Raw genomic sequence first — 57,671 nt, 5'->3', positions numbered from 1 at the left:
ATTCCTTCAAAACAATCCCCATCAAAAACAATTCAACCAACTCTTTGTAAAATATTATCTTTTGTAGAATCTGCATTTTTTTCGACTCAAGTAAAATATACATATGATTTATTGTCTTCATTTCCAGAAAAGATGCCTTCTCGTGAAGGATTTAGTCTTATTTCTCAAGCTTATTCTCCTGGAAAATTAGCTCCCGTTCAATTAGTAATTGATACAAAAGGAAAAGAAGTAGCTATCGAATCTGAATTGAAGAAAAATACGAAAATTGGTGCAATCTCTCAACCACAAAGCGGAAAAATACATGAAAATTTAAAAGTATATCATGTGAATTTTGCTATTAATCCATATTCGCCTGAAGCAATGAACGAAATTCCTAAATTTCACAAAGCAGCTGAAGACGCTTTAATGAAAACTGGTATAACAGACGTACATTCGAGAGTTTGGATTGCCGGTCAAACTGCTACTCAATATGACACAATGATAACAAGCAATAAAGATTCAAGCCTAATCATCCCGATTATCATTGGTCTTATCTCGCTATTACTCGTTGTATACTTACGCTCTATTACAGCTATGCTGTATTTAATGGCTACTGTTATACTATCATTTGCTTCAGCTCTAGGACTCGGGTGGTTAATTATTCATCATATAATGGGAGCAGAAGCAATTCAAGGCGCTATCCCTCTGTACTCCTTTGTATTTTTAGTTGCTCTTGGTGAAGATTACAACATCTTTATGATCTCAAGAATTTGGAAAAAAAGAAAAACAATGCCACTAAAACAAGCAATTCGAGAGGGGGTTCAAGAAACAAGTCGTGTTATTACCTCAGCAGGTGTAATACTCGCTGTTACCTTTGCCGTACTTGCTACCTTACCAATTCAAGTACTTGTACAATTTGGGCTAATCACTGCATTAGGTGTGTTAATGGATACCTTCATCGTTCGTCCTTTCTTAGTACCTGCTATCACTGCTTTACTTGGGCGATTTGCATTTTGGCCAAGTAAAATACAAATTGCAGAAGAACAAACAAACCAAATTGATTCATAAAAATAAGGTCATAGTGTATACACTATGACCTTATTTTCTTACTATTTAAAGCCAAACTATATAAATAATAGTAAACAGTATCTCTATTATTTATGGGTGAAATATAAAACGTAGCGCCCGACTTAAAACAGTCGGTACTACAGATCCATGATTTTCTCCCTCAGCCTCACGAAACGAGAATCGTAATCTGCTATGCCGCATCTTGTATAATCGATCAGATAACGCATTTACATCTTGAACCATATGATCTTTTTCTAATGACCCCACTGTAAGAAATACACCAATCTCAGAATCTATTTTATTTAATTCATTTATAAAATTAGATTCTTTTTCTAAAACGGATTGATTATTCCACCAAATAGAAGGGCTGCTTATAAAGTATGTTTGAAATGCATGTATGTTTGTAAATAAGACATGTAAAGCAAATAACCCACCTAACGAATGGCCGAATAATGTTTGTCTCTTTGTATCAATCGGAAAATATTTAGTAAGCTCAGGTTTTAGCTCTTCTTGAATAAACTCTAAAAAATGATTCGCTCCCCCTGTTACCGGCCACGGTTTACCATCTGGTTTTGGCGGCAAAATAAGAGATGATGCTGGAGGAGTGAAATCATAAAATCGATATGTAGAAGAAAAACTTTCTTTTATTTGATAGCCAATTCCAACAATAATTGCTGGTACAATTCCTGTTTTTTCAGATCTAACTGCTTGGATGCGCACAGCTTCTTCAAACGTTTGAAAAAAAGCATTCCCATCTAATACATAAATAATAGGATAACCTGAAGGTGGTTCTGGCTGTTTCGGCTTTGCTATATAAATTTGATACTGACGATTTTCTCTTTTCGAATACATCATCCATTGCTCTGTGTTAGAAATTACGACATTTTGTGTCTCTGGTACAGGCTGCATTGTCGCCCTCCTCTTACATGTTTAATTTGTTGCATAAACTTTTGCACATCCTTCTTGTAATGCACTATCATACCCAAAGCACACCGGAGCACCATTATAAGGATCTATCATTACCCTTGCATCAATATGAAACACACGTTTCAATACTTCATTTGTAATGATTTCTAATGGGCTCCCAATCTTAATGATTTCCCCTGCTTTCATCGTAATGATTTCATGTGAAAAACGTGCTGCATGATTAATATCATGTAAAACCATAACAACTGTACATTTATGTTCTTGGTTCAATCGTTCAACAATTTGCAGTACTTCTAGCTGATGAGCCATATCAAGATAAGTTGTTGGTTCATCTAATAGTAAAACTTCCGTTTCTTGTGCTAAAGCCATTGCTAGCCATACTTTTTGTCTTTGTCCTCCTGATAAATTTCCAATTTGACGGTTGCGAAAAGGAGTGGTATTTGTAATTTCCATTGCCCATTCAATCATTTCTTTATCTTTTGATAATAATTTATTCACATTATTACGATGCGGATATCGTCCGTAAGAAATAAGCTCTTCTACTTTTAATTCTGATGGAGCAATTGGATTTTGTGGTAATAACGCAAGTTGCTTCGCAATTTGTTTTGTTGAAATGGTATGTAAATCTTGTCCTTGCAAGTAGACCTTTCCACTTTTCTGCTTTAAAATTCGCCCCATTGTTTTTAGTAGCGTAGATTTCCCGCATCCATTTGGCCCAATAATCGTCGTCACTTTTCCTTCTTGTATTTCTACATTTAAATCACGAAATACCGTAAGCTTTTCATAGCTCGTTTCTAAATTTTCTGTACTTAAAACACTCACTCATCTTCACTCCTTTTACGCTTTCGCTTTAAATAACAAATATAGAAAATACGGTACACCAATGATAGAAATGACAATTCCAACCGGTAACTCTATTGGTGCGAAAACAGTCTTTGCAATAAAATCAGAAACAATAACAAGTAACATACCAATCACACCACATATCGGAATAACTTGATTATGATGAATTCCAACGAGACGTTTTGCAATATGCGGTGCCATCAGCCCAGCAAATCCAATACTTCCAGAAACAGAAACGCAAGCACTCACTATCCCAATACCGCTTAATAATAAAATGGATTTCTCTTTTTCGACTGAAATTCCGAGACTTTTTATACTCGTCTCTTCTAGTTGAAACATATCGAGTAAATATGCTTTCCTTTGTATAATAGGCACTAAAATAATTAACCATGGTAACATCGCAATAATATATTTCCAATTTGCATTATATATGCTCCCTGAGACCCAAACTGCTGCCATTTCAAAATCAGTAGCTTTCATTTTCAAAGATAAATATACAGAGAAAGAACTAAGACCGTAACCAATTGCTATTCCTGTTAATAATAGGCGTTGTGAATCTAATCTTCCGCCTTTCCAAGAAAACATATAAATTAAGATTGCAGAACCAAGTCCCCCGGCCAAGCCAAATAACGGCAGAAGCATAATAGAAAACCAGTCTGTACTCTTGATTTGTCCTTGAAAGAAAAACATAAAGACAACAATAGCCGCCCCTGCACCCGCATTAATTCCTAAAATACCTGGATCTGCCAATCCGTTTCGTGTAACTCCCTGAATAGCAGCTCCCGCAACGCCAAGACCAAACCCTACTAACGCCGCAATTACTATTCTGGGAAGCCTAAAATCAAATATAACTAAATCATGTTCAGGCACAGGATTTATTCGAAATATCGTCCGAATTATATCCATAACTGTCATATCAAATGTACCATTCGTTAAACTAATATAAATGGCAACTATAACTAAAAACAGGATTACACTAAATGTGACCATATAACACTGCCATGAATCTCTATGCATGTTTCTCTCCTCCTCTTGTTCGAATTAAATAAAGGAAGAAAGGAACTCCAATCAATGAAGTAACGACCCCTATTGGTGTTTCAAATGGATAATTTACAAATCTACTCAATACATCACATAAAGCGAGAAAAACTCCGCCTATTATACCAGCACACGGTATAATCCACCTATAGTCTACTCCAATTAAAAAACGAGTAATATGAGGGATGATTAATCCTACAAAACCCACCTTTCCAACTACAGCTACAGCAGTACCTGTTAAACAAACAACAGATAGGATTGCAGCAACTTTCACAAGTTTTGTACGTTGGCCCAAATTAATCGAAACCTCTTCTCCTAACGAGAGAATTGTAATAGATTTTGAAATCACAAGTGCCAAAACAATACCAATAACACCAAATGGAATAGATAATTTTAATATCTTCGGATCGATTTGATCCAACTTCGCATTGTACCAAAAACTAACATTTTGAGAAAGTTGGAAATAAGATGCAATTGCTATTGCCGTACTATTTAAAAATGTTCCTATAACAGTTCCTATAATAGCTAAACGAACCGGCGATAATCCATTTCGAAGCAATGAACCAAATCCAAAAACAATTCCCGCTCCTAATGCCGAACCAAGCATAGAATATAGAATCATATTCACTGAAGACATCCCTGGAATAAATACCATACAAATCGTAATAACAAACACTGACCCCTCTGTCACACCCATAATAGAAGGGGATGCAAGATAGTTTCTTGTCATCCCCTGCATAAGTGCTCCTGATATGGCCAAAAATGCTCCTACTAATAACGCACCAATTGCTCTCGGTAAACGAGATGTAATAATAATATTATGATTTACATTTCCTGAATCAAAATGGAATAGCGCATTCCAAGCTGTTTCAAAAGTAATATTTTTTGCTCCATACAATATGGATAACATAATCGTTAATAAAATTAACACAGGTGCCAAACATAAAATCATCATTGGTACTGCATTCATTTTCCGCATATCATTCAACGCACCTTACTATTTATTTAGATAAGTTTTTTTCTGCAGCTTTTAAGAAAGCTGTTTTACTCCAAGCTGTACCGCCTTGTGCCATCGGATCAACAGCGTTTACGAATACTTTTTTATCTTTTACAGCGTTAATACTTTGCCAAATTGGATTGCTTTGTAAATCTTCTAGCGTTTTCGGATTATCTTTATTTTCGCTTCCTTCAAATTGAACAAAGATATAATCCGGATTCATTTCTGCAAACTTTTCTAAAGCAATTTTTTCTTGCTTTTTAACTGCTTTAATCGCTTCAGGAGCCGTTAAGCCTAAATCTTTATAAATTACTGGATTGAAATAAACATCTTCTGGATACAGATTAATGCTTCCTTCTCTCAATCTTATTACAACAACTTTTTTATCTTTTAATTTATCTGCTACTTTTTCTTTCGTTTTCGCAGCATCCGCTTTATAATCTTTTATAATTTTTTCCGCTTTATCTTTTTTACTAGTTAGCTCACCCATTAATTTTAGGTTATCTTCCCAATGTGTTGAAATATGAGAAACAGGGAATGTTGGTGCTACTTTTGTAAATTTTTCCGCTGTCTCTGCTGGGAATTTAGAACTAGATGTAATAACATCTGGCTTTAATTTAAGTAGTGTTTCAAAATTCGGCTGCATTTTTTCACCAATAGATTCTGCACCTTTTAAATCTTTAGCTAAATAGTCAGGTATTTTCCCACCTACTGTAATTGCAGCTACTGGTTTCACTCCAAGTATGGCTGCATCTTCCATTGATTCTAAACTAGCTGTTGCAATTTTTGTTACTTTTGCAGGTACTGTATATTCTTTACCAAGGTATGTGATTTTCTGTTTTTCATCTTTCTTTGCTGTAGCTTCTACACTTTCCGTTTTCTTCTCACTTGAGCTTTTTTCTGCACTATTACATGCAGCAAGACCTAAACTTAATACTGTAACCATTCCTAGTGTAAATAACTTTTTGTTCATATTAAAAAGTGCTCCTTTCAAAAATAAAAATTTATAACTTTGTCAATCTAATAAAATAGTATTCTTATCTATGTATTGCAGTACAATTCGCCAATATTGACACGCACATTCTTCACTTTACCTATTAAACATATTATCTTTTAATCCCCCTTAACCATCAATAGTGATAATGATAATTATTATCACTATTGATTATATGCATAGACTAAAATTATTTCAAGAATAATTTGCAAAGTTTTAACAAAAAATAGAAAATAATAGTTAGAAATCCATATTCCTCATAAATCTTTTTCTTTTACACCTACTAATTTTTGAACAACGAACCCTATAAAAGAGGTAAGATAAAATGGAAGTCTCACTTTATGGCGAGTTCTTTATCCATTACACTCTAAAAAATTAATACGGATTTATATAAATAATTCTATATAATCCAAAACCCCGAATAGGAACACTATTCGGGGTTTTGTCTTTTAAGCTTTTTCTTCAAATAATCGTGCAATTTCAATAATAACTTGAACGGCTTTTTCCATATTATCTACAGATACATATTCAAATTTACCGTGGTAGTTTTCCCCACCAGTAAAAATATTTGGTGTCGGTAAACCCATATACGATAACTGCGAACCGTCAGTTCCTCCGCGAATTGGTTGAATATTTGGTTCGATATCAAGATTTTTCATTGCTTCATATGCAATATCAACAATTTCTTTCACCGGTTCAATTTTTTCAAGCATATTGTAATACTGATCATTCATCTCAAGAATAATATTTTCTGTACCATACTTCTCTTGCATCTGTTTTGTAATGGCTGTTATTCTCTCTTTTCGAGCATGAAAATTTTCGCGGTCAAAATCACGAATAATGTAAGTAGATTGACTTCGCTCCACATCACCATTTATAGAAATAAGGTGATAGAATCCTTCGTATCCCTCTGTATATTCCGGTGCTTCTTCTACCGGTAGTTGCCCGTGAAATTCCACCGCGAGCTTATTGGCATTTACCATCTTATTTTTAGCTGTTCCAGGATGAGTACTATTCCCTTTAAAAGTGAGCTTGGCACCAGCAGCATTAAAGCTTTCATATTCTAATCCACCTAGCGGACCTCCATCCATTGTATACGCAAATGAAGCCCCAAAAGTTTCTACATCAAAATGAGATGGACCGCGGCCAATTTCTTCATCAGGTGTAAATGCTACTCTAATTTTCCCATGTTTAATTTGTGGTTTATGTAATAAATAATTCATTGCTGTCATAATTTCTGCAATGCCCGCTTTATCATCTGCACCAAGGAGCGTTGTTCCATCGGTTGTAATTAATGTATGACCTTGATAAGATGGGAGCTCTGGAAATAATTCTGGTGTTAATACAACACCTAGCTCCTTATTTAACGTAATTGCCTTCCCATCAAAATTTTCATGAATTTGCGGCTTAACATTCTTCCCTGTAAAATCCGTAGCTGTATCCAAATGAGCTAAAAATCCAATTACAGGAACCTGCTTGTCCGTATTTGGAGGAAGCGTCGCCATCACGTAGCCATTCTTATCCATCGTTACTTCCGATAATCCAATTGCTTTCAGCTCTTCTACTAGTTGCTTCGCAAATTCAATTTGGCCAGGCGTTGATGGTACAGTATGACTTTCTGCATCAGATTGTGTATCCACCTTAACATATCTTGTAAAACGTTCGATAATTTCTTTTTTCATACTACCTCACTCCTTTTTATCTATCTTTATTTATTATAAGCCTTTGTTACTTTTCTTTACAGTTAAAGGTTCGTAATACTATTACGAACCTTCTTTTTATATCACCATAATTATTATTTAATTTAACAATTTAACTGGCGCTGTGTAAATTGTGTCAATTGAACCGTCAACATTTGTGACTTCAATTTTCACACGGAACGTGCCTGTTTCCGAAATTGATTCGCCATTGCCTGTTGAAACGATAATTTCTTCATTTGTCCCAGCTGGTAACATAGAACCCCAGTTGAAATCAGCATCATAATAACCCCAACCAGTTGCGTATTGCTTTTCGATAGAAGCTTTGTAATGTACATCATAAGCTTTATCATTGGTAGTTTTTACGATGATATTTTGCCCCATATGGTGTTCCGTAGCATGTAATTGAATCGTGAAATTGTTCACCGTTTCGCTAGGACCACAGATGTAACGACAGTTTTCATCTGCATGTGCTTTTAGTGTTTCTAAATTCATCACCGTTAAACCGCCTAAAGCTAAAGTTCCTGCTAATAATACTTTACCAAATGTTTTCACTTGAAATTCCCCCTAAGTATATTCTCAATTCGTTCGGTAGATGTCACATTAAGTAGTTTTATAACATTAATCTAATCGAACGATTTTTTTGCCTCGAGTGCATTCGCTATTAATCTTTCATCTTATAGTAATCTAATCTCCACATAAAATTCCATAGTTTTGATTCCCATATATGTATCTTGATGTACATAGAATAAATTCGTTAATACGTCCATTGCCGATGATACGTTTTGTTTGTTTATTTATCCCACCCTCTCCATTACCGTTTATTGGTAAAACATTGTTTTCATTATATAATACTATCATCTATTTACAAGTGAAAATAATTCTGTATGCAAAATAAGTGCTAAAAAAACGAACCTATAGTATGGCTCGTTTTTACATGTTCCATGATAACCCTGCTAATTCCTCATTAACATTTTGTTCAATTTTTTGATGATACGATTTTTTAACATCTTCAATCATAGATTCATAACCTTGTTTGAATTGAAGGTAAGTTCCATTCAAACACATAAAGACGAACAATTTTTCAGCGAATGCAATCATAATTTTCTTGTTAAAAAATCCTCAGTTATTCCTTCTTCCATTAATTTGTCGATATTCTTTATGGAAGCTTAATGGTAGACATACTGTTTAATATGCAAAGCTTTGATTTCTTCCAGCTCGATTACCTCAAATTTATTTTCAAGATATTAAAAAAAAGCAGTGATATTAGTTTTCCTACTTTTTAATGTTCTAGGAGTATGTCCTTTGATTTGTACATGGAATAAAAATTCTTTTAATAAATCTTTTAATAACAAAAAAACGCCTCCTCAATGAGTGATTTTACAATCTACCCATGAGAAAGCGTTTATCGTAATTAATTACGGTTAATATCGTCACGTTTATCATAATTGACAATATTTTCCACTGTAAATTTAGGCTATCATAATGATACAAACCTTGATTTATCAAGCTTTAAGGTCTGCCTTGTTATATTATTCACCTAAATCAACATTGTGGTACACTTGCTGAACATCTTCTAAATCTTCTAATGCATCGATCATTTTTTCAAATTTTACTTGTGCATCTTCTGGAAGTGTTACTTCGCTTTGTGCAAGCATTGTTAGTTCTGCAACTGTAAATTCAGTTATGCCAGCATTTTTAAATGCCTCTTGCACTGCATGGAATTGATCCGGCTCTGCATAAACGATAACTGCTTCCTCTTCTTCCAAGATGTCACGCACATCTACATCTGCTTCCATTAAGATTTCAAGTGCTTCATCTGCTGTCTTACCTTCAAGACCAATAACAGCAGTTGCATCAAACATATACGCTACTGATCCGTTTACTCCCATGTTACCAGCATTTTTGCTAAATGCAGCACGTACATCTGCTGCAGTACGGTTCACGTTATTTGTTAATGTATCTACGATTACCATTGATCCATTTGGTCCGAAGCCTTCATAACGAAGTTCGTCATAGCTTTCCTCTGAACCGCCTTTTGCTTTTTCAATCGCACGGTCAATAATTGTTTTCGGTACGCTGTACGTTTTTGCACGTTCAAGTACAACTCTTAAAGTCTGGTTAGATTCTGGATCTGGTTCCCCTTGTTTTGCTGCTACATAAATTTCACGTCCAAACTTTGCATAAATACGACTCGTATTTGCATCCTTTGACGCTTTTTTGTCTTTAATATTGTTCCACTTACGTCCCATACTTGTTCCACTCTCTTTCAACTTTGAATCTACATAAAAAATAGTAATATAAAATATGCTGTTTCTTCAACAATTTTTCATTATATTTCATATTGTTCACAAAAAAGACAAATTGAAGATGTCACATTTATTCACTACATTGTATTATACCTTATTACAAGTTTAATAATCAAAGAAAGACCGGTCATTCTTATCTATATAAATACAAATTAAAAAATCCACATATAAACCCTCTTTCTTTTTAGGGGGGCGAGAGCATCTGGCCATGCATATAAACCCTTTTCTTTTTAGATGGACAAAAGCATCTAGCCATGATGCACAGTTGCGGTCAGAACCTTTTCCTGCCGCGGGCAATGCTGAAAACAAAGGGAGAAAACGAGTGCAAGGCACTTTTTTCTCCCTAGCAGCACTTATATACTGAAAAAATCAAAATGAATTTATCCCGCATTAACGGGCAGTAAGACCCCCACCTTCAGATTTAGAGAGAAACGAAGAAGATAGGTGGGGGACAACTGCCCGTAAAAGCCCGATTGGTGAGGGCTTTCCATCAGTGGGGGATGAAGAATCCCCCCATTAATGGAAGTTTCACTTTATATATTGATGTATACTGCCAACTCCATTAGACTTTTTTGAAGACGCTTCGAACGATAGGTAAATATTAAAATTATTATGACATATTCTCGTATAGTAGACTTTACTATTAAATAGATTACAAACTGCACTTCTTCAAAAATAGTAATATATTTTGGGGCATGAAATAACATGCAAGTATACAAAAAACTTTTCTCTTCAATTTATTCCTTTACATTTATCTTCTGAAATAGTTTCTTTTCTCAAATGACTATGTTTTTTTGAATAAGCAAAGTATACAAATGCTCCAATTGCTAACCAAATTCCAAAATACAACCACGTTGTTAAAGGCAAGTTAACCATTAAAAATAAACAACATACAATTGAAATAATCGGTACAAGCGGTACAAGTGGTACCATAAATCCCCGCTGCAAGTCTGGATGCCTTTTACGAAGAATGATAACAGATACCCCCACCATCGCAAACGTTAAGAGTGCCCCAATATTCGCTAAATTTGATAACTCTTTCAAATCAATAAATCCAGCAATTAAAGCACTACCCATTCCGGTTAACCAAGTTGAAAACGACGGCGCTTCCGTTTTTTTATTGATTTTCGCGAAAGCTTCTGGCAATAAACCATCACGGCTCATCGCAAAGAATACGCGTGTTGTTGCATAAATGTAAGCGAAGATTACCGCCATAATTCCAATTACAGCTCCGAATGCAATTATGCCTGCCACTTTATCTTGTCCCACAACTTCTAATACATAAGCCATTGCTTCTGGTACATCTAATTCTTTATAAGATACCATTCCAGTCATTACAAGACACACTGCGACATAAATAATTGTACAAATTACTAATGATGCAATAATACCGATTGGTAGATCGCGCTGCGGATTTTTTACTTCTTCTGCTGAAGTTGCTAGCGCATCAAATCCTAAGAAAGCAAAGAATACAGCCGCTCCTCCTGCAAAAACGCCGCTTAAGCCATACGGTGCAAATGGAATCCAGTTTGCTGGTTTTACATAGAACACACCAACGGCAATAAATAATATAACAATACAAATTTTAATTAACACCATTGCATTATTCACACGTTTACTTTCTTTCGTCCCACGTGATAATAACCATGTTAGTACAAGTGTAATCATTACTGCTGGCAAATTCACAATACCGCCCTGTGATGGGATTGTTAATAATGCTTTCGGTATCTCTAATCCAAATCCACTTATTAAGTTGTGAAAATACCCAGTCCATCCACCAGCTACTGCTGCGGTTGTTACAACGTATACGGATAGTAACGTCCATCCCATTAAATGTGCTACAAACTCTCCAATTGTTGCATATGAATATGTGTATACACTACCTGATACCGGAAGTGTAGAAGCGACTTCGGCATAGCATAAAGCTGCAAATCCACAAACAATTGCTGCAATCATAAATGAAAAAATCACTGCTGGTCCAGCATCTCTTGCCGCAACCAATCCAGTGAGCACAAGAACTCCTGTACCAATTATCGCACCAATACCTAACATTGTTAAATCAAACGCCCCTAATGTTTTCGTTAAAGTCTTACTTTGACTTTCTCTTAACAATTGGGCAACAGATTTCTTTTTAAATAGATTAACTATAAGACTTACCCCCCTCTTATTAAGAAAAGCTAAGAGGATTTCTCTTAGCTCTTCTCGTGTTCTATGAACATATTTCTTAGTCTCATTTTTTATTTAACAAATTTTAGATTATTACTTTACTTCATTCGCAAAGAAATGCTCACATACGCTAGAAATACGAGTTAAATCAACATTTCCACCAGAAATAATCGCTACTACTTTTTTTCCTTTTATATAGGAATCAACTTTACCAGCAAGAAGAGCAGCTGTCGCTAATGCTCCTGCGCCTTCTACAACAGCTTTTCCGCGTTGTAATAAATCTTTCATAGCTACTTCTAACTCATCTTCTGATACAGTTACAATATCATCTACTAATTCTTCTACGATTTCAAAAGTTAAGTTTCCTGGAATTTTTACTGCGCAACCATCAGCAATAGTTGGTGCTTCATAATGCTCTACAATTTCACCTTTATCATACGAAGCTTTCATTCCATGAACATTATCAGCTTGAACACCGATTATATTAATTGAAGGATTAAAAGTTTTAAGTGCTACCGCGATACCAGCAATAATTCCGCCGCCGCCAATAGGTACAATTACAGTATCAACATCCCACATATCATCAAGAATGTCGAGGCCAATTGTTCCCTGACCTGCCATAACTTGTACATCATCATATGGATGTAAATATGTTTCTCCAGTTTCTTTTATAATTTCTTCACATTTTGCTTTTGCATCATCAAACGTATCACCATATAAAATGACTTCTGAGCCGTATCCTCTCGTTGCTTCAACTTTCGCTTTTGGAGCAGAAGTTGGCATTACAATTTTACTTTTAATTCCAAGTAAATGTGAAGATAACGCAACACCTTGGGCATGGTTACCAGCAGAACAAGCAATAACTCCACGAGCTTTTTCTTCATCTGTTAAAGTAGAAATTTTATTGAATGCCCCGCGAAATTTAAATGATCCTGTTAATTGCATATTTTCTAATTTTAAATATATTTCCCCGCCTGTTTTACTTGTTAAATAAAAGGATTTAACAAGCGGTGTTTTACGAGCGTTTCTATCAAGAATTTGTTTGGCATTTTTAATATCATCAATATTTAGCGGCAAAGTTTTAGTAATCATATTATAACACTTCTTTCAATTGTTTATAATCTAACCCTAACGTTGTTCCTAGATTTTCATAAGTGATGGTTCCTTTATAAATATTGATACCATGTACTAATGAAGGTTTGTTTTGAATCGTCTCTTCTAAACCATCGTTCGCAATCGCTAATAAATAATCGATATTTCCATTCGCTAATGCCATAGTAGAAGTACGTGGAGTTGCCCCTGGCATATTTGGTACAGCATAATGAATGACATCGTGCTTAATAAATACAGGATCATTATGTGTTGTATAGTGATCAATCGTTTCAATCGTTCCACCCTGATCGATTGAAATATCAACAACAACACTGCCCGGCTTCATGGACTGAATCATGTACTCTTTCACAATTTTTGGTGGTCTAGCACCCGGAATTAAAATTGTTGAAATAAATAAATCTGCAGTTTTAATAGCTTTCTCTAAGTTTTCAGTAGTAGATTCGATAACTTCAACTTGATCATTTGCGTATTTTTCTTTTAAATAAGCAATTTGTGTTTGATTTAACTCTAAAATCGTTACGTGGCAACCGATTCCAACGGCCATATCACAAGCATTAATTGCAGCGTTACCTCCGCCTAAAATTACAACATTACCAGCTGGAATACCTTCTATTCCTGATAATAAAATACCTTCTCCTTCATGTTGTTTTTCTAAATAATAAGCTCCCATAAACACTGCACGACGCCCAGCAATTGCACTCATCGGTTTTAATAATGTTAAAACTCCATTTTCACTAATTGTTTCTCCAGCAATAGCTGTTGTTCCCGCTTTTCTCATCGCTTCCACACACTCTTTTGAAGCTGCTAAATGTAAAAATCCCCAAACAATTAAGTCTTTCTTAAAATATTTATATTCTTCCACTAAAGGTTCTTTTACTTTTACTACCATATCAACATCCCAGGCTTGCTCTTGATTAACTAAAGTAGCACCTGCATTTGTATATTCTTCATTTGTATAACCTGATCCTAGACCAGCATCTTTTTCTATTAATACTTCATGTCCAGCTTCAATTAATTTCTGGGCATTTTCTGGTGTCATCCCTACACGAGCTTCACCTTTTTTAATTTCTTTTACTACGCCAATTTTCATGCTGCCACATCCTTTTACTTTTAAAATGTAATATACACCATTACATTATTTTTATACGATCCAGACAAACGTTCTTACATTTCCTCGTTTGTCTGGATCGCTGTTCACACCTACAAGATACACTTAGAAAAATGATGAGTCAACACTCTGTGAAATAGTTCACAAAATGTTTTTTTTTATATTTAAAATAAATTTTTTCTTACAAAGAAGCATTGAAACCACTTTTTAAGTATGCTAGACTTTGTCACGAGTAACATCTCTTATGAATTCAAATAAACCGCAATTTTATTTTTTTATTTACATTTGTGAACATCTTCACATTGAATAATATGGAAATACCTTTATAAGACGTATATATTTCTATAAACTTGTGAATGATATCACAAATAAAATTAAATCTTACAATATAAAGCACTATTAAAAAAATGAGAGGGTATACTATTAAAATTGAGACAAAAATGAATTCATTAGAGATTGTATGTATTTTGCGAAACAGGAGTGATTATGATGTCACAAGAACAACTAAAAAAAGAGATTGGCTTCTTCGCAGCATTAACCACTGTTATTGGTACTGTTATTGGAGCAGGTGTATTTTTTAAACCTACTGCATTATACGGCGTAACTGGGTCAGCAAGTTTAGGATTACTCGCATGGGTAATTGGAGGAATCTTAACTGTTTGCTCAGGTTTAACTGCAGCCGAGCTTTCAGCAGCTATTCCTGAAACAGGTGGAATGATGGCATATCTAAAACGCACTTATGGAAACTTAACTGCTTTCCTACTAGGCTGGGCACAAACTGTTATTTACTTCCCTGCCAATATTGCAGCACTTGCAATTATTTTCGGAACACAAGCAGTTAGTTTATTTGGATTAAATGCGAATGAACATAAATTGATGATTATTGGAGTTGCCATTATTACTGCAGCTTTCGTAACCTTTATGAACTCCTTAGGAGCGAAAGCTGCCGGCGGAATTCAAATGGTATCAACTATTTGTAAATTAGTTCCTTTAGCATTACTTATTATTTTTGGATTATTGCATAAAGGCGATGTAACTCTACAACTGTTTCCAGTTGAAGCAGGACCAGGTAAATCATTTATTTCTGCACTTGGATCTGGCTTACTTGCAACAATGTTTGCTTATGATGGATGGATTCATGTAGGAAATATCGCTGGAGAAATGAAAAACCCTAAAAGAGACTTACCTAAAGCAATCGTAATCGGATTATCTACTGTTATGGTTGTTTACTTACTCATTAATATTGCTTTCCTTATGGTAATGTCTGCAACAGCACTTGCAGGAACTGATACACCTGCATCTCAAGTAGCGACAATTTTATTTGGAGCAATGGGAGGAAAATTAGTTACAATCGGTATTTTAATTTCCGTATTTGGAACAATCAATGGATATATCATGACAGGAATGCGTATCCCTTATGCAATGGCATTAGAAAATAAACTACCGTTTAGTAAATGGTTTGCAACATTATCTAAAAATGGCCACGTTCCTTATAATTCTGGAATCTTTATGTTATGTGTTTCGATTATCATGATGGTTATCGGTGGATTCAACACATTAACAGATATGTTAGTGTTTGTTATATGGATATTCTATACAATGACTTTCGTAGCAGTATTCATTTTACGTAAAAGAGAACCAGATCTTGTGCGTCCTTACAAAGTACCGCTATACCCTATTATCCCTATAATTTCCATTTTAGGCGGATCATTTATCGTTATTAATACTCTTTTCACACAAACGTTGCTAGCATTATGTGGTATCGGCTTAACCGCTTTAGGTCTTCCTATTTACTTTGCAATGCGAAGCAAGCATGTAGAACCTAATAAATAATCATTTATAGACGTGTATAAAATCCTTATGCTAAATAGATAATGGATTTTATACACGTTTATTTTTTCATAACTCTATAGATATCCGAAACCTAAAGATTGCAATTCAAATACCACTTTGTATATCCTTCGTTCCTTTAGGAGATGTTATTTCCCCCTCATTTCTTAATACCATTTTCACTACAACGGTCATTACAATCATCGCAATACTTACAAACAGTATAGGAACATAAACCTTTATACTAAAAGCTTCAAATATGACACCATATATGACCTGACCTACAGGTGCCATACATTGTGAAACAGCCGTAATAATTGCCATGACTTTCCCTAAATTTTCATTGGGTGTTTTCTTTTGCACAGCGGTAATGACAAAAATAGAGATAATAATCATCACCATCGCAATAAGGATTGCACACAAGATAAAGAGTATAAATGATGGATAGTATCCGAAGCTAAGTACAAGAGGTGTAATCGATAAAGCCATTGGTACAATCAATAAGGCCATTATGAGAAACCAAAGATACAGTTTTTTCATTTGCATCTTTTTTGCAAAAAAACCGATGGATAATGCCCCTAAAATTGTAGCAAAATCTATGAGCCCCATTCCAATACCATACATTGTGTCACTACTTTTCATGACTACTCGTAAAATGATGGGGCCGCCAACAACAAACAACGGTGTGAGAATTAAGTTGAGAAAAGCTGCAAGGATTATACATTTCAAAATAAAAGGCTGTTTAACTACATAGATGCACCCTACTTTTAAGTCTTTTACGATTGTCGATATAATATGTCCATCGTGTTCCCTTTTAACAAACGGGATATGAATAAACATTGCTAATACTGCGGCTAAGAAAAAAGCGATACAACTCATCACAACAAGCATTTCTAAACCTACAATACCATACAATACTCCACCTAAAACAGGAGCTGCTACGCTTGATAGTGCTTGAACGCCATTCACGATACCATTCGCCTGCTCCAGCTTATTTTCCGTAACTAACAAAGGAACACTTGCCATGACAGCTGGCGAATACATGGCGCTAATCATCGCTAGTAAAATCATAACAACACTGATCAGTATCACAGAAGTATTACCAGCTGCTAACAACAAAAGAAAACAAAATACAATGGTACTGCTTGCAAAATCAAAAATCACCATTAAGTTGCGGCGGTTGAATCTGTCAGCAATAGCCCCGCCAAGAGGTGATAACAAAAGTGGTACATTCGATACGGCATACAAAGTCGCATATATGTCCGCCCGGCCTGTTATGTCCAACACATAGAGAGATAAAGCAAAACGTAAGAGAGAAGAACCTAATACTGATATGATTTGTCCCATTACCATTAAATTAAAAGCTTTAGGAAAAGGCTTTATATTGCTATTATTTCGCATAATATATACACCTTTCATTAAGGAATTAGACCGACTACCGGTCTATAATTTTGTATAAAATACTAAAGCTAAATGTAGAGACAAGTATATTAATATTTATGAAGAAACTTGCCCTACATTTTCCCGTGATCTTATTGGCCATTTTCAGACTGTCCCATTAAAATATCTAAAATGTAATCAAAACTGCCTTTTTTAGCACCAAGAGTCATCTCCATCATGTTAATAAACGCCTTTGCTCTTTGCATCGCTTCGTGAGGCTGCCATTGAAACAACCCTTCATCGAATATTACTTGTGCAGAAGCTAGTAAAAATTCTATTGTTTCTTGTGGATAATCTGTCACAAAAACATTTTCATTGATTCCTTTCTTAATCACCTCCGTCAAAACAGGTGTTAAATGTACAATAGACTGAACTAAACTTCTCTGATGCATTTCAGCATTACTTGGTTGATGAAATTGCTCAATCATTTTTTCTTTGTTTCCCCCAAATTTTGGTGCTTGTGCCATTAAAATATGAAATAATTTATCAAGTACAGGGATGTTAGGATCTGAAGCAATCTTTTTTGCTGCCGCTACATCTGCATCTATAATTCGCATAATAATAGCATCCATTACTTCCTCTTTTGATTTGAAATAATGATAAAATGTTCCTTTTGCAATACCGATTTCCTGCAGAATATCGTTTACGGTCGTTTTCCTATATCCTTTAGAAACAAACAATTTTTCTGCGGTATCTAAAATTTCATTTCTGCGTTCTTCATGCTCTTTTACAATTCGCATCCATTAGCTCCTTTCAATTAGACCGACTACCGGTCTAATGTAATTATATGTATAATATATAAAAAAGTGTATTTTTTGTATCCATATTTCTTGTATATAACTGACTAAAAACATAAAAACCCTTATAACCGTAAACAAAAAAGAGCAATTTATTATGCTCCTTTTTCACCAATTATTACAAAACTACTCCTATCGCAAATCCATCATATCCTTTACTTCCCACAGTCTGTATTGCCGTTGAAGATAGTTGTGATTCAGATGCAAGAGTATCAAAAAAGCAACGAATTCCTTGAACATTAGAATCAGTACTAGAAGCGTTCACTACCTCTCCTTTGCGAACCACATTGTCCCCTATAATTACTGTACCTTTTCGAGATAACTTGAGTGCCCACTTTACATATTCCGAGTTGTTTTGTTTATCTGCATCAATAAAAATGAAGTCAAATGGGCCGACTCCCTCATCATGTAATTTCGGCAATGTTTCGAGAGCAGGTCCAATTCGTACTTCTACTAAATTGGATAACCCCGCACTGGCTATATTTGATTTTGCAACGTCAGCGTGATATACCTCTGATTCAAGCGTAATTAAACGCCCGTCTGCTGGTAAAGCTCGTGCCAGCCAAATCGTACTATATCCTCCTAATGTTCCAATTTCTAATATTCTTTTCGCTCCTTTTATTAGCGCTAGTAAGTGAAGGAATTTTGCTTGATTCGGAGCAACATCTATTGCAGGTAATCCTGCCTTAGAATTTGCTTCCAATACATTCTCAAGAGTTTCATCTGCAGGTAATAACTGCTTTGTAATATATGCATCCACTTCAATCCATTTCTGTAAATCTTCCATTATAATTCGCTCCTTTGTTATATGTATTCCTAACTAACTAATTCCAATTCTATTATTTAGGTTTCTTCTTAAAGTCGTTCTCTCCTATTCTTTATTTAGTATACTTCGTTCAAAATTGAAAAAAAGGTTATAATTTAACGACGAATTTCCCCTTTTTAATATATTTCTCCAATCTAATTTTTCTCCTATCATACAAGAAATCCCCTATAGAATAGACTTTTTTAAGTGTCTATATATCCATTTTAATTTTTCAACATATAAGTCGCTGCTATGCAGAATACAACATGACCTGCACTTGCTTGCTCCCTTTGTTTTAAACCTCGCATGTGGCAGGAAAAGGTCCTGACCGCTTCTATGCACGGCCAGATCCTCTCGCCCGCCTAAAAAGAAAGAAGGTTTTTATGTCGATTTTTTAATTTGTATTTATATATTCTATAGGTGACATTTTATTCATTCAGCTTGTTTTATTTCTATCATCTATCAATACCTGTCTAGAAAAAGTAGGAGTAGTAAATTCTTTTATGGAATCATTCAATACATATACAACAATAGATAAAATCATAGTTACCCTGAACAGTTGATAATGTTAATAGGAATGCTAATGGTTGCTCCAAAAGTAGGAAGTGTAGCGATAACAGTTGGTATCCCAGGCCCATCAATAGCTGTGAAAACTGTGGAAAAGTTTCCTGAAGCATCAGTAGTAGTAGAAGTAGGAGATACCGTCCCCAAAGCAGGAGGCATTACTAAAAATGAAACAGGAATACCAGCAACGGGTACACCTCCATCAACTAACACTTGACCAGAAAGAGTTGTAGTATTAGGTCCTGTTCCAAAAGAACATACTGTAACCCCAGGAGGACCGAAAGTAAAGGCAGCTAAGACATTACAGTTATTAATAATAGTAATAGTGACAGGAGTACTACTTACTCCGAAAGCAGTAGCGATAACAGCTGCCATCCCAGGTCCGTCAGTAGCTGTGAAAATGGCACTAAAGTTGCCAAGCGCATCTGTAAATGCAGGATTAGGGGATACGGTACCAAGAGCAGATACTGTAAAGGAAACAGGTGTACCTGCTGGAGGGGGACTTCCATCTACCAACACTTGACCAGTAAGAACCGAAGTATTAGGCCCTGTTCCAGAAGCGCATATCGTAGTTAGATCAGCATTCAATGTAACAGTTACTGTGGATGGAGGAGTAGGAGGTACAGTTGCTAATAAATCCAGAACATTTTCGAATTTGAATTCCAAGAGCATTTCCTTCTTGATAACGTCACGAAGTGTTCTTTGAACACTTGAGTCGATAGCAAGAAGATTGGATAACGAAACGACAGGAGGAGAAAGTGTTCTTCCTGACGGTAATGTTCCGAGAACAAATTGAAGCTTTTCAGCCTCAGCGTTGACAATATGAGCTAAAGCTAATTCTTCTAAAGCAATGGAAGCCAAAAGCAATGGAACAGTCTGGGCTGTAGTAATCGAAATTCGCGGTGTTATATTAGGGATATTCGGAAAAGACAAAACCATTCACCTCCTTTAAGCTTAGATTATAGTAAAAAACAAAAGAATGTAGGGTTGTACAACTTCTCTATATTTTATTCAATAAGCATTCAATAGATTGCATATTTGTCCATATAAAAAGTGGATTTTCAACGGAAAGAACCTTTGTATTTGATCTATGAAACAATTACAATATAAATTTAATTCCATCTCATTGATTTTTTACTATATAAAATAGACAACGTAACTATACAAATTATTAACGATAAGAAGCATACAATTACAATGATATACAAATATTCCATTTCGATACTATCAAAATAAAGACTTCTAACTGGGTATGACCAAGGGAATAGTATCCAATACTTTGTCGAGGAGATAAAAAAGCTTCCGAGCCCACCTATAAACCCTACTATTAATGAAAGTAATGGTATTTTATAAAATATTATATTTATTAGAAAATGAAGATTAACTATAATTAAAGAGCTAATTACCATAAAAAGTATAGATAAACTTACACTTTGATAAACAGTGCCGGGATTATCTACTGTTAATACTATTGGTAAGCTAGTTATGATTAAAGCACATATTAAATAGCAAAAAATAGTTATTAAACAAAACAAAAACTTATTAATTAATATAGTTTTCAAAGTGATCCCATGATAAATAGCGGACATATACCCTTTTCTTCTAAATTCGTTTACAAAAGAAAATGATACTAATAGACCTATAGAAATAGGTAAAAATAGTCTACAAAAAAGGCTCATAATCGCTATATACATTGCAATGCCATCTTTTAATTGGGCAAGTAATGTTAGAAAGACTTGAAAACTAATTGGCATCAAAAGAAATACGAGTAGCAGGATATACAATCCATTGTTAAGACTTTTTTTATATTCACCTATAATACCCATTTTTTCACCCTTTATTATTCATATGTATAATACTTAAAACTCACAGATAATAACATTATCCCTAGAATATATACTGAAGAGATTGCGAGATACAATAAAATAGTTGTTTCTTTAAAAACTAAGTCATTTACTATATTAAATGCATAAAATATTGGAAATATCTTTGTGAATATTACAGGGAACAATCCATATGTTACGATAAGGAAAATCCAAATAACTGACAAAGACGCGGCAAGAATCCCTTTTTTTATAATTAGATGAAATAGCAATTGCGAATATGGTATTGTTAAGGATAAAAAAGTACAAAGTATCATCATTTTTAAAAAATAGGGCATTGATATTTCATATTGATTCAAACAAGTATAAATACCTATAATTAAAAAATTAAAAATAGTAAAGACGAAATAGAACTGCAGAAACAATAAATTTTTAGATATTAATAATTTAAATTTCGAAATAGGCTTAGTATAAATAATGGCCCAAGTTCCATATTTATTTTCCGAAGAAATGATAAAATACCACATACAAGCAGAAAAAATGATTAACGTTAGTGTATTAAAGTTCATTGTAAGTGCTATAAGATTTTTGGGTTGAAACATGTCAGGATGATTCTTGTTATACATAAAATAACTTATACACAAAAAACTTGATAATAATGAAAAAAGCAAAGAAAGTAATAATAATTTTCTCCCACCAATTTTCTTCATCTCGCCATTTAGGCTTTTAATGATAAATTGCATGATTATAAAAGCTCCTTTTGTTTAGTTAAAGATAAAAATACTTCTTCTAATGTTTGTTTTTTGGGGCTAACTTCAAAAATATCTATATCATTTCTAATTAATATTCTGGTTAAATTAGGAACACCATCTTGATTGATTACTATTTTAAATACCCCTTCTTTTTCTATACTATAAGGTATGCCTTCGTTACTTAATATCCTTTCTGTAGCATCCGTATTATTAATATGAACGATATACTCTCCCGAAGTAATAATACTATCTAATTTCCCTTCATAGATTACACTCCCCCTATTTAATAATGCAATGTGATCTGCTATCATTTCAATTTCAGCTAAATTATGGCTAGAAATAAAAATAGTCTTCCCCTCATTTTTTACTAAATGAAGCAATAAATTTCTTATTTCATGTACTCCCTCTGGGTCTAATCCATTTGTTGGCTCATCAAGAATCAATATTTTAGGATTATTGAGAATAGCAAACGAAATACCTAGCCTCTGTTTCATTCCTAAAGAAAAACTTTTAACTTTTTTATCTTTTGCTTTATATATCCCTGTAGTCTTTAATACTCTGTCTATATCATCTAAGGGTTTATTAATCATTTTTTGTACATATGCTAAGTTTTCATATGCTGTTAAATTAGGATAATAGGTAGGTGAGTCAATAAAACAACCGACATTTTCGAATAATTCCTCTTTCCATTCTTTTATATCTTTATCATTAAATAATACCGTTCCTTTATCTGATGGAATTAATCCTAATAACATTCGCATAGTTGTCGTTTTTCCTGCACCATTTGGTCCAATAAAAGCATATAAACTTCCTTCAGGAACAGATAGGTTTAAATCCCTTACAATGGGTTGATCTGCAAAAGACTTTGTTAAATTTTTAGTTTGAATTGCTAATTTCATTTTGTTTCTCTCTCTTTCCTAATCTTTTATTTTCTCGCGAATATAGCCATAGCTTTTTTTATTTCATTCCTTTCTTTTTCATTCGTTTTAGATCTTCTAGCATCATTTCATCTTTATCCACTAATGTGATACGAGAATATGTTTTAATCTATTTATAAACTGTTACTCCTGACATGCCATAATCGCTGCTTAATTCTTTTACAAATTGTCCTGAATAATATAATTCAACCACTATTTTTTAAAATTCTTCATTACATTTTTTTCCTTCTTACAACCCATTGTAAGGAATTAACTAAGTTGTGTCCATATGACTATACTAACTCTAGTTATTTCATTTCATACAAAAGGAATTTGTTCTCTTTTCCCGAAAGTGTATGCTAACTAAATTAATTTATCCCGCTATTCGTGGGCAGTAAGACCTCCACCTCAAGATTCGGAGAGAGTATTGTCCAGTTCCAGTGGCTAGAATGTTCGGTGGCTTCGCTTCTTCCTACGAGGTAAAATACACCTCTACGTCAGAAGCTCCATCCCCCTCACATTCTGGACGAGCCACTTCCACTTTTCTTCATTGTCCAGCTCTAGCGGCTAGAATCTCCGGTCGTTTCGCCCCCTCCGACGATTCTGAGCGAGCCGCTTCTGCTTTTCTAAAGAAGATAGGTGGGGGATAACTGCTGGCATGTGCCCGATTGGGCGGGCTTTCCATCAGTGGGAGATGAAAAAACTCTCCACTGATGGAAGTTTCATTTTATTTGTACACATGGCTACAAAAAGGTATAGGAACAATCTTATTAACCCCTAATTATCCTCAATAATTTAAAAGGCTAACACTAAAGTTAAGGAGAAAAAGTGTATGGGAAAAAAAGTATTGTTTTTTGGAGATTTTGGAATTGATGATACGATAGCTCTTACATATGCACATTTAACAGATAAAATTGATGTGATAGGAATTGTTGCGGATTATGGGAATGTCCCCAAAACAGAAGTGATTAGAAATGTTCGTTTTTTACTTAAAAGTGTCGGAAAAGAATATATAGAAGTTTTTGGCGGGGCGGAACATTCCATGACTGCAGAGGTTGAAACTTTTTATCCAGAAGTTCACGGCGCGTTTGGGATAGGGCCCATTCATCCAGGACTAGAACTTAAAATGTTTGAGAATTTCTTTGAAGTTCTTAAACTTATTGAACAATACAAAAATGAACTAATTATCGTGAATACTGGAAGGTTAACTTCTCTTGCAACCTTATTTCTCCTTTATGAAGATGTGATGAAAAATGTCCATTCTTATTATATTATGGGGGGAGCTTTTCTATATCCGGGAAATGTTACTCCAATTGCAGAAGCTAATTTTTATGGTGATCCTGTAGCGGCTAATATTGTAATGAGATACGCAAAAAATTTATCAATTTATCCTTTGAATGTTACACAACTGGCTATTGTAACACCAGAAATGGTCAATTATATTCACTCTAAAGGAAAAACTAAGTTTTTAAAGCCTCTTTTAGACTATTACTATTATCAATTTTATCAAAAAAAAGTTCCTGGAATACAAGGTAGTCCAGTTCATGATGTGCTGACTTTGATTGCGCTTAATCGTGATGATATTTTTACATACTATCAATCGTCTGTAATGGTTAATGTACTTGAGACTTTACGAGGACAAAGCATAGGGGATTTTAGATCCACTTTTGAACCCGAAACATTTGGTAATCGTCCAAAACATAGGATTGCAATACAGATGAATTACGAACAGTTTTTTAAGGAATTTATGACTGTAATGACTGGTGAACTATTTTAGCGAAAAATCTTATATAGGACTGTGAAATACCATTATATCAAAGTCACATGTTGGTTTAAAACACAGACACACCGTTCATAAAAAGATGAATCGGAATTATCTGCACTTGGGTTTTTCTTGTTAACGAGGTGCTGCCGCATGCCCATCAAGTTAAGATTTTGAAGTACTCCCTCAACGAAAATATACGCTAAATAAAACATTCGGGTCACCACCTAGAATTAGTACAACTATTACACATGAAAATAGTGAAGGCTTCCTCGATTTCATCGAGAAAGCCTTCACTTGTTTAAAGAATATAAACTTTTTCAGTGGACTCAAAGAAATTCTACACTTTTTTCCGTAAATAGAAATAAAACAACACACCATCTACCGTATTCGTTACTCCATATTCCACTTTATGAAGTTCTAAAATATTCTTGGAAATAGCAAGTCCAAGCCCCGTTCCACCTTGTGAGCGTTGACGAGCTGTATCAATCCGGTAAAAACGTTCCCAAATTTTATCTATTTGTTCCTCTTCAATATGGGCACCTTTATTTTCGATACAAACTTTTATACAATTTTGCTCGTCTATTGTAGAAATAATAATATCTTCTTTTTCTGGTGTATAGCGAATTGCATTCGTAATGAAGTTAACAATTACTTGTTCAATACGGTTTTGATTGGCAATAACTTCAGCTGGATATACATATTTGTAAACATGAAGTTCTTTTTTCTCTATCTCTGATGAGAGCTGCTCACATATTTCCTCAATCATCTCATCAATATAAAAAGAATCCATCTTCATGTTATATGTACCAGATTCAAATTTAGCTAATTCCAGCATATCTAAAATTAACATATCCATCTTATCCACTTCTTTTTCCATCGCCTGAAAGTAATATTCTTTTTTGTGCTCTGCTACTCCATCTTTTAAAATAGAAATACAACTTTTCATAATACTTAGTGGCGTCTTCAATTCATGTGAGACACCTGAAATAAACTCTTTCCGTGTATTTTCTAATTTTCTTTCTTTTTCGATGTCTTGTTCCAATTGTTCAATATGTGAATGTAGTGTATTAGATAACATATTAATATTTTGTGATAAATCACCAATCTCATCTTTTGAAGTAATTGGAATCTTTTCCGAAAAATCTAAACGTGCAATTTTTTTCGTTGTATCATTTATTCGTAATAAAGGTTTGGCAATCTGTTTTGAATAATAAAAGGAAGCAAGAAAAATAAGAACCAATACAAATGCAATGAGATATACATAGTAATCTTTTACCATTTGTACAGCTTCATCTACCGGCTGCAAGGAAGCCATCGCGAATATATAGGTCAACGAGCCATCTTTTTCTTTTATCGGTTTAATTAATAATTTATATTTTATATCATTTTTTTCATAGTCATTTATTTGTAAGGAGTCTTGTGTCTGTTGATTTTCATTTAACAACAAATCCGTTTGAAACTCTCTTATACTTTCCATAAATAAGTTATTTTTATAAATTGCATTGTCTCCCGCCGTTTTATCAGGAAGTTGAAGTTTCACAATGCTACCTGTAAAAAAAGCATAAGGGACTTCGCTCTTTTTTTTATTGCCCTTTTTTATTTCCAAATTAATTTCATTCATTTTCTTATTAAGTGTTTTATTTGTCCAATTTAAACTTCCATTTGCCATAGTAATTGAAGACGGAATAAATGTATCATCTTTCTCAATCCCAAAAAGAGAGACTTTTGTACCTGGCTTACGAAATATCTCTTCATGTTCAATCTCATCGATGTTCAAAAGATTATATAAGGGAATTGTAACGGTTGCTTTTCCCAATTCATTTTGTGAAGCACGATCTAACTTCACCTCTAAATAAAAATCATTCAAACCCCTTAAATTCCCATAACAATCTACTGTTGTAATCCACGTATTATTTTCTCGATAAAAGTCTTGTTCAAGTTTTTGAATTGCTTCTGTATTATGATTACTTAAATACGATTTCTCAAAAGAGGTCATATTTGTTTGAATATTATTCACTTTTCGATTCTCATAATATTTTTTAAAAAATATCGTTTGTCCAATAAAAATTGTTGCTAAAATTAACATGCATAAGGCTGCCGTAAGGATAAATAGTTTTAGTACAATACCTCTTCTCATACATCCCCCTCAAATTTATACCCCATCCGAACAACAGTCGTAATATACTTCGCCTTGTCTCCTAATTTATTTCGCAAATTACGAATATGGCTATTCACGGTCCGATCATCACCAACAAATTCATAGCCCCAAATCTTTGTAATCAATTGTTCCCTTGTCAGAACAATCCCTTGGTTCTTCATAAGATACGTTAATATCTCAAACTCTGTATGTGTCAGATTAATATCAATCCCATCTACAGTAACGATACGCGATGGAAAGTGAACATAAATCCCATTAATAGATAACGTGTCATTATCATTACTTGGAGATTTACTTACAAGCTTTCGGTTTTCAAGCAATCGTTTTGCTCTTGCCAACAAAATAGGTGGACTATATGGCTTTGTTACATAATCATCTGCCCCTAATTCAAATCCAAGTAGCGTATCATCTTCATCAACACGTGCTGTTAGCATAATAATTGGCACTTGAGATGTCTTACGAATCCTTCGGCAAACGGACCAACCATCTAATTCTGGTAACATAATATCAAGAATAACTAAATGAACCTCTTCTTCTTCAAACAAGGATAAGGCTTCTTTCCCATCACTTGCCTCAAATACTTTATATTGTTCATTTAAAAAATAATCCTTCAAAATTTCACGTAAAATATCTTCATCTTCAACAATTAAAATGTTTTTAGACATATCCTACTGCTCCTTTTTTTAATTCAACAACAAATAGACCAACAACCTATTGCATAATATCAAGAATAACGAAATGAACTTCGTTTTTACAATCGTTTTATTTTTTTATTTCTTTCATTTTAATATTTGCCTGTTTATAAAAAGCTACTTTCTCCTGATTATATTCATTAGTGTATTTATTAAATCTATCCTTTTCTGAATGAATTTGTTCATAAGATTGATTGATCGTTTTTATTTTCTCACTAATTGATTTTAGTTTTTCATCTTTCGCTTGTAGCATTCTATACAGTTCTTGTTCTAATTGTAATAATTGTTTATAACTATGATGAAATTTATCGAAAGAATCAGCCCGATTTTTATATGTCTCTTTAATTTTTTCAGCCTGCTCTTGTAGCTTCTTATCTTCTAATTTCTTTATATATTTATCAACAGGATTCATTTCTTCTTCTGCATTTCTTAAGGAAATTTTCTCCTTCTCTAATATTTTTTCACGATCACGTATATTTGTTACAGCTTGATCTAACTTTTCTTTTACTACTTGATTATTCTCTTTTCCCTCATGTGTAATTTGAGTATATAACTCTTGGCCTTGCTTTTCTAATGCTGCTAATGTTTTCGTATCCTCAAACATTTCCTTTTCCTGTTTTGCAGCATTTTCAAATGCCATATATAATTCTTCTTCTGCTTTTTGTCCTAAACATCCGGACAACAAGAATACTGATAATGCTATTATAAATGCCTGTTTTCTATATCTCATCTGCAATTCCTCCTACTTAGATACGATTATCCTTCCAAAAGTTTAATGGGAAATGAGAGGATTCATCATACACTTCAAATTCATAACCTTTGTTACGAAGATCATCAATAATTCTTTGCAACGCCTGCACTGTCTGTGATTTTTCATGCATTAAAATGACTTCACGATTTTGGCTAACTTGAGAAATTGTTTTTTGAACAACAGCATCCGGATTTCCTGGGAACTGCCAATCTAAAGAATCTATTGTCCAGTCCCACTCTTTCATACCAGCAGCTACCATTTGATCTCGTAATGCCTCTGTAAGCCCAGGCATACTCCCATACGGACAACGAACAAGCTTTGGATGAACTCCAGTTACTTCTTTCATGATATCCTGCGCTTGTTGCATTTCTTCGACAAATTTGCCTTGCGTATACAACTTTCCATAATTATGTGTCATACTATGAACACCTGGGTAGTGTCCTTCATTTACTAAACGCTTTACACTTTCTTTATGAGCTGGGATGTTTCCACCAATCATAAAGAACGTTCCTTTTATATTATTACGCTTTAAGATATCTAAGATTTCTTTTTGAAACACACTTGGTCCATCATCAAATGTTAAGTATGCTATTTTACGAACCTGACCATTGTATTCATCTGGTGCCGTTTTTTTCATTTCTACTTTTGTTTGTTCACTTGCAAGCTGAACAACGTTTTTTTCATTTCTACTTTTGTTTGTTCACTTGCAAGCTGAACAACATTTTCTTGATTCATTACTCCCTTTGCAGGTGATGTAAAAGATTGAAACATAAAAAAACCTAGTGTGATACAAGCAAATATTGAAATAATGACTGCTATTTTTAGTCCTTTTGTAAACATTCTATTATGTCCTTTCTAGTAATCTTTATTTTTAAAATTTCAATGAAATAATTTTATTTACTGAAATGAAAACTTTAAATATATACAAATCCATTTTAGTTTTTCAACATATAAGTTACTGCTATGCAGAACACAACATGGCCTGTACTTGCTTTCCCCCATTGTTTTAAACTTTGTATTTGGCAGAAAAAGGCCCTGACCGCTTCTATGCACAGCCATATGCTCTCGTCCCCCTCTAAAAAGAAAGGGATTTTTATGTCGTTTTTTAACTTGTATATAGAGAGTGAATTTCGTCTTAAATTATTTTTCCCATTTAATTAAACTACTAACTTTTGAAATATTCTATAATACCGCTAACAACTCCAGAAGTTACGTTTGTTTGAAACTCCTGCGAATTCATTCGTTCTTCGTCTTCTTGATTTGTAATATAACCTAGCTCAAGTAAAATTGATGGTTTTTGATTTTCACGTAATACATAATAATCGCCAAATTTTACACCTCTATTTTTTGCTTGTATATGTTTGAACAAATTTTCATGTATGGTTTCCGCTAGTGCTTGTTCTCCTTTGTAATAATAAGTTGTTACTCCTTTTGCATCATTAGTTGTGAAACCATCATAATGAATACTAAGAAAGAGATCTGCCGACTTATTTTCAGCAATAGCAACGCGATCTTTTAATGATACAAACGTGTCATCTGGACGCGTTAATATTACAGTCATTCCCTCTTCCTCAAGCCTTTTTTGAATGTTCTTAGCTGTTTTGAGGGTTATATCTTTTTCTCTTGTTCCTTTTTGTCCAATAGATCCAGGGTCATTTCCTCCGTGTCCTGGATCTATGACTATAACTTTTCTTTGAACTTGTTCTTCTTTCCATAACACCTCTTCAGAACTAGTTCCTGTTACTTTTAAACTCAATAAAAAATAAACCGATGCAAAACTTATAAATGTCAATATAGGATATATAATTGTTTTTTTGTTCATGAAAAGCTTCTCCTCTTGGCCAACTTATTTTTGACTACTATCATTACAATCTAATAGACTTGGTTAATCATAATTGTTTGAAACTCCTACAAATATAAATGCAAGTACTAAATTTCCTTAACCATCTATAAAGTGAAACTTCCATCACCAATCGGGCTCTTACGGGCAGTTATCCCCCACCTATCTTCTTCGCTTTCTCTAAATTTTGAGGTGGGGGTCTTACTGCCCTAAAGTAGCGGGATAAATCTTGCAACGCCTTCTGGATGTACTGATATGGTATAGGTTTCATGTAAAGATTAAATGCAGATAACATGCAGTTCTTTTAAAAATTGTTATGTACAGAAAGTGAAAAAGCTCTTGATTATTTTTTAATAAATAAAAAGAATCCATTTTGAAAAATGGATTCTTAACTAGCAGTTTTACGTTTTATTTTTATAAAAAGCTTAATCATTTTCTATCAGTATTGCTCCGCAATCGCGCCCGATTGCTGAACAAAAGTAGATTTAGATTTTTTTATACAACCTTGAAATACTCCTTTCTTACCCGTTTGTACAATCATCTAAATTTATCAACTAACCAAGGCTTTATCAATGCCAGAACCGTTATAGGTTGCATAGCTTTGGTGTGGTCCATACAAATGGCATTCCAATCGTTCTCGTTTTATCTTTTTACAATGATGAATGTGAAAGAATGATTTCCACGTTTTAAATAAAATTTCGATTTGCCAACGTAAAGAATACCAATCATGTACTTGCCCCATCGGGACAATATCTGTAGGGGTATTTGTCATATATACATTGATACCACTGAGTCGTTTACTACGAGGAGAATACTTCATTCCTTTCTTCTTTTCTCTTACAGCTTGATCTTGTAATCGTTTTTTTTGTTGTTCTTTTGTTAGTCGATGTACAATCACACGAGTGGGTACTTTATCAGTCATTCCTACATAGGCTTCGGATATTTCACATGTTTTTCCTGGCTGAAGAGAGTTCATTAAGACCTCCATATCTATCTGTATATACTCTGTACCTTTCTTAATTCTTCCATCTTGAAAGTAATCAGGGGTGGGATTTTTTTGATAAATACGTGTATTCGACTTGATACGAGAGATATAGTAAGCTTTTTATCTTGTATATGTTGAAGATCTTTCAAATGAAAATAACCTAAATCTCGGATACATAAATCATTCGCTGTTATAGTTGGGACACACAGAGAGCCGTAGGTTCGATCATGTTGTTTACCTGGACCTGTATGAATATGTAGGAACTGTCCGCTTAACAGGTCATACCCAAGTTGAATTTTCATCCCAGCTGTATGACTGCACCCTCCTGCACCTGGATAAACGAATGAAAAGATATCTGGAAGTTGAAATGCGGTGGAATCCAGGATCCGAATACGCTTGAAAACAGAAGTGAATGGAGAAGAAATCGGTATAAATGAGGCTAATTTTTGGTTTAGAAGTTCGGCTAATATGTGTTGTAAAAATTGAACGGCCGCTTTATTAAATCGTTGATTTAGTCCCTCAGGACTGATGAGAACTTCTGTTGACGCTTCTAAACAGCTAAATAGCTGAGTTAAAGAAGTCGTAGCGACATTTTGACTCATCCATACACATAAAGCGACTAAATCTTTGGCTTGGTACTTACTTGTTCGTTGCACAAAGCCAACATCTCTAGCAAGATTTCGTAAGATATTAGGAGATAAAAAGCTTTGAATTTCTTGAGCAAATAGTTGTAATTCATCAGATACAGAAATTGACATACAAAAACGCCATCCTTTCCTATGATTCTACAGAAAAAATAGCGTATTTTTTCATTTTAGGGGGAATTTTGTTTTGTTAGCTTGATAGCGATGGGGTAATACCCCATGGTTATCCCTATGACTCAAAATTACATGTATATCGGCTGAACCCCATTTAGGGAAAGCCATGTAATGTGTGGTTTTTGTTGCATGCCCTATACATGTAAGGTTAACATAACGTCCTATTATCGGGATTCAATGTATTTAGAAGACTATTAAAAGTCCTCCAGATTGTTTAACTGGAGGACTTTTATGTTCACATAATTCTTGTTAGCGGAAGTTATTTTTAGAGTTCTATTTGTTTTTCTTGAATTATAGTCTCAGTACTAATTGGTTCTTGATTTAGTACTATGTATCCAAGCCAACTAATTAGTAAATAAACGGGTATTGAAAATAGATGTTAAGTGACAATAAAGTTGTTTAATTCTTATTGGACTACCGCGCAGTGTAGTGCAAAAATCAAAGGTAAAGGAGGACCTCTACCTTTACCTTATTTTAACTTTAGCTGTAGTATAGGGTATGGACGTCCCGAAGAATCTGTTTCTGTTTCACTTACTATAAAAAAGCCATTATTTATATAGAATTTAGTTGCACTCTTATTGTCTTTATTTACATCAACTGTCGTAATATCAAAGTCTTTAATTAAAGAATAAATAATAGCTTTACCGTATCCTTTACCTGTTTTATTTGGTTTTAAGAATAACATTTCTAAGTGTTGTTTATTTACAGCAGAAAAGCCAATTAAATCATCTTTTTCATACCATAACTGGATATTAAGATGTTGGAAATATGAGGGTATTTCTTTTTTAATCTCTTCTCTATCGGTATCTGTTAAAAAGTGATGAGTAGCTAAAACCGACTCTTCCCATATGTTCAAAATTGTAACATAATCTTTCTGATTTGCTTTTCTATATATCATGAATATCTCTCCTTTAGTTTTAAATTATCAACTCCTTCCCAATAAGTAATTTATGATTTTCATGTTATATAGCCATGAACTTATATTGTTCATTAATAAAACCTCCAATAAACATTTAATTAATTATTCTATAAAATCTTTATTATTTATTCAGTAAACGGGGCTTTAATTGAATAAGAATTAAACAACTTTATTATTGATTTTTGAGTGCAAACACTTTTAAATGGATAGCAATTAAACAACTTTAAAGAGCTTTACTACAATTCAATGTAGCAAGGCTCTTGTATTTTTTATATCTAAATTAAATAACTTTATTATCACTTTACAACGGCTTTATTTTTTACATAATTCTCGTTAGCGGAAGTTATTTTAAAATTCTACATGTGGACTTTTTCCTTTTTCCTCGTTATTACAAGCTAATAATGGTTCGTACATCATTATAGCGTGATTCTCCGTTACATATTGATCTTCTACAAACTGTTTCTGTTGGTTATATACTCTACGTTGAATAACATTGTGTCGTATATAACCACCCCAGTATGCAGATTGGATTGAGTGTTCTTTTTCATAAACTTCATATTGATAAAGCTGCGGATAGGCTGTTCTCCATTCACCAACTAAATGTTTATCTGTGATATAAAGGTGAAGTTGATACGATTGGTCCGTTTCGTTTTTAATTTGTAAGTCTAAATAATTATAGGAACAAGTTGCTCCGCTTCCAAACGGCTGAGTCCGCTTGGAATCAGGAAAGACATCAAAGCTATGACGATATCGCTCTGTTACTGTCAGTGGTGTATGTAAGGTCATCCAATATATTAAATTTGAAAGCTGACAAAGTCCCCCTCCAATGCCTGCTTGAAAAGATCCATAGTGTAATATCATACCTTCTACATACCCTTTTCTCCTAGTAGGCTTACCTATTAAACGCCAGTAAGAGAATGTTTCTCCCGGTCTAATGACGATACCATCTAGCTGTTTAATGGCAATCTTTAAATTAACAACTTTATTCTGTTGATACCACATATCTACATCCTTGAGCTTACGAAGTAGTATCGTTCGGTGCTGAATCGCTGTACAGGGTAACTTTTCTTGTTGTAAAGTTTTTGCGTATGTTTTTCTGTCTGCTAACCACTGGATGTACCTCTTTGTAGAGTAATACCATGTTCCTAGCATAATACGATACTTAGACCGCTGTTTAGGACATAAGTTCACTATATTCATTTTATTCCCTCTCCCTTCTTCCTAATTATACCATTCAAGAAAAATGATGTACTGTATACTTTTGGATGTATATTCTATACAGAGTTAGTCGACATAACGCCACATTATCGGTAGCAAGAAAAAGGGTTCTGGTGCAAAAACTTCAAAATACCTGGAAGTAATCTCCTAAACTTGGACATACTGATACTAGTACTCTAAAAAAGGACGTGATCAGTATGGAAAAGCAAAACCTATTCAAGTGGAAGCATTATCAGCCTGAACTAATCTTATTAACAGTAAGATGGTACCTGCGGTACAATTTGAGCTTTCGTAACCTGGTGGAAATGATGGAGGAAAGAGGATTATTCATTGCTCACACAACGATTATGCGATGGGTTCATCAATATAGACCTCAATTAGAAGAGCAAGTACGATATCATCTGAAATCAACAAATGACTCATGGAGAGTCGATGAAACCTATATTAAAGTAAAAGGGCAATGGATGTATTTATATCGTGCCGTTGATTCAGAAGGTAATACGATTGATTTTCACTTAAGTAAAACTAGAGACCACAAGGCTGCAAAACGCTTTTTTAAAAAGGCATTGCGGTCTTTTCATATTTCAAAGCCCCGTGTGATCACAGTGGACAAGAACCCAGCCTATCCTATGGCCATTGCTGAGTTAAAGAAAGAGAAAAAGATACCTGTAGGCATCCAAATAAGACAGATAAAATATCTAAATAACATTGTAGAACAAGATCATCGTTTTATTAAGAAACGTGTTCGTTCTATGTTGGGATTAATTTCTTGATTTTCATGGAAATGTATTCTCAAATCCAAAATATGGTTGACATTATGGGATTACATTCGTAATATTTAATTATAGATTACAAATGTAATACAAGGGGTGGAATTTTATAAAATGAAGGAATTACCTAAAATATCGGAAGCTGAATTGGAAATCATGAAAGTTCTTTGGTCAAGGTCGCCTCAAACAGCCAATGAAGTAATTGAAGTACTTGATGAAACGATGAATTGGAAACCGAAAACGATTCGAACGCTTATTAATCGATTAGTCCAAAAAGAGGCTGTTTCTTACCATCAGGATAAAGGGCGTATGTATGCATATTATCCTTTAGTGTCGCAAAATAGTTATCTACAAGTAGAAACCAAATCGTTCCTCAAACGTTTCTGTGGTGCAGCATTTAAACCTTTACTTGTGAATTTCTTAAAAGAAGAAAAACTTTCTTCAGAAGATATTAACGAACTCAAACGTATTCTGGATGAGAAGACTGTGGAAAGTCAGAGGAAGGATAGATAATGATAGATATGTTTGCAAATGTCTATCTACCTCGATTTTTTGATTGGGTGATAGAAACATCCATTATGGCAAGTATATTAGTCGGATTAATCTTATGTGTCAAAATCTTGCTTAGAAACAAGATAACTCCGCGATGGCAGTACATGTTATGGATGATTTTAATTGTAAGACTTCTATTACCATGGTCACCAGATAGTTCCTACAGTATTTATTCTCTTCTTTCATATAGCTCTGGCGTGTCTGAGATTTTTCAAAAGGATACTACTCCAGCTATACAACAAAAAAGCGTGTCAGAAGATAAAACGAATCATTCAGTAACTACAAAAGGAGATAATTACAAATCTAACTCCGTAAATGTAATGAAAGAGAGTGACCAAATAGATAGTAATAAAAAGAAAGAAGATACTACACTTTCCGTTTATAAAGTTACGTTATATATTTGGCTTTTTGGAGTTGCTATTCTAGCGACGATAACTTGTATTACGAATAGACGATTATATTCTTACATAAAAAAGCAATCCAATATTACGGATGAAAAAATTGTTGGGATTTTTGAAAACTGTAAACAATCTATGGGAATTAAAAAACAAATTCCATTACGGTTGGCTGGGAAAATCTCAAGTCCGACTGTTTTTGGGCTTTTTCGCCCGAGAGTATTATTATCAAGCAGACATATGAAGGTATTGAATGAGCAACAACTACAATATATTTTTTACCATGAGCTATCTCATATGAAACGAAGAGATATAGCTGTAAATTGGGTTTTGTATAGTTTAATCATCTTAAATTGGTTTAATCCGATTCTTTGGTATGCCTATTCATGTATGCGAGAAGATCAAGAACTAGCCTGTGATGCATTTGCGCTTACCTTTATAGAATCAGAGGAACAAATTGCATATGGACATACAATTATTACTCTTTTAGAACATTATTCAAGTTATTATCAAGCACCGAATCTAGCCAATTTAAGTAGAAATAAACGAACGCTAAAAAGGAGAATTCTTATGATTAAGAAATTCCAAAAGAAATCATATCGCTGGTCTGTGCTTGGAATTATTGCAATAGTTGCTGTTGCATCTATTTCTTTATTCAATGCACCTGTAATAGAAGGAGATCAAAGGCAGAAGGGACAAACGATAGAAAAAAGTCAGAAATCTAAAGATGCTTTCCAAAATGCTGTAGACAGGCTATTTGGTACAGAAGAAAATGCGAGAAAAGAGTGGGGTTTCTCAAAAAGAACATATGAAAGTCGAACGGACTTTTTATACCTTGCTGAAAAGGCTTTAACAAAAGAAGAATTTGAGAAGTATGTGCAGTTATATAAAGAGATATTACATATCGAGAAAAAAGGATTAGTTAAAGTAAACATGCCTGAAAAATTCCAAGGGAATATAAAAGAGGTTAAAGAAGAGCGTTTAAGCGTAGAAAATCGTGAAAAATTAAATGAACTTCGTAATAAATCTAAACTTTATGAGGATAAGGTAGGGAAGTATCTAACATATACAGTTGAAGAAGCGCAGCAACATGTGGATTTCCAAATTAAGAAGCCAGCTTATACAATTGAAGGATACACCCTCAAGGACGAAAAGGTGGGTTATTACCTTAAAAGAAAACCAGAATTAGTTATTAATTTAGAATATGCGAACGGAAAAGGAAATTATACAATTTCTCAATCACAAGTATTCGGAGAAAGTAAAGATCCGTTCCATCATTTGTTTGTTGTAGAAGAAAACATTGAACAATACGAATTAGAAGGAAATCAAATATTCTACTCTACTCATAACTCACATAGTAATTTACAAGGTATGAAGATGATTGTTCCTGCAAAAGGGAAAAATAGTGCGTATCAAATTGTCATTATTAATCATAGTTTAGACAATCCAGGGGAAGCAGTGTTTGATAGGAATGTAAATAAAGCGGAACTGGAAAAAATAATGCTTTCAATGCTGAAATAATAAAGAGGTGTTTTGAAGGTTTATATCTTTAGAACACCTTTTAGTTATATTAAGCATAAATACTAGGAGGAAAAGAAATGCGTTCAAACAAATATAACACCTTAGCATTACTTTGTATGATGTTGTTTTTTATTACTTGGGTATTAATATTTTCATATGGGAATTATAACTATTCTGCTGACGATGCTGGCAGTAATTTTACTCCTGCTGAGATGAGAATATCGATTGTACTTGATATTTTACAGATGGTATTCCTTGTGATGTCTTTTGTATTCGGATTGATTGCATATTATGTTTCAGAGGACAATGGAGGATATGCAGGAATATGTATCTTAACATCTCTCATCTTGTTTATATTGACAGGGTTTTATGATGTTGTAATAGTTTACATATTAGTAACTGATCCAATACATTGGAAGCTTTTTTTCATGTAATTATTAAACAAGAAGTGCTGGTGAAAGATAATATCTCTTTCTAAATAGGATAGCGCCATATGCCCAGCAACTTAAGAAAAATAAACGCCCCAAAACGAAAAAAAATGAGCTGACTTCTCAAAGTAACTACCTGTGGAGAAAGAAAATTTTCGTTTAGGGGGTACTTCAAAACCTTAGCTTGATGGCGATGGAGTAGCACCACACATCCATCAACTTAAGAAACTAAATGTTCCCTAAAACGAAAAAATAAACTAAATTCTCATGGACACCTATGAAAAGATGAAATTTTCATTTTTGGGTGGTTCCAAACCCTTAGCTTGATGGACATGAGGCATCGCCAGCATTTCGGAAAATAGCCACGCTAAGGATTATTTACACAGTAACAAATTGCAAAAAAAGAAGACGGTAAACCCGCCTCCTTTATCTATTACCATGGAAGATCAGCTACTTTGAAATAAAGTTCGATTAAAAATAGCACACAATTACTACTCAAATTGGTAAAGAATATAGAAAATAGTCTTACCTAAATCGAGTTAAATGCTAAGCATCAAAATTAGCATTTTGGGCAAGTCTCACGTACTGACCATTTCTTTCATCTCTAATGACAGCTCCTAACTGAGCTAAATCTTCTCGTAGATATTTAGCATCTGCCTTTTTCTTTTCTTTCAATGCACGGTCTCTAGCATAAAGTAATACATTTATTTTTTCGGAAAAGTCAGTATGTCCTAAAATCCATCGTTGATATTGGCTACTAAATGGATCCGTTTCATTCCATGGATATTGATATTTATTAAAAGCTTCTCGTACAGTATCCTTCTTCACTTCAATAACTTCTCTATATAATTCATTACTCTTTTGTCCAAGGATAATTAAATGCTTATTTTCTATATAGATTGCTAAAATGTCCTGTTTCTCAATGACATTTACTTTTTCTCCAAATTTTAACTGTAAATTATTGTAGGAAATTGTGACTTCGAGACTCTCATTTAAAATAATAAAGCCTAATAATAAACCTGCTATTGTTCCAATAACAGTGGCAAGACTTGAAACCCATAAGCTGTTAAAGAATGTAATGAGTAAAATTAACTTTTCCATTGGAACTACTGGAAGTTTTAGTATCCCGTTGGCAATGATGGGAAGAAACCAACCAATCAAACCGCCTAATATCATGGGCACTAAAACAATAATTGCTTTTTCGAACTTACTATGTCCAAGAAATGTTTCTCTCTCTATCATAGTACCTATCCTCTCTATTAAATTAGTTATAAACAATATTTTGGAATTATATATCGACATATAAGGCAGATATGCAGAATACAACATGGCTGCTACTGGCTTACTCTCTTTGTTTTAAACCTCGCATGTGTTAGGAAAAGGCCCTGACCGCTTCTGTGAACGGCCAGATGCTCTCGTCCTCCCCTAAAAAGAAAGGGGTTTTTATGTCATTTTATTAACTTATATATAAATGATTTTTTGTTTTCATTATTTAACTATTTTCAATATGCTTTTTATCAATTCTTCACTATAATTTTCTAAACTCATTTTACTTTGGGAAGATATCAAAGATTCCGCTATCGAACCTTGAATAATTGTTGCGGTCACTTGAATATTAAAATCTCCAAATTCTTTTGATTCCTGCCCCTGTAAGAGAATTTCTTGTAATAAACCCTTTATTAAATCTTCTTCATCGTCTTCTAGTAAATAATAAGGAATATGATCTGGTGTTCGTGCATTAAAAACTATTTCAATTAAAGCGATATTATTTGTTCGGTTTATAACCTGATAAGCTAAACTTGCTTCGATAAATGCTTTTAATTTTTCTGTAGATGCTTGTTTTTGACTAACTCTTGCATTAATAAATAACCATTCTTGTTCAACTAAATACATTAAAGTATTGTTCATCAAATCTTCTTTACCAGAAAAGTGATAAGAAATTAACCCTGTACTTATGTTTGCTTTTTTTGCTATTTTCGACAAACTTGTACTTACATACCCAACTTCTCTTAAAACTTCAACAGCGGCCTTAATTATTTGTTCTCTTCTTGCTTCTGTTATAAAAGATTGTCTGTCTTCCATAAGAATCACCACCTTATAAATTTTTTATTATTTTTAATTGGATATTCATTTTTTTGATTGAACGTTCAATTAATTGAATTGTATATTTTTTTCCTATTCTTGTCAAATCTAATTTTATAGATTATATCTTTAAAATCTCTACGACCTCTAACAGGCCTCACCATACACATCCATCAACTTAAGAATTTTCTCTACCTCCAAGAGTAAAAAATGCCATCCTTTCTGTATATTTCTACAAAAAGTATAGCGTTTTTTTACTTTATGAATATAATCTCTTTTTGGTTTGATAATAGAGATGTCGGACGGTCAACTACTTATGAGCCGGGGAGTTCCCATTATACTGTGGTAGATATGGCTGATGATGCGGTTGGGGTACTCGATACATATCATATTGACGAAGCACACATTGTTGGAATGTCATTGGGTGGAATGATTGCTCAAATTGTAGCTTTAAGGAACCCTCAGAGAGTTCTAAGTATAACTTTGATTGCATCAGGTATTTTTGGTTCTGAAGACAACAACCAAAATTTGCCTCCAATCGATGAGAAGATACTCGCTTACCATGCTAATGCGACCAAACTAAATTGGTCGGATGAAGAATCTGTTGCAAATTACTTGGTTGCAGGATCAGCTTTACTCTGTGGTTCAAAGCATAAATTCGATGAGAAGAGGGTTTATAAGCAAGTAGAAAAAGAAATAAAACGAGCAAATAATCTACTCAGTATGTTTAATCACTCCCTTCTTAAAGGCGATGATTCTTATGAGGGGAAGTTAAAAGGAATCAATATACCTACCTTGGTTATCCATGGTACAGAAGATACAGTGCTTCCATACGAGCATGGCCTTGCTCTTGTTAATGAAATTTCGCATGCTTTGTTACTAACCCTAGAAGGATCGGGTCACGAGATTCACTGTGACGATTGGGATCATATAATCAACGCTATTTCGAACCATACTTCAGTCCTGTAATCATTATAGAAATCGTATAAAACAAAAAACACTTGGAAAAAGGGTTACAATCGAATCTGTAACCCTTTTTTTATTAAAAATCAGTTTTGGAACTGTTACTCAGTTAAAGAATATTAATGCTCAGTGATTGATATTTCCTTCCTATAACTGTGATTATGTGAATGGAAATTCCCTTCAGATCTTCTGAAGGGAATTTTCTAGGTTTTTAGATACATTGAATACCGATAAGTAACTCTATGTTTTTAAGCAGAAATTAGTATGAGATGAATAAAATGTCGAAATTATAATAATTTTGTGATTTTTTGTTGATTTATGTTATTTTTAATGTTAAACTCGTAATAACAAAGAAAGAGTAAACGAAAACCCTCAGCAATTAAATTGTCGGAATTTTTAGTTTTTATTGGTTGGTTTACTCCATGTGATTTACATTTTTGTGTATTGCTTTTCCACTCTTTCTTTGTTCCACCTTACAAAAGAAAATAATCCATTTGTATCCAAGTTGTTTTCTTTTGTAAAAATTCAATTTGTTGTTTTTATAACAGAGTTGGGATCACTATTTTAAAAGTTATTATGATTTATGGGGGTGACAGCTAATAAATCGGACATTTACTGAGGAGTTTATATACAATGGGATGGATACAGAAAGAGGTGGAAACTAAGAAATTTGGATTTTAATTTTTGAAAAGGAAGAATAAAAATATAGTGGACATACAATTATTACGATAAGGGAATGCGGTATAGATCAGTATACAAGCATTCCCTTATTATGTGTATGCTATTTTTGTTTTTAGCTGAGTTTATAAGTATTAATAATGGGGTACTGACGACAAAATGCGGATTTTATACGCTAAGGATATGCAGGATTTCATGCAGGCTACGAGAACGGTTTGGACTACCAAATGCTTTTGTGACAGGGATGTATGAAATTCCGCATACAGCGGAAGGAACGGAAGGCTGGCAAACTCTTGGTGTGAAGGGTTTTCTGGGATTTGGTTACTGCTGATAATGGTGCGTTATGTCTACCTCACATGAATAGAGTATACAACAAGAATAAGGATCGCAAAATTGCAATATTAACCTTATTTTTAGATAGTGCTTAAATTATTTCGGATGATTTCTCGTCCGCACTTGTCTAATCGTCAACTTTGAGTAAGAGGCTCATGATAATCGTTTATAAAGTCATGCACCAGCATAACGGATCACTTCCACCACAATGAGGGCAACAACCTCCTGTATAAGTAATTCTAATTTGATCTGAATGAAGTACATAATAACCAGTAATTGGTTCGACGCCAGGGATCTCTATCCTGCCTGGAATTTTACTAATGCTTCTTTGCTTTTCAACAAACTATTCGATCTTTTGAATTTTTTCACTTAATTCGGCGTTAGCTATTTTGGGTGTGAAGCCACTAACTGCCAGAATCATAGCAATCATTAACATACAAAGTCTTACTGATGGTTTCATTACCGATTCCCCTTGATTAAATTTATGCTTTTCATGTAAGCTTGTCGTTTACAATGGCTACTCCTCCAATCTTTAGAGTAGGCTGTGCGTATACACTGTCAATAGTCTAAGGTACTATTGACAGCATTACGGTCATAGCAGTTGTAACACGTAATAATGTCTTCATGCACTTTCATTCCTCCTTATACATTGTTCAATTGAACTGTAGTGTTTGTTGTACTAGATCATATGTTGTTTTAGAAGAATATGGTTAAAGAAAACATGTATTTGTCTTACAAATTAAGCTTGTATTCTTACAAAATTGTCACCTTCTATAAGGGATATCACTCCATCGCCAGCAAGCTAAAAAAAGATGGTTTCGGTGCACTACCGAAACCATCTGCTTAAATTCTAAAGTCTTTCTATGAAACCTTCCATTGTATAATGGGTATAGTTTAACTACTTCTTAGTTATATTTTCTTTTACTTCTCACTAAGAACAGTAAACCAATTACAAGAAGTAATCCACCTGCATATGGTGCTATTGAAAATTGACCACCTGTACTTGGTAACAGTTTCATCGGATCTATCGGTTTTGTTGGATCCACTGTTTTCTCTTCACTTGTAACTACTGTTTTTGCTGGTTCGCTTTCTTTCTCGCTTCCAGGTTTCTTCGCTACAGCGGTGATTTCATCACCTTTTGTTAATTTTGTTCCTTCCGGAACATCTAACTTCCATTTTCCATCTTTATCTACAGTTGTTTTACCGATCTCTTTTCCTGTTGAATCTTTGACAATAATTTCGTCTCCAGGAGTTCCTGTACCCGTAATCTCTTTATCTGTATCTTTGATTGGATCAATCGCTGGCTTGTCAGCTGTTTTTTCTGGATCCACTGATACGTCCGTTTTCGGAGTTTGTATTGATATACCTTCTCCTGTTACTTCCGCTGTGTTCGTAATCGTTTTTCCAAATTGACCTGACTTGATTTTCGCGTGAAATACCACTGTATGCCACTCTGTATCTGTCACATCTCCCAGTTTTCCAGTTACTTTTCCTGTTGCAAATTGACCATTGTCTGTGTCAGCTGCATCTGTCACATCTTTTCCATCTACTTGTAATGTACCTGGTACATATTCCAATCCTTCTGGTAATGTATCCGCAATTACTAGATTTTTTACTAAGCTATCTGAAACCGTATTACGTGTTTTGATCGTATACTCGATTTCATCGCCTACTTCTGTATTTTTATTTTGGAGGTTTTTCGCTGTTTTTTCTGATTCTAACTTCGAATCTCTTGGATATACTTCCACTTTTGCCTGTGGCTCTTGTGGCGTTACATTCTCTCCTATTACTTTCGCTTTGTTTTGAATGTTTTTACCCGCCTGGCCCGTTTTTACTTTCGCGTGGAACATTACCGTATGCCACTCTGTATCTGTCACATCTCCCAGTTTTCCAGTTACCGTTCCGTTCACATATTGACCATTGTCTGTGTCGGCTGCATCTGTTACAACTTTTCCGTCTACTTGTAATGTGCCTGGTACATATTCTAAGCCTTCCGGTAATGTATCTTCAATCACTACATTTTTAGCTAAGCTATCTGAAATCGTACTACGTGTTCGAATCGTATACTCGATTTCGTCTCCAACTTCTGTACTTTTATTTTGGAGGTTTTTTGCTATTTTTTCCGATTCTAATTTTGAATCTCTTGGGGTAACATCATTAACAACTTTGTTCGTTTCAGTTTGTTTTTGTTGTTTTACTAATAAATCTTGATATTGTATCTGCGCCTTATTCGTTATTGTTTTACCAATATTACTTAATTTAACTTTCACCTTAAATTGTACGGTAAATCCTTCTGGCGTATCTTTTATGTAAGGTAAATTTCCTAATTTAACAGTAACTTTATTATTTTGGAAATCTCCTTCATCACCATCTATCGCATCCGTTACACCTGTTGTAGTTCCATTTTTCGTCACTTTGATTGACCCCGGAACATATTCCGTTCCATCAGGAATCGTATCTATGAAAACAGAGTCAGAAGCAATGTCACCACCATAGTTTTTGGCATTCACTTTATATGTTAATTCATCTCCTAAATATACAGCTCCGTCTTTATCAACAGATTTGGTCGCTGAGACACAAGGTCCTGAACCAAGAAAAATATCATCTAAGAAATTCCCTATTCCTATGTCCCCACCGGCAGCAGACACAGACTCAAAACCAAATCGTGTTACCGTTTGTTCTGGTGGAACAATGTATGTTCCCTCATAGTGTCCCCATGTTTCGTCTCCATCAGTCATTTGTTGCACTTCTGGAGTCTCTAGAGGATTTGCAGTCACTGCACCAATTCGAAGTCTCATAGTGTCAGTCCCTAGTCTTCCCTTATGGGCTAGTCTCCAATGTATTGTTTGTCCTGGTGTTGTCTCTACATCTTGATACAGCATTCCAACGCTCGATGCATTTAATTCTGCATGTTGATGTCCAGATGCTGGATTCTGATCTCTCCAAATCTCTATTTCTCCGTTTACATCTGTAGTATTCCATCCCGGAACATCTTTAGCATCAAAAAATGAAACTGGTTCTCCTGCAGTTGGAGTTTCAAAATCACCATTAATCAACACTACTTGCTTCTGTTGTTGTGAGCACGTACCTGCTGTATTAGTATTATCTTCAGCTTTCACTTTTAGCATCGGCAAACCGCTAGGCAGCATGCCGCTAAATGCTAATAAAAATATCATGAAGAATACTACAATTTGTTTAAAACGTTCCCTAGTTTTTTTGTACAATAGGCTCCTCCGTGCCATTTTATCGCCTCGTTTCTTGAAATCATTTAAAACTCGACATTAATCGCATACATTCCCTCATTTCGGAAAGATAGTTCAAATCATACCTTTCTCTTCACAAAAGAATAATTCTTAACAAGTCAATTTAATTTAATTGAATAAAATATAATAGTTAAAGAAATTTAGAGTGGTATGAATAAAGTAGAAGATAAACAAATATGTAATTCTTATAAACTTTATCAATAACAATCTTCACTTTAAGAATTTTAGGTTAAATCATTTTTTAAACAGGATACCACATCTCTAATTAAACATAACAAATCTGAAAACTGTGTCTATCTTCACCAATAATTCTATAGTTGGGCATTTCTTTCCATACATCCCTCCTTATTTTTACAAATTAATATTTTATTTAGGTTATTTTAATAACCTAAATAAAATATACCACTTTTACATAAAATGGTTATTGAGAAATATTGGGGATGAGGTATCGCCACATCTCTATCAAGCTAAAGCGAATTTGTATTCACAAAATGAAAAAAAGTCTATAAAAAAAGAGCTAACTCATAAGAGTCAGCTCTTTTCATGTTGAATAAGCATTAATATTTATATTGTGTTTCTTTAAATTGAGTTGATATATTTATTTTTTTCTAAATATAGGGATAAATAATTTTAAAATAACCAACCAAGTAAACACCCAGCAACATTCAATATAATATCATCTACATCAAATACTTTATTCGACATAAAAGTGATAAAATCAATAGCCAACTGTATTAATTCTATAGCGAATGTTACTAATGTAGAGAATATAAAAGAATTATCCCTGCATTAGGTCACTATAAACTTACTAACTTGAAGCCGCCAGCTATAAATAAATTTTATAATCACCTCTTAAAAGACGAAAACTTGTCTGAAGAGTATGTGGAGTATATCCATTCTATACTTAAAACAGCTTTTAATACCGCCGTGGAATGGGAATATATTCGAACCAATGTATTTCATAAAGTGAAAAAACCTCGAAGAAAGAAAAAAGAAATGAAAACGAAAAAGGTGATCCACTGAATCCAAACTATGTGTATAATCACTTTTCTAAAGCAATAAAAAAGCCAATGTGAAAAAAATCCGTTTTCATGATTTGCGTCATACACATGCATCACTTATGTTACTTCTTGGAGAACATCCGAAGATTGTATCAGAACGATTAGGACATTCATCTATCGAAATGACAATGAACACCTATTCTCACGTGACTTTCGACATGCAAAAGGAATCATCAGATCGGTTTGAAAAAGCTTTTCAGCAAACAAATTGATACAATGTGGTCAAAATGTGGTCAATCTTATAAAAAATAGCGCTAAACCCTTTATAAATAAGGAGTTTAGCGCTATTTTATTTACATCACCCGCTTAAACATCTTCTCAAGCTCATAAGTCGAATGATGCACAATAATTGGCCTACCGTGCGGACATGTATATGGATTTGTTGTTGTTCGCAGTTCTTCTAATAAGGCAAAGATTTGATCATTCGTTAAATATTGATTTGCTTTAATTGATGCCTTGCAGCTCATCATAATGGCCGCTTCTTCGCGTAATTTTTTAATATCGACTTTTTTCAATTTCAATACTTGCTGCATCATTTCATCGATAATTTCCATCTCTTGTCCTTTTGGGAACCATGTTGGATGTGAGCGGACAATGAACGATTGATGGCCGAACTGCTCTAGAAAGATTCCTACTTTTTTCAGTTCTTCTAGTTGTTCTTCGATGCGCAAAAATTCATTAAGCGATAAATCAATTCGGTACGGAACGAGTAATTCTTGTACCTCCGGCGTTACTTGTCCTACTTTATCACGGAAATATTCATAGTTAATGCGCTCCTGAGCTGCATGTTGGTCAATCATATATAACCCTTTATCATTTTGGGCGAAAATATATGTTCCATGCATTTGCCCAATTGGATACAACGGTGGTAAATCGTTTCCGTTCATTTCGATCTCTTGTATTTCTTCGAGTTCTTCTAATTCAAAATCTTCTTCATCGTCTTCCCAATCATTCTCACCTGATAGCGGTTCTTCTACAATTTGCTTAGACGGTTGCCAATTGTTTTCTTCTTTTACAAGAGACTCTGACGGTAGCCATTCTTGTTTTGGTGGATTCCAAAGCGGTGGTTGTGACTTCGGTCTTTCTTCTAGTTCATCCATTCCACTTGGCAGAACGATATTTGGCATGGTTTGTTCTTTCGGTTTTGCATGCTCAAATTGAAACTGTTCTTGGACACTTTCATCTTTTTCTTTTTTCTTTGTTGCAGAGCTGGCATCAGGAATGAGTTGAATCTTTTTAAAAGCATTCTGCAATGCTGTTTCAATCAGCTGCAATAGTTCCTGTTCTTTACTGAAGCGAACCTCTAGTTTTGCTGGATGAACGTTCACATCAACTAGCATCGGATCCATTTCAATTGATAAGAAACCAATTGGATAACGTCCAACAGGTAACAATGTATGATAGCCTTGTTGCACTGCTTTCATTAAGACATAATTCCGAACGTAACGACCATTTACAATCGTTGACATATAATTCCGAGATGCACGCGTTACTTCTGGTAAGGTCACATAACCACGAATCGTAAAGTCTAACGATTCTGCTTCAATTGGAATTAATTTTTTCGCAACTTGAATGCTGTAAATTGCCGCAAGGACTTGTCTTACATCACCATTTCCTGATGTATGAAGCAGCTTCTTCTCATTGTGAAACAAACGCAATGAGACTTCTGGATGCGACAGAGCAATGCGGTACACAATATCAGTAATATTCCCCAGCTCTGTATGGATCGTTTTCATATATTTTAAGCGTGCTGGTGTGTTAAAAAACAGATTTTGAACCGTAATGTCCGTCCCTTTACGGCTCGCTGTTTTTTCTTGTTTCAAAATCTCGCCGCCTTTAATCACAAGGTGGGTTCCCGGTGCATCCCCTGTACTTGTGATTAATTCTAATTCACTGACAGATGCAATACTCGGCAATGCTTCACCGCGAAAGCCAAGCGTCCGAATACGAAACAAATCATTTTCATCTTTAATTTTACTTGTTGCATGTCGTTCAAAGGCAACAATACAATCTTCTTCCGCGATACCATCTCCATTATCGATGATGCGAATTTTCGATAATCCAGCTTCTTCTAAGTGGATTTCAATAGATGTACTATTCGCATCGATGGAATTTTCGACAAGCTCTTTTACAACCGAGGCAGGGCGTTCTACCACTTCTCCTGCCGCAATTAAGTTAGAAAGCTGATCATCGAGTTTGCGAATTTTCCCCATCTACTTACTCATCCTTTCTTCAACTTTTTCTGTAAACGGTACAGTTCATTTAACGCTTCTAACGGTGTCATATCAAGTAAATCAATTTTTTTAATTTGCGTTAATACTGCTGTTTCTTTTGAATCAAGCGCAGGTTTGTTTTCTTTTTTCACTCGTTGTTCCGCCGTAAAGAAGGATAGCTGTGATTCTTCTTCCACTTCTTCTGGCAATGCATCTAGTTCTTCTTTTACGACTACAGGTTCTTGCACTATTTCTTCTGAAACTTTCATTTCCGTTCGTTTCGGAATGATTACTTCCTCTTGTCCTTCAAGCTGCGCTAATACTTCTTTAGCACGAGCAATTAAGCTATCTGGTAGCTCTGCAAGCTGAGCAACGTGAATACCGTAACTCTTATCTGCTGCACCTTCTTGAATTTTATGCAAGAAGACAACTTTTCCATTTTCTTCAATTGCTGAAACATGAACATTTTTTAGGTTATCTAAACTTTCTTCTAGAACTGTTAATTCATGATAGTGTGTTGAAAATAGCGTTTTCGCACCAATTTGATCATGGATATGCTCAATAATTGCTTGCGCTAGTGCCATACCGTCATACGTAGATGTACCGCGTCCAATTTCATCAAATAAAATTAAGCTTCGTTCCGATGCATTCGCAATCGCATTTTTCGCTTCTAACATTTCGACCATAAACGTACTTTGGCCTGAAATTAAATCATCAGCTGCCCCAATTCTCGTAAAGATTTGGTCAAACACAGGTAGAACTGCTTCTGCTGCCGGTACAAAACAACCGATTTGCGCCATCACGGTAATCAGTGCTAATTGACGCATATACGTACTTTTACCAGACATATTTGGACCAGTGATTAAAAAGACATCCATATTTTCAGGCATGATACAATCATTCGGAACATACAATTTTCCATTTAATACTTTTTCAACGACCGGATGACGACCATCTTTAATAAAAATTTCTCGTTTTCCCGTTAATGTTGGTTTTACAAATTGTTCTTCCTCACTTACAGTTGCAAAGCTTTGAAGGACATCTAATTCACTAATAATTTTTGCTAATTGCTGCAATTTCGGAATAAATACTTTCACTTCTTCACGAAGAGCTGTGAATAAATCATATTCTAACTGAACGATTTTTTCTTCTGCTTCTAAAATTAATGTCTCTTTTTCTTTTAGCTCATCTGTAATAAAACGTTCTGCATTCGCAAGTGTTTGTTTCCGCTCATAACGCCCTTCTGGAAGCGCAGATAGATTTGCTTTTGTGACTTCAATATAGTAGCCAAAAATACGATTATAACCAATCTTTAATGATTTAATTCCCGTTATATCACGCTCACGTTTTTCAAGTTCTGCAATCCACGTTTTCCCGTTTTTGCTTACATAACGATACTGATCTAATTTCTCACTGTAACCATCTTTTATAATGTCACCATCTTTTATCGAAAGCGGCGGGTTTTCTTGAATACTTCTCTCTAGTAACGCCGCTAGACTTTCGCACGGATCTGCGCCTTGAATTAACCTTGCAGCATAAGAATTATCTAACAGACTAACCGCTTCTAGAATGGCTGGTACTTGCAGTAAGGAACGCTTTAATTGCAGTAAATCGCGCGCATTAACACTACCATATGAAACTTTTCCTGCTAACCGCTCTAAGTCGTATACTTCTTTTAGTTTTTCTTTTAAATCTTCACGTAAGAAATAATCGTTCACAAACGTTTCAACCATTTCTAAACGTTCTTCAATTTTTTCTTTTTGGATGAGCGGACGTTCCATCCACTGTTTTAACATACGTCCCCCCATCGCTGTTTTCGTTTTATCCAAGAGCCATAGTAACGAACCTGTTTTTTCTTTTGTTCGAATGGTTTCTGTTAGTTCTAGATTACGTTTAGAATGGACATCAATCTTCATAAATTGATTTGTATAATAAATTTCCACAGGTTGCAGGTGATCTAAAGAACGTTTTTGCGTTCGTAAGACATAGTTAAATAAACGTCCAACTGCTGCAAGTAGTTTTGTTTGCGTCACATTTTGAACGAGATGCATAAGACTCTCTGGAATTTTTGTTTCTTCCTCATATGAAACTGTCATTTTTAGTGTTGCTAACAGCTTGTCTAGTTCTTCCTTAGAGAACGTAGAAGATACGACAATTTCTTTCGCACCCGTTGCGTATACTTCTAGTAATACGTCTTCAAGTGTTCCCGTTAATAATGTTACTGTATTTTGCCCTGTCGTTAAGTCATTACAAGCTAATGCATAGGAACCATCCTCAAACTGTGCTAATGCTGCAAGGAAATTATTTTCCTTTTCATCTATCGTACGACCTTCCATCATCGTTCCTGGTGTAATTAATTGAACGACTTCACGGCGTACAACACCTTTTGCTGTTTTCGGGTCTTCAACCTGTTCACAAACTGCTACTTTATATCCTTTTTCAATCAATTGTTCAATGTAATTTTTCGCAGCGTGATACGGTACGCCACACATCGGAATTCGTTCACTTCCGCCCCCATCACGACTTGTCAATGTAATTTCAAGTTCATGTGCTGCTTTTACAGCATCTTCAAAGAACATTTCATAAAAATCACCTAATCGAAAAAATAAAAAGGCATCTTGATAATCTGCCTTGATTTTTAAATATTGCTGCATCATCGGCGTGTACTGTGCCATTTTGCTCCTCCATATATCTCTCTTTTTCACTTTAAGAATATATTATAACACAATTATACACAAATGATTTTGATCCATCATCTGAAACATATACAAAAAGCTAGGAAGATGTTCTTCCTAGCTTCAGCTTATTCTTCTTCCGCTTCCGCTTCTACGATAAAGTTCGGATCCAGTTCTTCAAACTCATCATCATCCACTTCAAATTGCGTATCATCTTCTTCACAACCATCTGGATTTACACTTACACAAATCTTTGTTTCGCCGACAACCTCTATGACAAATTCACGTTCTACTGTAACAACCATTTTATTCCCATTTGGTGAAATCACTGCTTCTAAACAATTTGGATGTTGCACGACACGTGCAATAATTTCGATATCTTCCCCAGAAACCCCCTTATCACGATAGCCAATTTTCACGTCATCTGTGTAATGCACACGCTCTGTTACCACTTCAGTTTTCGTATTTTCATCATGCGAATACCATGTATTAATGTCATAGTATCCTTCGATTTCTACATACTTTCCATTCTGTTTTGCTTCGTATGCATGGTTAATAACCCAGCATCCCAGAATACTTGTCGGCGGATGATTCGGCTCAACAGTGTGAGTTGTTTTCATATACTTACGCCCTTTTCCCACAACTGCTTTCGTAATAATCTCTCTAAATTCGGACATACGAAACCCTCCTCAATGAATGTTCAATTCATTATATGCGGGACAAATGCGGAATGTGTTATTCTTTTTTGAAAAAGCCATGCACCTTTCATTTTATAATAGAAAATCTCTGATTTTCAGAAGCTGCAAACAACCGTTGAAACTTCAAGAAGTGCATGATAAATTATTATCTATTAGAAACGAAACAAAAAAAGATGCCGAACTCGACATCTTTTTTAGCATCCACACGTGCCTTTTTTATTTGCTACTTCAGCACCTGTCTCTCCTTTTAACACATCGCCGCCAGTTGAAATTAAAATTTCATCTGTGACCGTGTTTGAAATTGTACTTGCGACAAGCTGCAATAAGTCATTTACATATGTTTGAGAAGACTTAAACTGTTGGACAACTGGAATTTCATCCAGTTTATCTTGCAGCGCATCAATATCCGATTCTACCTTTTTTAACGCTTCCCATTTCCCATAATGCTGTAAATTTACTGCTTGTTTTTGCAAAACTTTAATTTCATCAATCGTACGTTTTACATTTTCATTTTTATGAATTTGCGCTTCTGCACGTTTAAAGAAATCCACTTCTTCTGTTTCAGAAATCATTTTTGCTAATTCTTTCGCTTGCTCTACAATTTCATCTTTTGTAAAGATTTTCATCTATTATTTCACCTCGATCGGCTCCTCAACCAATTCCCCGTTTAGAGACCAAGTTTTTGCTTTTGTTACTTTCACTTTTACAAGCTGACCGATTACAGATTTTGGAGCTACGAAGTTTACAAGTTTATTGGCACGTGTATAACCTGCAAGTACATCAGGATTATTTTTACTTTCTCCATCAACAAGCACTTCAACAATTTGCCCTTCATACGTTTTATTCTTCTTCGCAGAAAATTCATTTACTAACGCATTTAAGCGTTGCAAACGTTCTTTTTTCACTTCCATCGGTACATTATCCTGCATTTTTGCAGCTGGTGTACCTTCACGTGGTGAATAAATAAATGTATATGCACTATCAAATCCTACTTCACGATATAACGACATCGTTTCTTCAAATTGTTCATCTGTTTCATTTGGGAAACCGACGATAATATCTGTCGTTAGTACTGCATTTGGAATCGCTTCTTTAATTTTACGTACAAGTTCTAAATAATGCTCACGTGAGTATTTACGTGCCATAATTTTCAACATATCCGTACTTCCAGATTGCACCGGTAAGTGAATATGTTCAACTAAATTACCACCTTTTCCAAGTACCTCAATTAAATGATCATCAAAGTCGCGCGGATGGCTTGTTGTAAAACGAATACGTGCTACGTCAATCTTACGAAGTTCATCCATAAGATCTCCTAAACCATATTTCATATCTTCGAAGTCTTTTCCGTATGCGTTTACGTTTTGACCAAGTAGCGTAATTTCTTTATAACCATTTGCCGCTAAATGACGTACTTCTTTAATAATGTCTTCAGGATGGCGGCTACGCTCTTTACCACGTGTATACGGTACGATGCAGTACGTGCAGAATTTATCACATCCGTACATAATGTTTACCCACGCTTTAATATCCCCGCGGCGTACTTTTGGAAGATTCTCAATGACATCTCCTTCTTTTGACCATACTTCAACAACTGTTGCTTTCGCAAACATAGCATCTTTTAAAATGTATGGCAGGCGGTGGATATTATGTGTACCAAATACCATATCTACATGCTGATGCTTTTGCATAATTCTGTTTACGACAGATTCCTCTTGTGACATACAACCACATACACCAATTAAAAGATCAGGATTTCTTTGTTTTAAAGATTTTAAATGACCAAGTTCTCCGAATACTTTATTTTCAGCATTTTCACGAATTGCACATGTATTTAGTAGAATCACATCTGCATCTTCTGTAGAGAATGTTGGCTCATATCCAAGAGTCGTAAAGATGCCAGCCATTACTTCTGTATCATGCTCATTCATTTGACATCCATAAGTACGGATATAAAACTTTCTTCCAGCACCAAAATTACGAAACTCTTCTGGTAAGCCAAAGTCACGTTCAATTTTAACTTCTTCTTTTCCACGTTTTTTCGCATCTTTTAAAGAGGGTGGCTGATATACACTTTCAAAATATTTACTGTAATCTTTTTCTGCTTTTTTAGTAGTTGAAGTTGCTTGTTGACCTGCTAATCGTTGCTCTTCGTTCATGAATAATCTCCTTTCAACCTTACATATACAAAGTTTTAACTTTTAGTTGTTGTTTAAATTGTTTTTATAAAAAAGCATATCGCTTCATTCCTATACACATTATTATAGTATAAAGCGTTCAGTCAAATTAAACAATAGAGATAGCTTGGATTCATGAACGATTTCACCTGATACTAAGAGGAATAAGGGGAGCTCATGTAATATGACTCTCATTTATTATTTTATCATTCTGAATTTTCACAGTAAAGAAAGTACATCTTATTTATGAATAGACGTAATCATAATTTTGTATCAGAAAAGGCTACCGAAGCTTCGATAGCCTTTCATCTATTACATGAACTCTGCTACAAGCTCATCAAACATTTTTTGATCCATTTGCAGATCAGCATGAACTAATGGTTCTTCACTATAGCCTTTTACAAGCTCTTGGTAAGAAGGTTGTTCTGTATTTTGATAAATTAAACCTGTTACTAAACCTTTGTTTTCCATTAATGTTTGCATAGCAAGCATACGATTAGATGGATCATATCCTTCTACTTCGCTAAGTCTTGTTAAGTTCTCCTTGAACCAATCGTACGTGTTTACCTTGTTATATGTTACACATGGACTAAATACGTTGATGAGAGAGAACCCTTTATGTTGAATACCAGCCTCAATTAGCTGTGTTAATTCTTTTAAATCACTAGAGAAACTTTGTGCTACGAATGTTGCTCCAGCAGTTAATGCCATTTCCATTACAGATAACGCTGGCTCAATCGATCCTTGCGGCGTACTTTTCGTTTTAAAGCCCGCTTCACTACGTGGTGAAGTTTGACCTTTCGTTAAACCGTAAATTTGGTTATCCATAACGATGTACGTAATATCAATATTACGACGAATAGAATGAATTGTATGTCCCATCCCGATTGCAAAGCCGTCACCGTCACCACCAGATGCGATAACTGTTAAATCACGATTTGCCATTTTTACACCTTGTGCAATTGGAAGGGCACGTCCATGAATACTATGAACACCGTAAGAGTTAATATAACCAGAAATACGACCGGAGCAACCGATACCAGAAATAACCGCTAATTCATCAGGATTCAACCCTACATTTGCAGCAGCACGCTGAATTGCTGCTTGTACTGAGAAATCACCGCAACCTGGACACCAGTTTGGTTTTACACTATTACGAAAGTCCTTAAATGTTGCCATTTAAAACAACCCCTTTTTTGCATTCGTTGTAAATTTCTTTTGGCAAGAATGGGTTTCCGTTATATTTCAGCAGACTAGAAATTTTCTCACCAGAGCCAAGATTCATCTTCATAATATTAGCAAGCTGTCCAGTTGCATTGTTTTCTACAACGACAACACGTTTTGCATCTTTCACAAGCGGCAGCATTTCATCCGTTGGGAATGGATGAATTAAGCGAACATGAGCATGATTTACTTTTAATCCATCTTGCTCTAAACGTTCCATCGCTTCTTCAATTGCACCACGAGTTGAGTTAAAGCCTACTAATAATACATCAGCGTCATCATATTTTGCATTTTTATATACAGGGGTATTAAACTTAATATTCTCCATTTTACGGAAACGTTTGTCCATTTGTGCGCTGCGGTTAAGCGCTGACTCAGATGGTTTACCTGTTTCATCGTGTTCTACGCCTGTTACATGGTGAATACCATTTTTCATACCAGGTACAACACGTGGTGAAATGCCATCTTCTGTTACTTCATAACGTTTGAAGTATGCTTTATTTTCACGCTCTGGTAGCTCAGCATGTAAATCAAGTTTACCGCGGCGAATTTCAACTTTTTCTAATTGAAGCGGTTCTACTGTTTGTTTACCTAAAGAAAGTTGTAAATCTGTTAAAAAGATAACAGGAACTTGGTATTCTTCAGATAAGTTAAACGCTTCGACAATATCATAAAATGCCTCTTCAACAGTACTTGGCGCCATAACGATTTTTGGAATCTCACCATGCGTTCCGTAAATCATTGCCATTAAATCAGATTGTTCTTGTTTTGTTGGTAACCCTGTACTTGGTCCACCACGCTGTGTATCAATGATTACAAGAGGTGTTTCTGTAATCCCGGCTAATCCAATTGCTTCCATCATGAGAGATAAACCAGGACCTGCTGAAGCTGTTAATGTACGTACACCAGCATAGTTTGCACCAATTGCCATCGTACAAGCAGCGATTTCGTCCTCAGTTTGAATAACCGTTCCTCCTACTTTTGGAAGCTTCTTAATTAAGTATTCCATAATCTCAGAAGCAGGTGTAATTGGATAAGCAGACATAAAACGAGCACCGCCAGCTACTGCACCAAATGCGATTGCATCGTTCCCAATCATAAACATACGTTTTTTTCCATCTGCTTTTTCAAGTTGCATCATATTTACTTTTTCGCCGAGCAATTCTTTCATATACTGAGAGCCGCGTTGAATTGCTTCCATGTTCTTCTGAACAACTTGCTCTCCTTTACGACTGAAAATTTCATCTACAACTTCTAAATACACTTTTTCATCTAACCCTAATACCGCACTAGACGCTCCAACCGCAACCATGTTTTTCATTAAAGATGTACCTAGTTCAGAAGCAATATCCGTAAATGGAATTGCATATAAAGTTACATCTGTTCCTTCAGGAATGCTTGGATTGAATTTTGCATCTGCAACAACAATTCCACCAGAACGTAGTTCGTGGAAGTTAAAATCAATTGTTTCTTGATCAAATGCGATTAAAATATCTAAATCATCTGATATCGCGCGTACTTCTGTTGTACTTACGCGAATTTTATTGTTTGTATGACCACCTTTAATTCGTGATGAAAAATGACGATAACCATATAAATAATAACCTAGTCGGTTTAATGCAATACAGAAGATTTCTCCTGTACTTTCAATTCCTTCACCTTGTTGGCCTCCAACTTTCCATGAAAGTTGACTAATCATTTCCTACACCCCTTTAACTGCATACATTGTAGTGTATTTTTTTACAGTACTAGTTTAGCACTTTTTAAGACAAGAAACTACAATGGACACAAATTATACCTCTTCTGATTTCAGTGAATGTTTTGCATAATCTTAATTCGTTTACAATTCTAGCCCTACAACAGTAAAAATGCAACAATTTGATACAGTTTTATTGATTATTTTTCAAATTTTCTAACTTCTTATCCCTCTTTTATAACAATGTCTTAGAATGGAATATGGTGTATAAAATTACGATATATGAAATTATGAACTTGATCTTCTTTATAGCGCTTTAATAGTTCATTTATGACATAGTCATAATGCTCATATCTTTCCACATGTTCGACTGTTTCCGTGATTCCATCAAAATCTGATCCGAATCCAACATTCCTCTCACCACCAAGCATACATACATGCTCTACATGGCGCAATATATCATCTGTAAAAACAGACTTGTTTGCAGCTAAAAACATTGGAACGAATGTTATCCCAATCATTCCGTCTTTTTGAATTAACGCTCTTATTTGTTCATTTGTTACATTCCTTGGATGCGGACATAACTCATAGCTATTTGAATGCGACGCAATAGGATAATCAGCAAGTTC

At 34.6% G+C, this 57,671-nt stretch carries 43 protein-coding genes and 6 pseudogenes (1 of these 49 cut by a window edge); 10 read left to right on the top strand and 39 right to left on the bottom strand.

Annotated elements, in window-relative coordinates:
• Positions 1-132: 132 nt before the first annotated feature.
• A complete protein-coding gene (locus WAZ07_RS16080) occupies positions 133-1,047 on the top strand; it encodes an MMPL family transporter (RefSeq protein ID WP_413788900.1) in 915 nt (304 codons plus the stop codon).
• A gap of 90 nt (positions 1,048-1,137) precedes the next feature.
• Here the strand turns inward: WAZ07_RS16080 and WAZ07_RS16075 are convergent, their stop codons facing one another.
• The 12 genes from WAZ07_RS16075 to ald all read right to left on the bottom strand — a co-directional run bounded on the left by WAZ07_RS16075 (position 1,138) and on the right by ald (position 14,221).
• Positions 1,138-1,956, bottom strand: a complete 819-nt coding sequence (locus tag WAZ07_RS16075; protein WP_336473263.1) for an alpha/beta hydrolase — start codon at positions 1,954-1,956, stop codon at positions 1,138-1,140.
• 21 nt (positions 1,957-1,977) lie between these two features.
• A complete protein-coding gene (locus WAZ07_RS16070) occupies positions 1,978-2,796 on the bottom strand; it encodes an ABC transporter ATP-binding protein (protein WP_336473262.1) in 819 nt (272 codons plus the stop codon).
• Between the two features lie 15 nt (positions 2,797-2,811).
• Positions 2,812-3,834, bottom strand: a complete 1,023-nt coding sequence (locus tag WAZ07_RS16065) for a FecCD family ABC transporter permease (RefSeq protein ID WP_336473261.1) — start codon at positions 3,832-3,834, stop codon at positions 2,812-2,814.
• Positions 3,827-4,834 carry a FecCD family ABC transporter permease gene (locus tag WAZ07_RS16060; protein ID WP_336473260.1) on the bottom strand — a complete coding sequence of 336 codons (1,008 nt, stop codon included), beginning with the start codon at positions 4,832-4,834 and terminating at the stop codon, positions 3,827-3,829. Before WAZ07_RS16060 ends, WAZ07_RS16065 begins: the two co-directional genes overlap by 8 nt.
• A 22-nt stretch (positions 4,835-4,856) precedes the next feature.
• Positions 4,857-5,825: an iron-hydroxamate ABC transporter substrate-binding protein gene (locus WAZ07_RS16055; protein WP_336473259.1), complete on the bottom strand. Its 969-nt coding sequence runs from the start codon at positions 5,823-5,825 to the stop codon at positions 4,857-4,859.
• 470 nt (positions 5,826-6,295) lie between these two features.
• On the bottom strand, positions 6,296-7,528 hold the full coding sequence (pepT, locus tag WAZ07_RS16050; RefSeq protein ID WP_336473258.1) for a peptidase T: 1,233 nt from the start codon (positions 7,526-7,528) through the stop codon (positions 6,296-6,298).
• A gap of 117 nt (positions 7,529-7,645) precedes the next feature.
• Positions 7,646-8,098 (bottom strand): hypothetical protein, encoded by a 453-nt coding sequence (locus WAZ07_RS16045; protein WP_336473257.1) that lies wholly within the window; start codon positions 8,096-8,098, stop codon positions 7,646-7,648.
• Positions 8,099-8,476: 378 nt separating this feature from the next.
• Positions 8,477-8,644 (bottom strand): hypothetical protein, encoded by a 168-nt coding sequence (locus tag WAZ07_RS16040; protein WP_336473256.1) that lies wholly within the window; start codon positions 8,642-8,644, stop codon positions 8,477-8,479.
• 431 nt (positions 8,645-9,075) lie between these two features.
• Positions 9,076-9,795, bottom strand: coding sequence for a YebC/PmpR family DNA-binding transcriptional regulator (locus WAZ07_RS16035; protein WP_090913679.1), 720 nt, complete (start codon positions 9,793-9,795; stop codon positions 9,076-9,078).
• A 789-nt stretch (positions 9,796-10,584) separates the two neighbouring features.
• Positions 10,585-12,000 (bottom strand): amino acid permease, encoded by a 1,416-nt coding sequence (locus tag WAZ07_RS16030; RefSeq protein ID WP_336473283.1) that lies wholly within the window; start codon positions 11,998-12,000, stop codon positions 10,585-10,587.
• Positions 12,001-12,111: 111 nt separating this feature from the next.
• Positions 12,112-13,110, bottom strand: a complete 999-nt coding sequence (gene tdcB, locus WAZ07_RS16025; protein WP_336473255.1) for a bifunctional threonine ammonia-lyase/L-serine ammonia-lyase TdcB — start codon at positions 13,108-13,110, stop codon at positions 12,112-12,114.
• Position 13,111: 1 nt separating this feature from the next.
• Positions 13,112-14,221 (bottom strand): alanine dehydrogenase, encoded by a 1,110-nt coding sequence (ald, locus tag WAZ07_RS16020; protein ID WP_336473254.1) that lies wholly within the window; start codon positions 14,219-14,221, stop codon positions 13,112-13,114.
• A 507-nt stretch (positions 14,222-14,728) separates the two neighbouring features.
• On the opposite strand from ald, the gene WAZ07_RS16015 reads away from it, so the two are divergent.
• Entirely contained in the window at positions 14,729-16,072 is a 1,344-nt protein-coding gene (locus WAZ07_RS16015) for an APC family permease (RefSeq protein ID WP_336473282.1), read from the top strand.
• Between the two features lie 105 nt (positions 16,073-16,177).
• On the opposite strand, the gene WAZ07_RS16010 is transcribed toward WAZ07_RS16015, so the two are convergent.
• From WAZ07_RS16010 to WAZ07_RS15980, 7 genes and pseudogenes are all read right to left on the bottom strand, one after another.
• A complete protein-coding gene (locus WAZ07_RS16010; protein ID WP_413788899.1) occupies positions 16,178-17,470 on the bottom strand; it encodes an MFS transporter in 1,293 nt (430 codons plus the stop codon).
• A gap of 131 nt (positions 17,471-17,601) precedes the next feature.
• The gene (locus WAZ07_RS16005) at positions 17,602-18,249 is read right to left on the bottom strand and encodes a TetR/AcrR family transcriptional regulator (RefSeq protein ID WP_336473252.1); all 648 of its coding nucleotides are present in this window, start codon (positions 18,247-18,249) and stop codon (positions 17,602-17,604) included.
• A gap of 175 nt (positions 18,250-18,424) precedes the next feature.
• Complete coding sequence (locus WAZ07_RS16000) at positions 18,425-19,093, bottom strand: O-methyltransferase (protein WP_336473251.1); 669 nt, start codon at positions 19,091-19,093, stop codon at positions 18,425-18,427.
• A gap of 1,200 nt (positions 19,094-20,293) precedes the next feature.
• Positions 20,294-20,608: pseudogene (locus tag WAZ07_RS15995) on the bottom strand (hypothetical protein); the annotation flags it as partial.
• A gap of 179 nt (positions 20,609-20,787) precedes the next feature.
• Complete coding sequence (locus WAZ07_RS15990; RefSeq protein ID WP_336473250.1) at positions 20,788-21,501, bottom strand: ABC transporter permease; 714 nt, start codon at positions 21,499-21,501, stop codon at positions 20,788-20,790.
• A gap of 14 nt (positions 21,502-21,515) precedes the next feature.
• Positions 21,516-22,241: an ABC transporter permease gene (locus WAZ07_RS15985; protein WP_336473249.1), complete on the bottom strand. Its 726-nt coding sequence runs from the start codon at positions 22,239-22,241 to the stop codon at positions 21,516-21,518.
• 2 nt (positions 22,242-22,243) lie between these two features.
• The gene (locus tag WAZ07_RS15980; RefSeq protein ID WP_336473248.1) at positions 22,244-23,149 is read right to left on the bottom strand and encodes an ABC transporter ATP-binding protein; all 906 of its coding nucleotides are present in this window, start codon (positions 23,147-23,149) and stop codon (positions 22,244-22,246) included.
• A gap of 850 nt (positions 23,150-23,999) precedes the next feature.
• On the opposite strand from WAZ07_RS15980, the gene WAZ07_RS15970 reads away from it, so the two are divergent.
• Positions 24,000-24,944 carry a nucleoside hydrolase gene (locus WAZ07_RS15970; protein WP_336473247.1) on the top strand — a complete coding sequence of 315 codons (945 nt, stop codon included), beginning with the start codon at positions 24,000-24,002 and terminating at the stop codon, positions 24,942-24,944.
• Between the two features lie 325 nt (positions 24,945-25,269).
• On the opposite strand, the gene WAZ07_RS15965 is transcribed toward WAZ07_RS15970, so the two are convergent.
• The 8 genes and pseudogenes from WAZ07_RS15965 to WAZ07_RS15930 form a co-directional block, all read right to left on the bottom strand.
• A complete protein-coding gene (locus WAZ07_RS15965; RefSeq protein WP_336473246.1) occupies positions 25,270-27,069 on the bottom strand; it encodes a sensor histidine kinase in 1,800 nt (599 codons plus the stop codon).
• On the bottom strand, positions 27,066-27,755 hold the full coding sequence (locus tag WAZ07_RS15960) for a response regulator transcription factor (RefSeq protein WP_336473245.1): 690 nt from the start codon (positions 27,753-27,755) through the stop codon (positions 27,066-27,068). The genes WAZ07_RS15965 and WAZ07_RS15960 overlap by 4 nt, the downstream gene beginning before the upstream one ends.
• A 97-nt stretch (positions 27,756-27,852) precedes the next feature.
• The gene (locus tag WAZ07_RS15955) at positions 27,853-28,512 is read right to left on the bottom strand and encodes a YkyA family protein (RefSeq protein WP_336473244.1); all 660 of its coding nucleotides are present in this window, start codon (positions 28,510-28,512) and stop codon (positions 27,853-27,855) included.
• A gap of 16 nt (positions 28,513-28,528) precedes the next feature.
• Positions 28,529-29,373 (bottom strand): annotated as a pseudogene (locus WAZ07_RS15950) (peptidoglycan-N-acetylglucosamine deacetylase).
• 325 nt (positions 29,374-29,698) lie between these two features.
• Positions 29,699-30,355 carry an N-acetylmuramoyl-L-alanine amidase family protein gene (locus WAZ07_RS15945; protein ID WP_336473243.1) on the bottom strand — a complete coding sequence of 219 codons (657 nt, stop codon included), beginning with the start codon at positions 30,353-30,355 and terminating at the stop codon, positions 29,699-29,701.
• Between the two features lie 628 nt (positions 30,356-30,983).
• Positions 30,984-32,116: pseudogene (locus WAZ07_RS15940) on the bottom strand (IS4 family transposase); the annotation flags it as partial.
• A gap of 529 nt (positions 32,117-32,645) precedes the next feature.
• Complete coding sequence (locus WAZ07_RS15935) at positions 32,646-33,074, bottom strand: GNAT family N-acetyltransferase (protein WP_016113520.1); 429 nt, start codon at positions 33,072-33,074, stop codon at positions 32,646-32,648.
• A 369-nt stretch (positions 33,075-33,443) separates the two neighbouring features.
• On the bottom strand, positions 33,444-34,295 hold the full coding sequence (locus WAZ07_RS15930) for a VanW family protein (protein ID WP_336473242.1): 852 nt from the start codon (positions 34,293-34,295) through the stop codon (positions 33,444-33,446).
• A 215-nt stretch (positions 34,296-34,510) separates the two neighbouring features.
• Between WAZ07_RS15930 and WAZ07_RS15925 the strand changes: the two are divergent.
• The 4 genes and pseudogenes from WAZ07_RS15925 to WAZ07_RS15910 all read left to right on the top strand — a co-directional run.
• Positions 34,511-35,083, top strand: a pseudogene (locus tag WAZ07_RS15925) (IS6 family transposase); the annotation flags it as partial.
• Between the two features lie 114 nt (positions 35,084-35,197).
• The gene (locus tag WAZ07_RS15920) at positions 35,198-35,596 is read left to right on the top strand and encodes a BlaI/MecI/CopY family transcriptional regulator (RefSeq protein WP_336473241.1); all 399 of its coding nucleotides are present in this window, start codon (positions 35,198-35,200) and stop codon (positions 35,594-35,596) included.
• Entirely contained in the window at positions 35,596-37,551 is a 1,956-nt protein-coding gene (locus WAZ07_RS15915) for a M56 family metallopeptidase (protein WP_336473240.1), read from the top strand. The genes WAZ07_RS15920 and WAZ07_RS15915 overlap by 1 nt, the downstream gene beginning before the upstream one ends.
• 77 nt (positions 37,552-37,628) lie before the next feature.
• Positions 37,629-37,985: a hypothetical protein gene (locus tag WAZ07_RS15910; protein WP_336473239.1), complete on the top strand. Its 357-nt coding sequence runs from the start codon at positions 37,629-37,631 to the stop codon at positions 37,983-37,985.
• Between the two features lie 540 nt (positions 37,986-38,525).
• Here the strand turns inward: WAZ07_RS15910 and WAZ07_RS15905 are convergent.
• A complete protein-coding gene (locus tag WAZ07_RS15905) occupies positions 38,526-39,221 on the bottom strand; it encodes a YqeB family protein (RefSeq protein WP_336473238.1) in 696 nt (231 codons plus the stop codon).
• A gap of 246 nt (positions 39,222-39,467) precedes the next feature.
• On the bottom strand, positions 39,468-40,061 hold the full coding sequence (locus WAZ07_RS15900; RefSeq protein WP_336473237.1) for a TetR/AcrR family transcriptional regulator: 594 nt from the start codon (positions 40,059-40,061) through the stop codon (positions 39,468-39,470).
• Between the two features lie 282 nt (positions 40,062-40,343).
• Here WAZ07_RS15900 and WAZ07_RS15895 point away from each other — a divergent pair.
• Positions 40,344-41,030 (top strand): annotated as a pseudogene (locus WAZ07_RS15895) (alpha/beta fold hydrolase); the annotation flags it as partial.
• A 1,910-nt stretch (positions 41,031-42,940) separates the two neighbouring features.
• On the opposite strand, the gene WAZ07_RS15890 reads toward WAZ07_RS15895, so the two are convergent.
• On the bottom strand, positions 42,941-45,259 hold the full coding sequence (locus WAZ07_RS15890; protein ID WP_336473236.1) for an isopeptide-forming domain-containing fimbrial protein: 2,319 nt from the start codon (positions 45,257-45,259) through the stop codon (positions 42,941-42,943).
• A gap of 669 nt (positions 45,260-45,928) precedes the next feature.
• Positions 45,929-46,027 carry a hypothetical protein gene (locus WAZ07_RS26270; RefSeq protein ID WP_396547475.1) on the bottom strand — a complete coding sequence of 33 codons (99 nt, stop codon included), beginning with the start codon at positions 46,025-46,027 and terminating at the stop codon, positions 45,929-45,931.
• 48 nt (positions 46,028-46,075) lie between these two features.
• On the opposite strand from WAZ07_RS26270, the gene WAZ07_RS26265 reads away from it, so the two are divergent.
• Together WAZ07_RS26265 and WAZ07_RS15885 are read left to right on the top strand one after the other, a co-directional pair.
• Positions 46,076-46,321 (top strand): phage integrase SAM-like domain-containing protein, encoded by a 246-nt coding sequence (locus WAZ07_RS26265; RefSeq protein WP_396547515.1) that lies wholly within the window; start codon positions 46,076-46,078, stop codon positions 46,319-46,321.
• A gap of 37 nt (positions 46,322-46,358) precedes the next feature.
• A pseudogene (locus tag WAZ07_RS15885) lies at positions 46,359-46,571 on the top strand (tyrosine-type recombinase/integrase); the annotation flags it as partial.
• 81 nt (positions 46,572-46,652) lie between these two features.
• Here WAZ07_RS15885 and mutL read toward each other — a convergent pair.
• The 8 genes from mutL to WAZ07_RS15845 all read right to left on the bottom strand — a co-directional run.
• Entirely contained in the window at positions 46,653-48,572 is a 1,920-nt protein-coding gene (gene mutL, locus WAZ07_RS15880) for a DNA mismatch repair endonuclease MutL (RefSeq protein WP_336473234.1), read from the bottom strand.
• 8 nt (positions 48,573-48,580) lie between these two features.
• Positions 48,581-51,247 carry a DNA mismatch repair protein MutS gene (mutS, locus tag WAZ07_RS15875; RefSeq protein WP_336473233.1) on the bottom strand — a complete coding sequence of 889 codons (2,667 nt, stop codon included), beginning with the start codon at positions 51,245-51,247 and terminating at the stop codon, positions 48,581-48,583.
• Between the two features lie 128 nt (positions 51,248-51,375).
• Positions 51,376-51,924, bottom strand: a complete 549-nt coding sequence (gene cotE, locus WAZ07_RS15870) for an outer spore coat protein CotE (RefSeq protein ID WP_336473232.1) — start codon at positions 51,922-51,924, stop codon at positions 51,376-51,378.
• A 215-nt stretch (positions 51,925-52,139) separates the two neighbouring features.
• Entirely contained in the window at positions 52,140-52,571 is a 432-nt protein-coding gene (locus WAZ07_RS15865) for a YlbF/YmcA family competence regulator (RefSeq protein WP_090912859.1), read from the bottom strand.
• A gap of 3 nt (positions 52,572-52,574) precedes the next feature.
• Positions 52,575-54,104, bottom strand: coding sequence for a tRNA (N6-isopentenyl adenosine(37)-C2)-methylthiotransferase MiaB (gene miaB, locus WAZ07_RS15860; RefSeq protein ID WP_090912857.1), 1,530 nt, complete (start codon positions 54,102-54,104; stop codon positions 52,575-52,577).
• Between the two features lie 330 nt (positions 54,105-54,434).
• Positions 54,435-55,301 carry a 2-oxoacid:ferredoxin oxidoreductase subunit beta gene (locus tag WAZ07_RS15855; RefSeq protein ID WP_090912856.1) on the bottom strand — a complete coding sequence of 289 codons (867 nt, stop codon included), beginning with the start codon at positions 55,299-55,301 and terminating at the stop codon, positions 54,435-54,437.
• Positions 55,288-57,045, bottom strand: coding sequence for a 2-oxoacid:acceptor oxidoreductase subunit alpha (locus WAZ07_RS15850; RefSeq protein ID WP_336473231.1), 1,758 nt, complete (start codon positions 57,043-57,045; stop codon positions 55,288-55,290). Before WAZ07_RS15850 ends, WAZ07_RS15855 begins: the two co-directional genes overlap by 14 nt.
• A 245-nt stretch (positions 57,046-57,290) precedes the next feature.
• Positions 57,291-57,671: the end of a dipeptidase gene (locus WAZ07_RS15845; RefSeq protein WP_336473230.1), read on the bottom strand. 543 nt of this gene lie beyond the right edge of the window; only the last 381 of its 924 coding nucleotides appear in the window; its start codon lies off the right edge, out of view; it ends in the stop codon at positions 57,291-57,293.

Origin of the sequence: Bacillus bruguierae (assembly GCF_037104725.1) — a bacterium.
In the GTDB taxonomy this organism is placed as follows: domain Bacteria; phylum Bacillota; class Bacilli; order Bacillales; family Bacillaceae_G; genus Bacillus_A; species Bacillus_A bruguierae.
This window is presented reverse-complemented; position numbering and strand designations above follow the sequence as displayed.

Excerpts from the sequence above, each read along its gene's own strand:
- WAZ07_RS16080 (WP_413788900.1), top strand. The coding sequence starts at position 133 with ATGCCTTCTCGTGAAGGATTTAGTCTTATTTCTCAAGCTTATTCTCCT.
- WAZ07_RS16075 (WP_336473263.1), bottom strand. The coding sequence starts at position 1,956 with ATGCAGCCTGTACCAGAGACACAAAATGTCGTAATTTCTAACACAGAG.
- WAZ07_RS16065 (WP_336473261.1), bottom strand. The coding sequence starts at position 3,834 with ATGCATAGAGATTCATGGCAGTGTTATATGGTCACATTTAGTGTAATC.
- WAZ07_RS16060 (WP_336473260.1), bottom strand. The coding sequence starts at position 4,834 with ATGCGGAAAATGAATGCAGTACCAATGATGATTTTATGTTTGGCACCT.
- WAZ07_RS16055 (WP_336473259.1), bottom strand. The coding sequence starts at position 5,825 with ATGAACAAAAAGTTATTTACACTAGGAATGGTTACAGTATTAAGTTTA.
- pepT (WP_336473258.1), bottom strand. The coding sequence starts at position 7,528 with ATGAAAAAAGAAATTATCGAACGTTTTACAAGATATGTTAAGGTGGAT.
- WAZ07_RS16040 (WP_336473256.1), bottom strand. The coding sequence starts at position 8,644 with ATGATTGCATTCGCTGAAAAATTGTTCGTCTTTATGTGTTTGAATGGA.
- WAZ07_RS16035 (WP_090913679.1), bottom strand. The coding sequence starts at position 9,795 with ATGGGACGTAAGTGGAACAATATTAAAGACAAAAAAGCGTCAAAGGAT.
- tdcB (WP_336473255.1), bottom strand. The coding sequence starts at position 13,110 with ATGATTACTAAAACTTTGCCGCTAAATATTGATGATATTAAAAATGCC.
- ald (WP_336473254.1), bottom strand. The coding sequence starts at position 14,221 with ATGAAAATTGGCGTAGTAAAAGAAATTAAAAAAGGTGAAGCTCGTGTA.
- WAZ07_RS16015 (WP_336473282.1), top strand. The coding sequence starts at position 14,729 with ATGTCACAAGAACAACTAAAAAAAGAGATTGGCTTCTTCGCAGCATTA.
- WAZ07_RS16010 (WP_413788899.1), bottom strand. The coding sequence starts at position 17,470 with ATGCGAAATAATAGCAATATAAAGCCTTTTCCTAAAGCTTTTAATTTA.
- WAZ07_RS16005 (WP_336473252.1), bottom strand. The coding sequence starts at position 18,249 with ATGCGAATTGTAAAAGAGCATGAAGAACGCAGAAATGAAATTTTAGAT.
- WAZ07_RS16000 (WP_336473251.1), bottom strand. The coding sequence starts at position 19,093 with ATGGAAGATTTACAGAAATGGATTGAAGTGGATGCATATATTACAAAG.
- WAZ07_RS15990 (WP_336473250.1), bottom strand. The coding sequence starts at position 21,501 with ATGGGTATTATAGGTGAATATAAAAAAAGTCTTAACAATGGATTGTAT.
- WAZ07_RS15985 (WP_336473249.1), bottom strand. The coding sequence starts at position 22,241 with ATGCAATTTATCATTAAAAGCCTAAATGGCGAGATGAAGAAAATTGGT.
- WAZ07_RS15980 (WP_336473248.1), bottom strand. The coding sequence starts at position 23,149 with ATGAAATTAGCAATTCAAACTAAAAATTTAACAAAGTCTTTTGCAGAT.
- WAZ07_RS15970 (WP_336473247.1), top strand. The coding sequence starts at position 24,000 with ATGGGAAAAAAAGTATTGTTTTTTGGAGATTTTGGAATTGATGATACG.
- WAZ07_RS15965 (WP_336473246.1), bottom strand. The coding sequence starts at position 27,069 with ATGAGAAGAGGTATTGTACTAAAACTATTTATCCTTACGGCAGCCTTA.
- WAZ07_RS15960 (WP_336473245.1), bottom strand. The coding sequence starts at position 27,755 with ATGTCTAAAAACATTTTAATTGTTGAAGATGAAGATATTTTACGTGAA.
- WAZ07_RS15955 (WP_336473244.1), bottom strand. The coding sequence starts at position 28,512 with ATGAGATATAGAAAACAGGCATTTATAATAGCATTATCAGTATTCTTG.
- WAZ07_RS15945 (WP_336473243.1), bottom strand. The coding sequence starts at position 30,355 with ATGAACAAAAAAACAATTATATATCCTATATTGACATTTATAAGTTTT.
- WAZ07_RS15935 (WP_016113520.1), bottom strand. The coding sequence starts at position 33,074 with ATGATATATAGAAAAGCAAATCAGAAAGATTATGTTACAATTTTGAAC.
- WAZ07_RS15930 (WP_336473242.1), bottom strand. The coding sequence starts at position 34,295 with ATGAATATAGTGAACTTATGTCCTAAACAGCGGTCTAAGTATCGTATT.
- WAZ07_RS15920 (WP_336473241.1), top strand. The coding sequence starts at position 35,198 with ATGAAGGAATTACCTAAAATATCGGAAGCTGAATTGGAAATCATGAAA.
- WAZ07_RS15915 (WP_336473240.1), top strand. The coding sequence starts at position 35,596 with ATGATAGATATGTTTGCAAATGTCTATCTACCTCGATTTTTTGATTGG.
- WAZ07_RS15910 (WP_336473239.1), top strand. The coding sequence starts at position 37,629 with ATGCGTTCAAACAAATATAACACCTTAGCATTACTTTGTATGATGTTG.
- WAZ07_RS15905 (WP_336473238.1), bottom strand. The coding sequence starts at position 39,221 with ATGATAGAGAGAGAAACATTTCTTGGACATAGTAAGTTCGAAAAAGCA.
- WAZ07_RS15900 (WP_336473237.1), bottom strand. The coding sequence starts at position 40,061 with ATGGAAGACAGACAATCTTTTATAACAGAAGCAAGAAGAGAACAAATA.
- mutL (WP_336473234.1), bottom strand. The coding sequence starts at position 48,572 with ATGGGGAAAATTCGCAAACTCGATGATCAGCTTTCTAACTTAATTGCG.
- mutS (WP_336473233.1), bottom strand. The coding sequence starts at position 51,247 with ATGGCACAGTACACGCCGATGATGCAGCAATATTTAAAAATCAAGGCA.
- cotE (WP_336473232.1), bottom strand. The coding sequence starts at position 51,924 with ATGTCCGAATTTAGAGAGATTATTACGAAAGCAGTTGTGGGAAAAGGG.
- WAZ07_RS15865 (WP_090912859.1), bottom strand. The coding sequence starts at position 52,571 with ATGAAAATCTTTACAAAAGATGAAATTGTAGAGCAAGCGAAAGAATTA.
- miaB (WP_090912857.1), bottom strand. The coding sequence starts at position 54,104 with ATGAACGAAGAGCAACGATTAGCAGGTCAACAAGCAACTTCAACTACT.
- WAZ07_RS15855 (WP_090912856.1), bottom strand. The coding sequence starts at position 55,301 with ATGGCAACATTTAAGGACTTTCGTAATAGTGTAAAACCAAACTGGTGT.
- WAZ07_RS15850 (WP_336473231.1), bottom strand. The coding sequence starts at position 57,045 with ATGATTAGTCAACTTTCATGGAAAGTTGGAGGCCAACAAGGTGAAGGA.